Raw genomic sequence first — 56,130 nt, 5'->3', positions numbered from 1 at the left:
CCTTACCCGACAACTTGCTGCGCTGTTGAGGTCGGTGGTCATCTCCGGCTGGGGGGTGGGCAGTTCGTGGTGTGGGTCGTGCATGGGGGGTTCTCCGGGGGTGCTTGGGTGTCGGGTGCTTCGCTGTGCGCGGCCCCGTGTCCCCGCGCTCGGCTGCACGGGGAGACGGGGTGAGCCCGTGAGGGCGGCGGGGCGAACGCCGGGTCAGGCGGCGCTGGCAGGGGCCTCGTCGAGTTCCCTGTGCTGCGGGGAGGCGGCTTCGTCGAGTTCGACCTGAAGGATGCCCTTGAGCCTGTCTGCCTCCGTCCTGCCGATGGTCAAGTCCCTGCTGCGGAAGGTGGCTTCGATGTGGCGGCGCGAGGCGCGGCCCTTGCGTCCCAGTCGTGCGGTGCGCGCGAGGGCAAGGCGTTCGGGAGAGATTTCGCGGGGCTCGTGATCCTCCGGCGCAACGGAGGATTGCGGGTCCTCAGCCACTTCGGTGGTATCCGAAGCCACGTCGGCAGCCTCCCGCGCCACATCGGCGGGACCGTAAGCAGCTGGGTGGCGGTGGACGACGAGATAGAGGTGGACCGCGCCGGCCAGGGCGAGTGGGGCGATGGCAGACAGGGCGCCGACGGTGAAGTCGTCCAGGCGGAGGCCGTCACCTTGGCGGGTCTGCTGGTTGAGGCGGACGGCATGCAGGGCGTTGGCCCAGATACTCGTCACGGTTGCGGCGCCGACGAGTGTCCATACGTAGGCGCGGGACCATGCCGAGGCGGCGCGCAGCATCACGAGGGCGCCGACGCCGATGGCGATGAACCCGTCGATCACGAGCGGGAAGGCGAAGGTGAGCAGCCCGCGGATGTGGATGGCGACGGCCATCTGCCGCAGGGCGTCGTAGGAGAGAGCGAAGGCGAACACGGCGAGCAGGGCGATGCCGAAGCGGATTGCGTCGGTGCCACGTATGGCGGTGATGCGGACAAGCAAGCGGGGTACTCCAGGTGGGCTTGAGGGCGGCGGCCACAGCGCGGGGAAGGGCAAGGCCAGGCCGCCGTGAGGTGTGATGTCTCGTACCACTCGTCGCGTGCCTGGTCAGAGCAGGTACGAGTGGGCTGGTGATGTCGAGACGACTCGTTGCGGGCCGTTCACTCGTCCCCGCGCTGACCTGGGCGGGGACGAGTGCGACGAGACACGTCGGGTCAGGCTGCGGTGCCGGGAGGGAGCTCGGCCGCCGGTGCCGGTTGGGGGCAGTAACGGGCCCAGGTGTCGAGGAATTGGTTGCGGGCGAAGCCCTTGGCCTGGGTGCCGTCGGGGAAGCGGCGGTTGGCCGAGCTGATGCCGTAGGGCTGTAGCAGCAGTTGCAGGCCGCGCGGGGTCAGGCCGTTGGCGCCGTACTCCGCCCACGGGGCTTCCTTGTCCGCGTTGAGGTGTTCCAGCAGGCGCCTGGTGCCCAGCACGGCCGGGTCGTTCTCGGCGGCGAAGGCGCGGCGGATGCCGACCAGGAGGCGGGTGCGTAGGCCGCCTTCCTCGTCCTGGCCGGCCTCGTAGTCGGTCATGACGCGGCAGGCGGTGCGGGCGAGAGCGGGCCAGTCGTCCCCGGCGAGGTCGGCGATGACCACCAGGGGTTCCCAGGTGTCGGCCGCGCGGTCCTCGACCGGCATGGGCGGCTCCATCTCCAGCGCCCGCTGGTACAGCGGCTGGAGCCAGGCGGAGAGCCGGTCGCGGATCGTGTGCAGGGCTGGGGTATCCCGGGTGGTGCGGAAGGCCGCGACCTTCTCGCCCGCCGCCCGGCGCCGCATCCGGATGACCACCGCCCGGTCCATCACCGTGTCCGGCAGATCGCCGATCCCGGCGAGCGCCGCCATGGCGAAGGTGGGGAACGCGGTGGGCTTGTGCTCGGGCCCAGTCACCCGCAGCGTGGGCCGGTTGCGCTGATGCCCGGCGTTGATCAGGCCGCGCACCTCCTCGTTCTTCTCCGCCGCCTTGACGGTGCTGAAGAGGGTGTCGGCTTCGTCGACCAGGAGGCTGGGCGGGTCCTCGTCGTCGATCGAGCGGAAGATCGCGGCGGGGCTGGCGTTGACCGTGATCAGGGGGTTGCGCACGGTCTCGGTGATCACGTCCAGCAGCCGTGACTTGCCGCACCGCTTCTCCGGCGCCACGATCGCCAGCCGCGGCGCGTGCTGCCACGCTCGCTGCAGATGCGTCGCCGCGATCCACAGCGTGACTGCGGTCAGGGACTCCTCACTCGGCATCACCACGTACCGCTTGATCTGCGCTCGCAGGTCGGCCAGGATCTGCGCGCCCTCGGGCAGCAACACGGCCGCGGGCGCGTCGTCGCGGTGCCCGTCCGGGGGAGGCGCGGCGAGGATGGCCGGCTGGCCGGGGACGGCGACGACCGGCGGCTCGTTGGGCGTCGAGGACGAGGTGGAGGCGGGGAAGGACATAGGTTCGTCCACAGGCGTTCCTCTCTGGTGGGCCGGACGGGCAAGGCCCGGCCGCACCGGATCGATCGTTCGGGCAAGGGCGATGAGGCAGGGACTCCCGCGGCTGGCGGCGGTGGCTCACCGTCAGCCGCTTTGCTGTCCCCGGCCGGGGTCTCAGACCGCGAGGTCGTACGTGGCCTGGGCGTTCAGCCAGGCGTCCACCTCGGGCCAGCGGTAGCGCAGGTGGCGGCCGACCTTGTGGACGTTGGGGCCGATGCCCCGGTACTTCCACTGGTAGAGGGTCTTCACCGGCACCCCGAGGTACGCGGCGACCTCCGCGGGGGTGGCCAGCGGACCGCGCCCGGTCGCAGCGGCAGAGGCGGTGGTGGGGGTGCGGGTGTGGCGGGCGGAAGAGCTCGGCACAGGGCTCCTTTTTCGGTATCGGACATTCGGGCCTGGACAACACAGCCACACCTTCGGCGAAGAAGTCCAGTGTTAGCTCTGAAACTCCGTACAACTTCTCGGTGTGGCCGGTGATGTCAAAACAGTAGGGGCGGATCCCCGGTTGCCGAAATCGCTATCGGCGGGGCCCAGAATTCCCGCACCCTGCTCTAGCGAGGGCAAGTTTGCTGTTCAGGGCACCCGTCGACCTGGCAGCATCAGGTTGGGGGGCACCTTCACCGCGGCCCCGATTACTCTCGAAAAATGGAATAGTGACAGCAGCGGCAACTTTTCTTGAGTGCTTGATCAAGCTATTGCCATGGCGGCCAATTGCAAGCTACATCTGTCTGTCATGCCAAACCGACCTGTAGAAATGGGCCCCGCCGGCCTGCACGCCGCCCGCGCCATCGAGCACCTACGTCTCGCGCGCGGCCTGACCCAACAGCAACTAGCCGCCCGCTGCACCGCACTGGGCCGCCCCATGACCAACACGGCCCTCAGCCGCACCGAGCGCGCCCGCCGCCGCTGTGACATCGACGACCTCGTCGTGATCGCCATCGCACTCGGCATCTCCCCCGCGGTCCTCCTACCCGTGGAGCCGGCGGTGTCCCACACCGCACCAAAGACCCTCAACCGCCTCCAGGAGGCCCTTCTTGGCTGACGTGTACGACCGCTGGCACAAGTCCCACCCCAAGCCCGCCGAGGCCGAGTGCGGCGAACACAAGAGCCGTACGAAGCGGATGGTCCCCACCGCCGACCACGGCATCGGCAAGCGCTGGCAGGTCCGTTACCGCGACCTTGATGGCCATCAGCGCAAGGAGAACTTCAACACGAAGGCCGAGGCGGACAACCGCGCCGCCGAGGTCGACGTCGAGATCCGACGCGGCTCCTACGTCGTCCCGGCCGAGACGAAGCAGACGCTCGGCGCCTACGCACAGAAGTGGCTCGACGCGAACTCCGTCGGCCCGACGACCGCACTCCGCTACGAGGCGACGGTCCGCAACCACATCGTCGAGCACCTCGGCCGACGCGAGCTGCGGTCCCTCAACCATCCCTCGATCATTCAGGGTTGGATTCGCACGCTCCAGGACGCCGAACTGGAGGTATCAACGATCGAGGGCATCTTCGACATCCTCTCCAGCATCCTCGGCATGGCCGTGGAGGACGGGCTGCTGCCGAAGAACCCCTGCAAGGCGAAGTCGGTCAAGCTGCCGACGGCGACCAAGAAGAAGATCATCCCTTGGTCGTTGGAGCGCGTACTCGCCGTCATAGCCGGTCTGCCGGAGCGCTTCCAGGCGGGAGGCAAACTCGCCTTCGGCTGTGGCCTGCGCCAGGGCGAGGTGTTCGGCTTCGCCGTCGAGGACATCGACTTCAAGGGCGGCTGGATCCACGTCAACCGGCAGGTGCGGCTCGTCGGCACGAAGGCCGTCTTCGCCCTGCCCAAGGGCAACAAGATCCGCTCGGTGCCCCTATCCGCCCAGCTCGCCGCCGCTCTCAAGGCGCACATGAAGGACTTCCCGGCGGTCGGTGTCACCCTGCCCTGGGCCAAGCCGGACGGCGAACCGAAGACCTTCCGCCTCCTCTTCGTGGACGAGAAGAGCCGGGCCTACAACCGCAGCGTCTTCAACATGGGCGACTGGAAGCGCGCCCTGGCTGCCGCCGGAGTGATCCCACCCCGCGAGCGCGGCGCGCGCTACCTCCAGGCGGCCCCGGAAGACGGCATGCACGCCCTCAGGCACGCGTACGCCTCCGTGCTCCTAGACGCGGGGGAGAGCATCAAGGCGCTCTCCGAATACCTCGGCCACTCGGACCCCGGCTTCACGCTGCGGACGTACACGCACCTGCTGCCGTCCAGCGAAACCCGCACCCGCAAGGCGATCGACGATGCCTTCACAGAGACGGAAGCCGAGGCGAAAGACGACGACGACCCGCCCGCCACCCAGGGCACATCAGCACCCCCAGCAAAACCAATGTGCCCTCAATGTGCCCTGGCCGCTTGACGGCCCCTCCCCGGCACCAAAAAGGGCGAGGCCCGAAGACCCCGCCCGAATCCCCCGCAACTCCAGCTCAGGGCCACACCAGGCAATAAGGCTGATGCCCCGCCTCATGCAACCGATGGCTGAAGTCCTGCCACTCATGCAGCAGTTGATAGACGTTGAACGCGTCCCGGGGGCCGCCCCGGTCCGGCACCGTCGACCAGATGAAGGCGGCCGCGCCCACCGCTTCCTCTCCTATGCCCCGCAGGGGATCGACCACCGTCATCGGCAGCTTGACCACCGCGTAGTCGGGGTGCAGGACGACCAGCTCCAGGGGTGGGACCTTGTGCAGGGGGACGCCCTCGATGCCCGTGAGGACCATCGCGGCCATCGTCTCCGGCTTGATCTTGGTGAACATGCCGTTCATGCCGAGCTCGTCGCCGCCGAGTTCTTCGGGGCGCATCGAGATCGGGACGCGGGCCGCGGTCGCGCCGTCGGGCGCGCCGAAGTACTTGTACGTCACCCCCACCCGACCACCATTCCCGCTCGCCCTCAGCCGATCACGATCGCTGCGTTCGCTGCGTCGGTCGGCCCGCTCTGACTCGTTCGGTACACCCGGCATATCCGGTACTACGTGTCCCTGACGTGCTTCGTTCGAATCCTCCGCGTCGCGCCGGTGCCTTCCCCGCCGGGCACGTCGAGGACCCAGGTCATCAGTCCCCTCGCCCAGTCCGCCACCGCGATGCATATCTCCACCCGACTGCTTTTCTAGGACGCGTGGCGCCCGCCGCGCAACCCGATCATCGTGTCAGTGACCTCCCCCACGGCCGCCCGCCGAAACGTGCGCTGAAACACCTGTCCGCAGGATCTTTTCAGTCCCCGACCATCACGCCCCGCATGAGCTGTGTGTATCACGCCCAGTCTCGCAGATCGCCGGGGGAGGGCCGCCGGGAAGCGGAGACCGGTGAGGTCCGCCGGGTGCCGGTGGAGACCGGTCGCCCAGGCCGGCGGCCGTCCCGCCACCGGCCGGCAGCCCTTCCGGCACCGGCTCCCTGCCGGCCCCCGCTGCCGTCCCGCTGCCGTCATCCCCCGCTGGCCTACCCTGAGGAGGTCACTGACAATCGGAGCCCGAGAAGGTCGGAGAAGTCGCAGGCCATGAGCGAATCGCCCTATCCATACGAAGCACCAGCCTCGCAGGCGCTGTTCGACCGTGCGGCCGTCGTCACACCCGGCGGCGTGAACTCCCCGGTACGCGCCTTCCGTGCCGTGGGTGGTACGCCCCGGTTCATGGTGTCCGGTACCGGTCCGTACCTGACCGACGCCGACGGACGTGAGTACGTCGACCTCGTCTGCTCCTGGGGACCCATGATCCTCGGGCACTCCCACCCGGACGTGATCGCCGCCGTCCAGGACGCCGTCTCCCGCGGTACCTCCTTCGGTACGCCCGGTGCGGGCGAGGTCGCGCTCGCCGAGGAGATGGTCGACCGGATCGAGCCGCTGGAGCAGGTGCGGCTCGTCTCCAGCGGGACCGAGGCCACCATGTCGGCCATCCGGCTCGCCCGCGGGTTCACCCAGCGGTCCAAGGTGATCAAGTTCGCCGGGTGCTATCACGGGCATGTCGATTCGCTGCTCGCCGCGGCCGGGTCCGGGGTCGCCACCTTCGCTCTGCCCGACACCCCCGGCGTCACCGGTGCCCAGGCCGGCGACACCATCGTGCTGCCGTACAACGACCTCGAATCCGTCCACGAGGCGTTCCACCGCTTCCCCGGTGAGATCGCCTGCCTCATCACCGAGGCCTCGCCCGGCAACATGGGTGTCGTCCCGCCGCGCCCCGGTTTCAACGAGGGGCTGAAGGACGCCTGCCGGAAGAACGGCGCCCTCTACATCTCCGACGAGGTCATGACCGGCTTCCGGACCAGCCGCGCCGGGTGGTACGGCGTCGACGGGGTCAAGCCCGACCTCATGACCTTCGGCAAGGTGATGGGAGGCGGCTTCCCGGCCGCCGCCTTCGGCGGTCGCGCCGATGTGATGGCCCACCTCGCCCCGGCCGGACCCGTGTACCAGGCAGGCACCCTGTCCGGGAACCCGGTCGCCACCGCCGCGGGCCTCGCCCAGCTGCGGCTCCTCGACGAGGCCGCGTACGACACCGTCAACGCGGTCTCCGCGCAGATCCAGTCCCTCGTCACCGAGGCCCTCACCAAGGAAGGCGTCGCGCACCGGCTGCAGAACGCCTCCAACATGTTCTCCGTCTTCTTCACGGACCGGGAAGTGCGCAACTACGAGGACGCCAAGCGCCAGGAGTCCTTCCGCTTCACCGCCTTCTTCCACTCGATGCTGGCGCAGGGCGTCTATCTGCCGCCCTCGTCCTTCGAGTCCTGGTTCGTGTCCACGACCCACGACGAGCAGGCCGTCCAGCGGATCGCCGACGCCCTCCCGGCGGCGGCCCGAGCGGCGGCGGAGGCCACGGCGGCATGAGCGACGGCATCCACGACAACGACGGCGGCAGTGAGAACGACGGCGTGAACACCAGCGGGAACACGGGCGAGAGCAAGAGCGGCTACGTGAGCGACAGCGACGTCACCGTCGTCCACGTCCTGCGGCACGGCGAGGTCGCCAACCCGGACGGGATCCTCTACGGCCGTCTCGCCGGGTACCACCTCTCGGAGCTCGGGCGCCAGATGGCCGACCGGGTCGCCGAGCATCTCGCCTCCCGTGACGTGACGTACGTCTGCGCCTCCCCGCTGGAGCGGGCGCAGGAGACCGCGACGCCCATCGCCAAGGCGCACGGGCTGGACCTCGCGACCGACGCGCGGCTCATCGAGGCCGACAACGTCTTCCAGGGCAAGACCTTCGGGGTGGGGGACGGGGCCCTCAAGAAGCCGGAGAACTGGAAGCACCTCGTCAACCCCTTCAAGCCGTCCTGGGGCGAGCCGTACGTCGACCAGGTCATCCGCATGATGGGCGCGCTCGGCTCCGCCAAGGACGCCGCGCGGGGGCACGAGGCCGTGCTGGTCAGCCATCAGCTGCCGATCTGGATCGTGCGGAGCTATGTGGAGAAGCGGCGGCTGTGGCACGACCCGCGCAAGCGGCAGTGCACGCTCGCGTCCCTGACGAGCTTCACGTACCAGGGCGACAGGATCGTGTCCGTCGGCTACAGCGAGCCGGCCATCGACCTCGTCCCCGCCCATCTCCGCGCCGGTGCCAAGCCGGTGAAGGGGAAGGACAAGGCCTTCGGCGCCTAAGACACGTTTGTGACATTTGTTGCCAATCCTCCGTGATTCGGAGGAACCTCCCCGTTCGTCGCGCCCTCTGACTGGGTGACCACCACAGGAGCACGACGGACGGGGCAGCAATGCGCAACTTCAGCCGAAGGGGAGTCATCGGACTCGGTGCCGGAGCGGCCGCCGGCCTCGGACTCGCCGGGTGCGGCACCCTCACCTCGTCAGAGGGGTCGAACCATGCCGGAGGTTCCACGGACGGCGGGGACAACAAGCCCGGTGCCCAGGCCAACCGCGCCCGCCCCATAGGCGACGGCTCCACCTCCCACACCGGCAAGCAGCCGCACCAGCCGGGCAGGCCCGAGCCGCTGGAGCCGGGCCAGGAACCGCCGCAGTTCGTCATCTTCTCCTGGGACGGCGCCGGCGAGGTCGGCAACGGTCTCTTCCCGCGTTTCCTCGAACTCGCCAAGGAGCACGAGGCGCACATGACCTTCTTCCTCTCGGGGCTGTATCTGCTCCCCGAGAGCAAGAAGCGGCTCTACGAGCCCCCGAACAACCCGCGCGGTGCCTCCGACATCGGCTACCTCACCGACGAGCACATCAAGGCGACCCTGAAGAACGTCCGCCAGGCATGGCTCGACGGTCATGAGATAGGCACCCACTTCAACGGTCACTTCTGCGCCGGCACCGGCACCGTCGGCAACTGGACCGCGCAGCAGTGGCGCAGCGAGATCGACCAGGCCAAGGGCTTCGTCAAGGAGTGGCGGACCAACTCCGGGTGGACCGATCTGCCCTCGCTGCCCTTCGACTACGACAAGGAGCTCGTCGGCGGCCGCACGCCCTGCCTGCTCGGCCAGGACAACCTGCTGCCCACCGCCCGCGAGCTGGGCTGGCGGTACGACGCCTCCTCGCCCGGCGGTCGCCAGGTGTGGCCGCAGAAGAAGCAGGGGCTGTGGGATCTGCCGTTGCAGCAGATACCTTTCCCCGGACGTTCGTTCGAGGTCCTCTCCATGGACTACAACATGCTCGCCAACCAGTCGATCAACTCGACGAACGCGCCCAGCCACAACTACCCCGGCTGGCGCGAGCAGTCGGCGCAGGCGTACATCCAGGGATTCAAGCGGGCATACGAGACAAACCGCGCACCCTTCTTCATAGGCAACCACTTCGAGCAGTGGAACGGCGGCATCTACATGGACGCCGTCGAGGCCGCCTTCAAGCACATCGCGCGGGAGAAGGAGAAGGGCGCCGACGTCCGGCTCGTCTCCTTCCGGCAGTTCGTGGACTGGATGGACGTACAGAAGCCGGACATCCTCGACAAGTTGCGCACTCTGGAGGTCGGGCAGCAGCCCGTCGGCGGCTGGAAGACCTTCCTGAAGGGCGGCGGCCAGGGCGGCCAGAGCGGTCAGGGTGCCTCCACGGGCACACAGAACGCCGCCTGAAATGCGGGTCTACGCCCGAGAGGGGGGTGCCAAAGATCCCCGGAACGGGCATGCGAAACTTTTCACATGAGTGCCGCCAGTCGCGCCCGTAGCCGTACCGCCCTCTTCGCCACCGCCAGCGCCGCCGTCGCCGCGCTGACCCTGTCCGCGTGCAGTTCGGGCGGTACGTCCGGTGGCGGCGGTGACACCAACTTCGTCGCCGGCGGTAACGGCATCGACACCGTCGCCAAGGGCGAGCGGGCGGTGGCGCCGGTCCTGTCCGGCGAGACCATCGACGGCAAGCAGCTCACCACCGCCGCCACCAAGGGCAAGATCCTCGTCATCAACGTATGGGGATCGTGGTGCCCGCCGTGCCGGGCCGAGGCGGAGAGCTTCCAGACCGTCTACACGGACGTCAAGGACCAGGGCGTCGAGTTCGTCGGCATCAACACCCGGGACACCAGCACCACCCCCGCGAAGGCCTTCGAGAAGGAGTTCGGGATCACCTACCCGAGCCTCTACGACCCCACGGGCAAGCAGATGCTCCGCTTCAAGAAGGGCACGCTCAACCCGCAGGCGATCCCCTCCACGCTCGTCATCGACCGGCAGGGCAAGCTGGCCGCGCGTGCGCTGACGCCCATCGGCGAGGAAACCCTGCGCAGCATGATCAAGCCCGTCCTCGCGGAGAAGTGACGTGAGCGCACTGTCCACGCTCGCCGAGGCCGCGGGCCCGAACCAGACGGTGATGAGCGGCGCCCTGCTGGTCGCGCTGCCCGTCGCGCTGCTCGGCGGCCTCGTCTCCTTCTTCTCCCCCTGCGTCCTGCCGCTGGTCCCCGGCTACCTCTCCTATGTCACCGGAGTCACCGGTACCGACCTGGCCGAGGCCCGGCGCGGACGGATGGTCGCGGGCGCCTCCCTGTTCGTGCTCGGCTTCACCGCCGTGTTCGTCTCCAGCGGAGCCCTGTTCGGCTACTTCGGTGACAACCTCCAGGCGCACAGGGAAATCCTGTCCAAGGTGCTGGGCGTGCTCATGATCGCCATGGGCGTCTTCTTCATGGGCCTGATGCCCTGGATGACCCAGCGCGAGTTCCGCCTGCACAAGCGGCCCGTGACCGGGCTGGTCGGCGCGCCCTTCCTCGGCGCGCTGTTCGGGATCGGCTGGACGCCCTGTATCGGCCCGACGCTGACCTCGGTGATCGCGCTCTCCTACAACGAGGCGAGCGCGGGCCGCGGCGCCCTGCTCACCGTCGCCTACTGCCTGGGCCTCGGCATCCCCTTCGTGCTCGCTGCCGTAGCCTTCCGCAAGGCCCTCGGCGCCTTCGCCTGGGTCAAGCGCCACTACGTCTGGGTGATGCGCATCGGCGGCACGATGATGATCGTCACCGGTGTGCTGCTGCTGACCGGCGCGTGGGACCGCATCGTGCAGGAGATGCAGGTCTGGTCCAACGGCTTCACTGTGGGGATCTGATCGATGAGCAACACGACCGACAAGGCCGCCCCCGAGGGCCAGGACCAGGACCTGGACGCCGCCGGCTCCCAGCTCTCCACCGTTCCCACCGAGGACGCGCCCTACCTGCCGTCCCTCGGCGTCATCGGCTGGGCCCGCTGGTTCTGGCGGCAGCTCACCTCGATGCGGGTCGCGCTGCTGCTGCTCCTGCTGCTGTCGCTCGGCGCGATCCCCGGCTCGCTCATCCCGCAGACCGGCATCGACGAGACGAAGGTCGCCGCGTTCCGCAAGTCCCACGAGACGCTCGCGCCGGTCTACGACAAGCTCGGCCTCTTCCACGTCTACAGCTCGGTGTGGTTCTCCGCGATCTACATCCTGCTGTTCGTCTCCCTCATCGGCTGCATCGTCCCGCGGACCTGGCAGTTCGTCGGCCAGCTGCGCGGCCGCCCGCCGGGCGCACCGAAGCGCCTGACCCGGCTGCCCGCCTACACCACCTGGCGCACCGGGGCCGAGCCCGAGCAGGTCAGGGAGGCCGCGCTCGCCCTGCTGAAGAAGCGCCGCTTCCGCGCCCACCTCTCCGGTGACGCCGTCGCCGCCGAGAAGGGCTATCTGCGCGAGGTCGGCAACCTCGCCTTCCACATCGCGCTGATCGTGATGCTGATCGCCTTCGCCTGGGGCCAGCTGTTCAAGTCCGAGGGCAACAAGCTGGTCGTCGAGGGCGACGGGTTCTCCAACACCCTCACCCAGTACGACGACTTCAAGTCCGGCAGCCTCTTCACCCAGGACGACCTGGACCCGTTCAGCTTCAGGCTGAAGAACTTCAAGGGCACCTACGAGGCCAGCGGTCCCAACCGCGGCACCCCGCGCACCTATGAGGCCGACCTCACCTACAGCGTGGGCGCGGACGGCAAGGACGAGAAGACCACCGTCAAGGTCAACGAGCCGCTGGAGATCGGCGACTCGAAGGTCTACCTCGTCAGCCACGGCTACGCCCCCGTCATCACGGTGCGCGACGGCAGGGGCGAGGTCGTCTTCCAGGACGCCGTGCCCCTCCTGCCGCTCGACGGCAACGTCACCTCCACCGGCGCGATCAAGGTCATGGACGGCTACCGCGACGCCAAGGGCAAGTGGGACCAGCTCGGCTTCCAGGCCTTCTTCCTGCCCTCCTACGTCAAGGGCAACGAGCTCGCCTCGCAGTTCCCGGCACTGCTGAACCCCGTGCTGAACCTGGAGGCCTACCACGGCAGCCTCGGTGTCAACGCCGGGCTCCCGCAGAGCGTGTACCAGCTCAACAAGGAGAAGCTGAAGGGCTTCAAGGACTCCAAGGGCGAGCAGCTCCGCGAGAACCTCAAGCCCGGCGAGACCATGAAGCTCCCGAACGGCGCCGGCACGGTCACCTTCGAGAAGGAGATCAAGGAGTGGGCCGGCTTCCAGGTCGCCCGCCAGCCCGCCAGCGGCTGGGCGCTCGCCGGAAGTCTCGCCGCGATCTTCGGCCTCGCCGCCTCCCTCTTCATCCAGCGCCGTCGCGTGTGGGTGCGGGCCACCACCGGTGCCGACGGCGTCACGGTCGTCGAGATGGCCGGCCTCGGCCGCAGCGAGTCCGCCAAGGTGCCCGAGGAGCTCGGCGACCTCGCCGGGATCCTGTACGAACAGGCGCCGGGCGCGCCCGACGGCACGGGGGCGGAGCCGGACGGTGTGTCCGACTCCGACGCCGCAGCTGCCGAAGGGGCTGAGAATTGAGTCCTCTCCCTCGCGGATCCAAGGAGATTCCTGGCTCACGCCGCCCCACGAACCAGTGGCCCGCCAGGTCTTCCACGATCAACACCAGCCGGGTTGAAACCAGCCCGGTAACACGACCGCAAGCTTCCTGCAGACTTCACCTCCCGACCGCAAGTCGCCGGGATATTCACCCGAAGGAGTGCTGAGGTGACTCTCGCCGCCGCAACCGATCTGGCCGCCGCCACCAACGAAAACCTGGCGAACATCAGCAACACGCTGATCTACTCGTCGATGGCCGTCTACACCCTGGCCTTCTTCGCGTACATCGCCGAATGGCTCCTCGGCAGCCGCAGCAAGGTCGGCCGCACAGCCGCCGCGCTCACCTCGGCGAAGGCCAAGCAGGCCGACGCGCCCGCCGTCACCGTGCAGAAGGGCGGCTCGACCGCCGTACTGGAGCGGCCGAAGGTCGTCGTGCGGGCCGCGGCCGGTCAGCGGGACGTGCCGGACGGGCCCGGGGCACACGGCGGGGACGCGCAGGGCGACCTGTACGGGCGTATCGCCATCTCCCTCACCGTCCTCGCCTTCCTGATCGAGTTCGGTGGTGTGCTCGCTCGGGCTCTGTCGGTGGAGCGGGCGCCGTGGGGCAACATGTACGAGTTCAACATCACCTTCTCCACGGTCGCCGTCGGTGTGTACCTCGCGCTGCTCGCGCTGAAGAAGAACGTGCGCTGGCTCGGGCTGTTCCTGATCACCACGGTCCTCCTCGATCTCGGCCTCGCCGTCACCGTCCTGTACACCGCGAGTGACCAGCTGGTTCCCGCCCTTCACTCGTACTGGCTGTACATCCACGTCTCCACCGCGATCTTCTGCGGCGCGGTGTTCTACGTCGGCGCCGTCTCCACGATGCTCTACCTCTTCAAGGACTCCTACGAGAACAAGCTGGCGAACGGCGGCACCCCCGGCCGTTTCGCCAACTCCGTCCTCGACCGGCTGCCCGCCTCGGCGTCCCTCGACAAGTTCTCCTACCGGGTCAACGCCGCCGTCTTCCCGCTGTGGACGTTCACGATCATCGCGGGCGCCATCTGGGCGGGCGACGCCTGGGGCCGCTACTGGGGCTGGGACCCCAAGGAGACCTGGTCCTTCATCACCTGGGTCGCCTACGCCTGCTACCTGCACGCCCGCGCCACGGCCGGCTGGAAGGGCCGCAAGGCCGCCTACCTGGCCCTGATCGCCTTCGGCTGCTGGCTGTTCAACTACTACGGCGTCAACATCTTCGTCTCCGGCAAGCACTCCTACGCCGGGGTGTAGGTCCTTCGCCGGGGCGCGGACCCGGCAGCGGGGTGCGTTTCGTGCCCGGCGGGGTCAGGCTGGTGTCATGACCGGTTCGGTGGAACAGGGCATCAGCCAGACCCACGGGAACACGCACATCCTGCACTTCCTGGTGCGGCTTCCCCAGGCGGCGGAGACGGTCTGGCCCGCGCTGACCACCCCGGAGGGGCTCGCGTCCTGGTTCACGCCCGCCGACGTGCTGGAACCCCGGCTCAGGGGTGCCGTCACGCTGCGTGACGTCGGGGCCGGTCAGATCACCGCGTGGGACGTGGAGCGGGTCGCCGAGTACACGGTGGGGGCCGGCGGCCGGATCAGGTTCCATCTGGAGCGGGACGGGGACGAGGGCAGCATCCTGCGCTTCACCCGCGAGTTCCAGGGCGCCCAGGGCGGGGAGGAGTCGGAACCTCGTTGGCGGGCCCGCTTCGAGCGGCTGATCGGCGTACTCAGTCGACGGTGATCGAGTCCAGCTTCGCCCGCAGGTACACATGCGAGTCGACCGGCTCGTACGCCACCCGCCCCACCGGAGCCGGCACGGACTCCACGCGGGTGCCGGGCGTGCACTCCCCGAAGTAGACGAGGGACATCAGCTCCTCGGCCGGCGCGTCCGCGGGCGGCGGCAGCACCCGGTGCCGGCCCGAACGCCACCGGTCACCCGTCCAACGGGCCATCAGGTCCCCGATGTTGATGGTGAACGCGTCCGGGTCGAAGGGCGCGTCCTCCCATCCGCCCTCGTCCGTGTAGACCTGGAGCCCGCCCTTCCCCGCCTGCCGGTCGAGGATCGTCACGGTGCCGAAGTCGGTGTGCGGCCCGATGCGGAACTGCCCGGGCTCCGGAGCGCCGGTCACCTCCGCCCCCGGATACCAGTTGATGTTGAAGCCGTACGTCGGGTGGTCCATGTGCCGCGCGAAGAAGTCGGGTTCGAGACCGAGGGCCTCACCGAGCAGGGAGAGGAGCTGGTTCTCCAGCTCACCCATGCGCGCGAGGTACTCCTCGCACAGCGACCGGAGTTCGGGCGTCTGGGTCGGCCAGACGTTCGGCGCGTACCACTCGGCGTTGACCACCGGGTCCGCGAAGGGCTCGTGCGTCGCGAAGGTGAGCGACTCCTTCAGGTCCGGCGGGGTCTCGGTGCCCTCCGCGTACCCGTTGGCCTCGGCCCCGGGGCCGAGCCAGCCGCGGCCGCCGACCTTCGCCTCGTACGCCTGCTTGACCTCGACGGGGAGCGTGAAGAAGGCGCGGGCGGCCGTGCGGATGCGGGAGCGCAGGGACGGGTCCACGCCGTGGCCGGTGACCAGGAGGAATCCGGCGGTCTGGAGGGCCTCGTCGACGGTGCGGGCGATGGCCCGGCGGGCCTCCGCGTCGCCGTCGAGCCAGGGCCGCAGGTCGATCGTGGGAATGCGGGGGGTGTGGGGGGCGTGGGGGTGGTCACTCACCGATGTCCTCGTTCCACAGTGCCGGATTGTTCCTGATGAAGTCGCGCATCATCCCGACGCACTCGGGATCGTCCACCAGCACGATCTCGACGCCGTGCTCGGCCAGCCAGTCGTGCCCGCCGTGGAAGGTGACCGCCTCGCCGATCACCACCCGGGAGATGCCGAACTGCCGGACCAGACCGGAGCAGTACCAGCAGGGCGAGAGGGTGGTCACCATGGTCGTGCCGCGGTACGACCGCTGCCGCCCCGCGGCCCGGAAGGCGGCCGTCTCCGCGTGCATGGACGGGTCGCCGTCCTGGACGCGCCGGTTGTGGCCGCTCCCGAGGAGGGCCCCGTCGGAGCCGTAGAGGGCGGCACCGATCGGGATGCCGCCGTCGCGGAGCCCGGCGCGGGCCTCCGTGACGGCGGTGGCCAGCCACGTCCGGGCCGTCGTCCGATCCAGGAACTCCATGCCTACGACTCTCCTGCGCTCGAAACACGAGGGGCTCCGAGCGGAATGTACCCACGCCGCAGGCCCGACGTGCCTCAGCGGCGGCGCGTCACCCGGCCCTCACTGGCCGCCGAGCAGTCCGAGAACCCTGTTGACCGCCTCCAGGACCGGCTGGCCCACCGCGCCCACCGTCGCGGCGATACCGGCGATGGCCATCAGGGCGCGGTGCCGGTCCTGCGGTGCCGCGTCGGCGTCGGCGCTGAGGACCGGCAGGGAGTCGTCGATGGTCCGGGCGCTCGCGGCCGGCACCTCGCCGCGCAGCAGCTCGATCAGCCGCCGCAGCTCCTCGAGCGCCTCTTGCAGGGCGGGGGCCGCCGCGGGGTCGGCGGCGGCCTGGTTCTTGACGATGCCGGTGTTTCCCATGCCGCCGTGCATGGTCACGTTGTCGCCGAAGAAGTAGTTGTCGCCGCTCATGCGTGCGCCACCCCCACGTTGCCCGTGCCGCCGTACATGTTGACGTTGTCTCCGAAGTAGTAGTTGCGGGGATTGACCATGAGCCGGTCCACCCTGACCTGGAACTCCACCTCGGGGTTCTCGATCGCCTGCACGATCGAGCCGACGAGCTGGTCCAGTTGGCGGGGGTCGGCGCTCGTGACCATGGCGATGGACGGACCGGCCGTCTCGACGGCCAGGACGTACCGCGAGGGCGCGGAGAGGACGGCCACCAGCTCCACCACGCTGAAGGCCAGCGCGGCCAGCGAGCCCAGCCAGACGAACGTGAGGATCGTGCCCGCCGCGCTCTCGTTCGCGATGCTGGTGATTCCGCCGAGGATGGTCAGGGCGAACGCCACCGACAGGATGATCCCCACGCGCTTGAGGAAGAGCACGGTGGCTTCCTTGCGTCTGGGGGTGAGCGTGTACGTGTACACCCGTGTGACGTTCTCCAGCGGATACGCGGCTCCGTCGACCCAGAGCAGCCGCTTGCCCACCCGCAGGTCGACCGCGGTCACCGCCCGCGGCGGTACCGCGGGCGGCGGCGGTATGTCGTGGTGTCCGGGCGGTTCTGTTCTCTCCATCGGTCCCCCTGAGGTCACTGCCTGATGGCCATTAACTACTCAAGGTGGCGCCTGGGGCAAGCGAGTATCCGGGGTCAACTGTGAGGCTGTCGTGGAGAGTTGAGGCAGAGGAGGAGAGGGCGGACGGTGAGGGGCCCGCCCGTCAGGGCTCGTCGCGCTTCGGGTCGTCGCCCTGCTTCTTGTCGTCGTCCTCGTCCAGGGACTTCAGGAACTCGGGGTTGTCGTCGGGGGCGACCCACTGCTGACGCCGCCGCTGGTCCCGTACGCCGGACCAGCCCTCGGCGGCAGGGCTGCGCTTCTTGCCCGCGATGAGCCAGGAGATCGAGCCGACCAGCGGGAACACCAGCACGAGGATCGCCCACAGCGGCTTGGGCATGTGGCGGATGTCGTCCTCCTTCGTGCTGATGCAGTCGATGAACGCGTACACGCTCAGCGCCAGTGGCACGAGGAACATCAGCACCCGGAGCATGGGTCCTCTCAAGCGAAGCAGTCGTCCGAAACAGTCGGCGGGGCCGGGGGCGCGGCCCCCGGGTTCAGGGCCAGGGTAGCCGCTCGGGGATACTTGACCCCATGGCTTACGACGATCTTCGTTCCCTGCTCAGGGCACTGGAACGCGAAGGCGACCTCAAGCGTGTCAAGGCTGAGGTCGATCCGTATCTGGAGGTCGGGGAGATCGTCGACCGCGTGCAGAAGTCCGGCGGTCCCGCGCTGCTCTTCGAGAACGTGAAGGGCTCCTCGATGCCCCTCGCGATGAACGTCTTCGGGACCGACCGGCGGCTGCTCAAGGCCCTCGGCCTGAAGTCGTACGGCGACATCTCGGACAAGATCGGCGGGCTGCTCAGGCCCGAGCTGCCGCACGGCTTCGTCGGCGTCCGCGAGGCCTTCGGGAAGCTCGGTGCGATGACGCACGTACCGCCGAAGAAGGTGAAGTCCGACAGCGCGCCGGTGCAGGAGGTCGTACTGCACGGCGACGAGGTCGACCTGGAGCGGCTGCCGGCGCTGTTCACCTGGCCCAAGGACGGCGGCTCCTTCTTCAACCTGGGGCTCACGCACACCAAGGACCCGGAGTCCGGCGTACGGAACCTGGGGCTGTACCGCCTCCAGCGCCACGACAGGCGCACCATCGGCATGCACTGGCAGATCCACAAGGACAGCCGGAACCACTACCAGGTCGCGGCGAGGAGGGGTGAGCGGCTGCCGGTCGCGATCGCCTTCGGGTGTCCGCCCGCCGTGACGTACGCCTCCACCGCGCCGCTTCCCGGTGACATCGACGAGTACCTTTTCGCCGGGTTCGTCGCGGGCAAGCGGATCGAGATGGTGGACTGCAAGACGGTGCCGTTGCAGGTGCCGGCGCAGGCGGAGGTCGTCCTTGAGGGGTGGCTGGAGCCCGGCGAGATGCTGCCGGAGGGGCCGTTCGGCGACCACACCGGCTTCTACACGCCGCAGGAGCCCTTCCCCGCGCTGAAGATCGACTGTGTGACGATGCGCCGGCGACCGCTGCTCCAGTCGATCGTCGTGGGCCGGCCTCCCACGGAGGACGGACCCCTGGGCCGTGCGACGGAGCGTTTCTTCCTGCCGCTGCTCAAGATCATCGTCCCGGACATCGTGGACTACCACCTGCCCGAATCCGGCGGCTTCCACAACTGCGCGATCGTCTCGATCGACAAGAAGTACCCCAAGCACGCGCAGAAGACGATGCACGCGATCTGGGGCGCCCACATGATGTCCCTGACCAAGCTGATCGTGGTCGTCGACTCCGACTGCGACGTGCACGATCTCCACGAGGTCTCCTGGCGGGCGCTCGGCAACACGGACTACGCCCGTGACCTCACGGTCGTCGAAGGCCCCGTCGACCATCTCGACCACGCCTCCTACCAGCAGTTCTGGGGCGGCAAGGCGGGCATCGACGCGACGAAGAAGTGGCCCGAGGAGGGCTACACCCGCGACGGCGGCTGGCCCGACATGGTGGAGTCCGACCCCGAGACGGCGGCGAAGGTCGACCGTCGCTGGAAGGAGTACGGCCTGTGAGCAGCGCCTCCGCCGCGATTCCGCAGCCCGGACGCACGAAGGCGTTCCTCCGCCTCGTCATGATCGAGCACTCGGTGTTCGCGCTGCCCTTCGCGTACATCGCCGCGCTCACCGCGATGTTCCAGGTGGACCGGAACATCCACTGGGGCCGGCTGCTCCTGGTGACGATCTGCATGGTCGGCCTGCGCACCTTCGCGATGGCCGTGAACCGGATCATCGACCGCGAGATCGACGCGCGAAACCCCCGCACCGCGCACCGCGAACTGGTGACCGGCGCGATGTCCGTCCGCCACGCCTGGACCGGCGCCCTGATCGCCCTGGTGATCTTCCTGGGCGCGGCGGCCCTGCTGAACCCCCTCTGCCTGGCCCTCGCCCCCATCGCGGTGATCCCGATGGTGGTCTACCCCTACGGCAAACGGTTCACGAACTACCCCCAGGCGATCCTCGGCCTCGCCCAGGCGATGGGCCCGGTCGGCGGCTGGCTGGCCATCACCGGCACCTGGTCCTGGGACGCGGTGATCCTCGGCCTGGCGGTCGGCGTCTGGATCGGCGGCTTCGACCTGATCTACGCCTGCCAGGACGTCGACACCGACCGCGAGACCGGCGTCATGTCGGTCCCGGCCCGCTTCGGCATCCCGGCGACGATCTGGGCCGCGCGGGTCTGCCACACGGTCACCACGGCCCTGTTCGTCTGGTACGCCCTCGCCACGGACGCGGGCGCGTTCTTCTGGCTGGGCCTGCTGATCGTGGCCGGCGCGTTCGGGTACGAGCACTCGATCGTGCGGCCGCATGACCTGTCGCGTCTGAACAGGGCGTTCTTCAGCGTCAACGGGTTCATCGGGATCGCCCTGTTCGTGTGTGCGCTGCTGGATCTGCTGGCCCGGGGCCTGACCGTGTGAGAGAACCTTGCGGAACCCAAGACGCGGACCGGTCCTGAGCATCGCCCCGCCCGCCGGTAGGCTCGGGGTGTGAACGCAGGAGAAACGCAGCGCGTGCCTTGGATCGTGGGGGTTTCGGGGGCGTCCGGTACGCCATACGCCGCCGCGGTGCTGCGCGCGCTCCTCGCCGCCGGGGAGAGCGTCGACCTGGTCGTCAGCCGGGCCTCGCGGCTCACCCTGCTCGACGAGACGGGGATCCCGTTCCGCGACGCCCACTGGGAGGCCGACCTGCGGGAATGGCTGTCCCGCGGGGCCGACGGCAAGCCCGGGACCTTCCATGTCGACCTCGCCGGCGTACGGCACTGGAGCGCGGGGGACCTCGCGGCCGGGCCGTCGTCCGGGTCGTACCCCGTCAAGGGCATGCTGATCGTGCCCGCGTCGACGGCCTGTGTCGCGGGAGTCGCGCTGGGGCTGTCCAAGGATCTCCTGCAGCGAGCGGCGGGTGTCACCCTGAAGGAGCGCCGCAAGCTGGTCGTGGCCGTCCGGGAGACCCCGCTGAACGGCCAGACCCTCCGCCATCTCGTCACGCTGGACGACGCCGGCGCGAGCGTCGTACCGGCGTCGCCGGGCTTCTACGCGGGCGCGACCCACATCCAGGACCTGGTGGACTTCGTCGCCGGGCGGGTGCTGGACGCGGCGGGCGTCGAGCACGGGCTGTACCGGCGGTGGCAGGGCGAGCTGGGGAACGGCACATAGAGCACGTCACGCACGTCGCAGTACCTCTCATCACTTCTGGAACTCTTCAGCGGAAGGCTTCGAATCGCATGGACGCGGTGGACAGGCAGCTCATCCAGGCCCTGAGAGAGAACGGCCGGGCCTCCTACGCGGAGCTGGGACGCCTCGTCGGACTGTCGGGGCCCAGCGTCACCGACCGCATCAACCGGCTGGAGGCGGCCGGTGTCATCACCGGCTACCGCGCCACCGTCGACGCCGCCTCGCTCGGCCTCGGCGTCACCGCGCTGATCGGCATCTCGCTCTCCGACGCCACCGACCACGAGGACGTGGCGAACCGCCTGCGGGACCTGGGCGAGATCGAGGACTGCTGGTTCATCGCGGGCGACGACTCGTACATGCTCAAGGTGCGTGCCGCCGACGTGGACGGCCTGGAGAAGATCATCCGACGGCTCAGCGGCACCGTGGGCGTCTCCCGGACCCGTACGACGATCGTGCTCTCCACCAAGTGGGAGAACCGCGTCGGAGAGCTGCCGGAAGAGGAGTAGGAGCGAAGCGCCGTATGGGGGTCCCTCCGCCCGAAAGGTGGCGGAGTACGGTTGACGAAGTCTGTCTGAGAGAGGTGCACGCATGGACGTCGGGCTCAAGCGCGAGCTGGAGGAGAAGGTCCGCTCCGGTGAGCGACTGTCCCGCGAGGACGGCATCGCGCTGTACGAGTCGGACGACCTGGCCTGGCTCGGCGGCCTCGCGCACGAGGTGCGCACCCGCAAGAACGGCGACGTCGTCCACTTCAACGTCAACCGCCACCTCAACATGACCAACGTCTGTACGGCCTCCTGCGCGTACTGCTCCTTCCAGCGCAAGCCGGGGGAGAAGGACGCGTACACGATGCGCATCGAGGAGGCCGTCAAGCTCGCCAAGGCGATGGAGTCGGACAACCTCACCGAGCTGCACATCGTCAACGGTCTGCACCCGAACCTCCCCTGGCGCTACTACCCGCGCTCGCTGCGGGAGCTGAAGGCCGCCCTCCCGAACGTCTCGCTGAAGGCATTCACGGCGACCGAGATCCACCACTTCGAGACGATCAGCGGGCTGTCGGCGTCCGAGATCCTCGACGAGCTGATCGACGCGGGCCTGGAGTCGCTGACCGGCGGTGGCGCCGAGATCTTCGACTGGGAGGTCCGTCAGCACATCGTGGACCACCGCACCCACTGGGAGGACTGGTCCCGCATCCACCGCCTGGCGCACGAGAAGGGTCTGAAGACCCCGTGCACCATGCTCTACGGGCACATCGAGGAGCCGCGGCACAGGGTGGACCACGTCCTGCGGCTGCGCGAACTCCAGGACGAGACGGGCGGCTTCCAGGTCTTCATCCCGCTGCGCTACCAGCACGACTTCGTCGACATGCAGGACGGCAAGGTACGCAACCGCCTCCAGGCGCGCACGCAGATGGCGACCGGCGCGGAGGCCCTCAAGACCTTCGCCGTGTCGCGGCTGTTGTTCGACAACGTCCCGCACGTCAAGGTCTTCTGGGTGATGCACGGCGTCCAGACCGCCCAACTGGCCCTCCAGCACGGCGCCGACGACATGGACGGCTCGGTCGTCGAGTACAAGATCACGCATGACGCCGACAACTACGGCACGCCGAGCAAGCTCACCCGCGAGGATCTGCTGGACCTGATCCGCGACGCCGGGTTCCGTCCGGTGGAGCGGAACACGCGCTACGAGATCATCCGGGAGTACGACGGTGCGGACCCGCTGCGCCGCGAGTCCCCCCAGCCGATGCGGGTGTGATTCCCCGGGGCGGGGCCGTGGTACTCGTCCGCCATGGTGAGCACCAGGACACCTGAGGACGCCTACACCGCCGAACCCTTCCTCCCGGAACGCGGCGGCCTCCCCGCTCTGCGCCGTGCCGCCGCCGAGTGCCGGGGCTGCCCCCTGCACGCGGACGCCACGCAGACCGTGTTCGGCGCCGGGACGGCGAACGCCCGCCTCATGCTCGTGGGCGAACAACCCGGCGACCAGGAGGACCGGCAGGGCAAGCCCTTCGTGGGCCCTGCCGGGAGGCTGCTCGACCGGGCCCTCGCGCAGGCCGGCATCGACCCCGCCGACGCCTACGTCACGAACGCCGTCAAGCACTTCGAGTTCACCCGTGCCGAGCCCCGCAAGCGCCGTATCCACAAGGCGCCCACCCTCCGCGAGATGACGGCGTGCGGTCCCTGGCCGGCCGCCGAGCCGGCTGTCGTGGAGCCCGAGCTGATCGTGCTCCTGGGCGCGAGCGCGGGCAAGGCGCTGCTGGGGTCGTCGTTCCGGGTCGGGGAGGTGCGCGGGGCGGTGCTGGAGCGGGAGATCCACGGTCGGCGGGAGAAGCTGGTGGCGACGGTGCATCCGTCGTCGGTGCTGCGGGCTCAGGACGACGCCGGCCGGAAGGCGGCGTACGACGGTCTGGTCTCCGACCTCGAAGTGGCGGCGCGAGCCCTTTCGTAATGGCTACGATGGCTCGGTGTCCCTTACTTTCACACTCGACCCGGCCGTCACTCCCGCCCTGCGCGACGGCATCCTCGACCTGTGGACCGACGTCTCCAACGCGGGCGGAGCCGTCGGCTTCGTGCCGCCCGTGACCCGGGAGGCGGTCCGGCCGACGCTGGTGCAGCACTTCGCGGCGATGGCCGAGGGGCGCACCCGGCTGCTCGTCGGGCACGACGCGACGGGCGAGGTGGCGGCGACGGCCTTCTTCACCTTCAACACGCACCGGCTGATGACGCACTGGGTGTGGCTGTACACGGTGATGGTGCACCCCCGGCACCAGGGCAAGGGCTACGGCCGCGACCTGCTGACCTCCGCCGAGCAGGCGGCCCGCACCTTCGACGGCATCGAGGCGGTACGGCTCACCTGCCGCGGCGGCCTCGGCCTGGAGCGCTTCTACGGCGCCTGCGGCTACAAGGAGGTCGGCCGGATCCCGGCCGCCATCAGGGTCGCGCCGGGTGACGACCGGGACGACGTGATCATGCTGCTGCCGCTCGGCTGACCCCCCTGCAAGATCGAGGGCCGTGCGTGCTTCACTGGACAGTGGCCCTTTTTGGAATCGGAAGAGTGGATTGAGATGCTCCGCTACACACTGATGCGCCTCGGAATCTTCGCGGGCTGCCTCGTGGTCGTCTGGGGCCTCGTCTACTCCGGCGTCGCCCCGCGCGGCCTCGGCGCTTCCAACGGCATGTGGGTCATCCTGCTCGCCCTGGTGGTCTCGGCCCCCATCAGCTTCGTCGTCCTGCGCAAGGAGCGCGACCGCGCCTCCGAGCAGATCGTCCAGAAGGTCGACCGGGTGAAGGCCAACCTGGAGGCCAACCGCAGCCAGGAGGACGACGTGGCCGAGGAGCCGGCCGGGGCACAGGGCCAGGCCTCCTAGCCGCACCACCGCCACATCCCCGCCGCGCTACCGCTGGGTAACGGTCCCGGGGCACCCCCTTACTCTTGGCCGATCACATGATGTGGGATGGCTGAAACAACGTAAGGGGGGAACCGTGGCACGAGCGCGCGCGAAACAAGGCGCACGACGCGTGGCCGAGGCCGTCGCATCCGGCACCGATCCGCGGACGGCCGCGCAGGAGGAACTGCAGCGGCAGGTCGGCGGACGCGGGACACGGGCGGACGGCGGCGAGGGGTACGACGCGCAGGGCCAGGGCATCGACCCGGCCGACTTCCCGGCCGCCCGCGAACAGGGTGGCTCCACCTCCACCGTCATGCGGCAGAAGACGGTGCCGCTGGACGAGGCCGGGGAGGCGCTCGGCCGCAGCGAGCAGGTGCGCGAGGGCGGCGAGACCGTGCACGCCATCTGCCCGATGGTCATCCCCAAGGGCCGCTCGATCTTCTCCATGCTGCCCGTGCTGATGCTGCTCGTGCTGAGCGTGGTGGGCGCCGCCATCGTGGGAGCGTCCGGCGCCGACGTGCTGACCAACCCCCTGTTCGGCGTGCACTCCTGGGTCATCTCCGTGCTCGCCGCCGCGTTCGTGTGGTGGCGTCAGGGCATGGTCATGGTGCCGGACGGCTGCCAGGCGATGATCACCCGCTTCGGCAAGCTGGAGAAGGTCGTCGGCCCGGGCCGGATCGTGCTGCTGAGCCCGTGGAAGCGGGTGTCGTACATCGTCAACACCACGATCGAGTACCCGTTCAACGCGCCGGTGCGCGAGGCACCGACCAAGGGCGGCGTGAAGGCGTCGATCGACCTGTTCATCCAGTTCCGGATCAGCGACCCGACCGAGTTCGTCTACACACTGGGCGCGGTGCGCGGCTTCGAGGAGAAGCTGAGCAACGCGGTGAGCGAGACGATCCGCACCCTGGTCTACGAGCAGGAGGCCGCCGGTATCTACGACATGGTCGGCGAGGACACCGGACGCCTGCTGGACCTGCTCAACCAGCAGTTCCGCCCGGCCGTCGAGCTGACCAACGCCAACATCACCCACGCCGAGCCCTCCGACCAGCGCTACCGCATGGACCTGGCGGCGCCCGAGATGGTGCGGGTGGCCAAGGAGGCGTACACGCACGAGTACGCGCTCCAGCTCCGCAAGGAGCAGGACGAGGGCGACCTCACCCGCGAACTCGCCTCCAGCCTGGAGACGCTCTCCGCGATCCAGGCCGACATCGCCCAGTACCAGGCGCAGATGGACACCGCCGTGGAGCGCGAGACCAACCGCGCCGAGGCCCTCGCCCGCCAGCGCTATGTGCAGGCCGAGTCGGAGGCGAAGGCCAACGCGGCCCTGCTGGAGGCGCAGGCCCTCGACATCCGCGCGGTGACCGCCGCGGAGGCGCCGGAGATCCTGGAGTACCGCTACCAGCAGCAGGTGCTGGACACCCTGGAGCAGGTCGCCGACCATCTGCCGCGCCTGGTGCGCATCGGTGGTTCGGCGGACGCGGGCATCGACTTCCTGGAGCTGGCCCGCGAGCTGGTCGGCGAGCGCGGCACGGAACTGTTCACCGACGAGGACATGGCCGCCGTCCGGGGGCGTCTCGGCGAGGTGTCCGCGCGGATCGCCGCACGCGAGACGGAGATCGGTGCGCTGCTGGCCGCCGAGCGGCCGACGGTGCCGCAGGTGCCCGAACAGCCCGGCGCGACCGACGGCGTCCCCGGCTCCGACAGCTCCATCAGCTCTGACGTCTCCGAGGGGGCCGACCAGTGAGCACCGCCCGTTCCTCCCACCGCCGGTCGGTCATCTCCGAGAAGGTCGCCCCCTGGAGCGACATCGCGCGGCTGCTGCGCGGCGGCGAGGCCGACACCCTGATCCCGGTGATCATCCCCCGCCACCGGCGCCGACTGTGGTGGATGCTGCCGCTGTGGCTCGGCGTCTACGCCCTGTTCATGGGCGTGATGCTGACGCTGGGCGCGGCGGACTCCGAGTCGCTCGCCGGTGACCTCGCCTACGGCACCCTCGCCACCCTGTCCTACGTCGGCGGCGTCGTGCTGCTGCTGATCGGCGCGCTGTGGTGGTGGCGCTCCTCGATCGTCGAGATCGAGCAGGGCACCAACGGTGTGCTGACCCGCTACGGCGCGGTCGTCCGCACCCTGGACGCCGGCCGCCACTACCTGTGGCACCCGTGGTCCCGGGTCGACTTCGTGGTCGACACGGCCACCGAGATCCCGTACTCCGCACCGGTGATGGCCTGCCCCACGCAGGAGAACGTGCCGCTGCGCTCCATCGAGTTCTTCCTGAAGTTCCGCATCACCGACGCCGTGCTGTTCGTCCGCACGATCGGCGCGGGCAACTTCGACCTGGTGCTCTCCAGCGCCGTACAGGACGCGATCCGGCAGCGGGCGCGGAAGATGCGCACCGAGCGGGCGTACGACCTGCGCGGTTCGGACGTGGCCGACATGCAGGAGCTGCTCAACCGCCAGCTCTCCGGTTACGGCGTGCGCATCACCGGCTCCAACATCCCGGACGTGCAGCTGCCGGCGCAGTACCAGCAGCACCTGTCGACCCGGGAGCGGGTCGCCAAGGAGCGCACGGCGTACGACCAGGAGTGGGGGCTCATCCGCAAGCGCCGCATCGACCAGCTGGGCATGGACATCGAGCGGGCCAAGAAGGTACGGGACGCCCGGATCGTCGAGGTCAGGGCAGCGCTGAACCGGGCCCGTGAGGAGGTCGCCCAGCTCCTCGAGCAGCAGGAGACCAACGCCCAGCGGGTGCGGTTCGAGATCGAGACGCGGGGCCGCAGCGGTCTGATCGCCGCCGAGAACGAGGCCCGCGCCCAGCGCGCCCTCGCCAAGGCGTACCGCGACAACCGCGCCGTCCTCCAGTACGAACTGGCCCGGCGGCGCCTGGAGGTGGGCGCCAAGCTCGCGGGCAAGGCCCCGCAGCCGGTGGTCGTGCGGACCGACGGTTCGAGCGCCGACACCTCGGCCCTGTCCACGCTGCTCGCCGCGCAGTTGCTGCCCCGGCTGACGGCTCTGCCGGCCGCCGACGGCAGGGCGCTGACGGACCGGGTGGCACGGTTCGCCGACGAGCTCGGCGGCGAGGAGTAGGGCAGGCGTTCACGACGGGCCGGGTGGGATCTCCCTCCCGGCCCGTACGCTGAGCGCCATGGGTGCCGTGAAGACCAAACGGATGCCGCGGGCCGTCCGTGAGCAGCAGATGCTGGACGCCGCCGTGCGGACCTTCGGCCGACGCGGGTACATGGCCGCGTCGATGGACGAGATAGCCGAACTCGCCGGCGTCTCCAAGCCGTTGGTGTATCTGTACCTGAACTCGAAGGAAGACCTCTTCACCGCCTGCATCCGGCGTGAGGCCGCCGCGCTCGTCGCGGCCGTCCGCGCCGGCGTCCGGACCGAGCTGCCCGCCGACCGCCAGCTCTGGGACGGACTGCGGGCGTTCTTCACCCACACCTCGCACTACCCGGACGCCTGGTCCGTGCTGCATCTCCAGGCCCGCACCCACGGCGAGCCGTTCGCCTCCGAGGTCGCGGCGATGCGCGCGGAGATCGTGGAGTTCGTGACCCAGCTGATCCTCGTGGCCGCCCGCGAGGCCCACCGCGACCCCGACCTCCCGGAGAGCGAGGTCGCGGGTGTCGCCGAAGCCCTGGTGGGCGCCGCCGAGTCGCTCGCCGACTGGGCCAACACCACGCCGGGTGTGACGGCACGGCAGGCGGCGGCCACGCTGATGAACTTCGCGTGGGCCGGTCTGGCCAACCTCATGGACGGCAGACCCTGGACGCCGCCGGACGCCGCTCACGAGACGAGCGGATAGACCTCCCCGGTCACGTGCACGCGTCCCGTCGACGCGCCCCGCAGCTCGAACCGCCCGCCCTCCGCGGCATACGTCACCGTCCCCGGCAGCAGCACCGGCGCCCGGAACTCCGCCTTCACTCGGGCCCGCTCGGGCACGCCGTGCGCGGCGAGGCAGCGGGCCACCGTCCACATGCCGTGCGCGATGGCGCGCGGGAAGCCGAACAGGCGGGCGGTGAGGGGGTGGAGGTGGATGGGGTTGCGGTCACCGGAGGCGGCACCGTAGCGGCGTCCGACGTCCCCGGCGAGGCGCCATTCGGCGACTTCGGGCAGCGGCTCGGACACCTCCTTCGCCGACTCGGGGGCCCGGTGCGGCGGTTCGGGGGCCTGGTGCGGTGTGCGATGCCGGGCCAGATACGTGCTCCTCGACTCCCATACGACCTCCTCACCCACCCGCATCGTGGTGATCACGGCGGCCTCCGTGCCGCGCCGGTGCGGGGCCAACCCGTCGACGCGGACGGAGAGTTCGTGCTCCCCCATGGCCGCGAGGGCCCGGTGCTGGGTGATCGTGATCGAGGTGTGGACCAGCCCGAGCAGCGGCAGCGGGAAGTCCCGGCCGCTCATCAGCCGCATCGCCAGCGGGAACCCGAGTATGTGCGGATACGTCACCGGGAGAGCGTCCTCTCCGGTGGGGAAGCCGCACACCCGCTCGTAGGAGGCCAGCCGGGCGAGGTCCACCCGAAGTCCGGGCAGAACGAGCCGGGTGCGCGGGAACTCCGCGTCGGGTGCGGGGCGTTTGAAGGGTGACAGCAGGGCGCCCCGGGCGAGCAGGGGCGGAAGGGAAGGAGCACTGGTGAGTACGAGTGACATCACGCCCCCAGCAGGCTCTGGCCGCATACGCGTACGACCTGGCCGTTGACGGCCCCGGACCCGGGTTCCGCCAGCCACGCGGTCGTCTCGGCGACGTCGACGGGCAGTCCGCCCTGCGCGAGTGAGTTCATCCTGCGCCCCGCCTCCCGGATGAACAGCGGTACCGCGGCGGTCATCTTCGTCTCGATGAAGCCCGGCGCGACCGCGTTCACCGTCACCCCGTGCTCGGCCAGCGCACGCGGCGCGAGGCCGCGGACCAGTCCGACGACGCCCGCCTTGCTCGCGCCGTAGTTGGTCTGCCCGGCGTTCCCCGCCAGCCCCGCGATCGACGCCGTCGCCACGATCCGCCCGCCCCGCCGCAGCGTCCCGCTCTCCAGCAGGGCGTCCGTGGTGCGCAGCACGCTCGTGAGATTGACGTCGAGCACCGAACTCCAGCGCTCGGCGGGCATGTTGACCAGCCGCCGGTCCCGGGTGATCCCGGCGTTGTGGACCAGGACGTCCAGCCCGTCGGGCAGCGCGGCGACGATGCGCCCGCCCGCGTCGGGGGCGGTGATGTCGAGCGCGAGGGCGGTGCCGCCGAGCCGGTCGGCCACCCGCCGGGCGTCCTGTTCGGCCTGCGGTACGTCGAGTACGACGACCCGGGCGCCGTCCCTGGCCAGCGTCTCGGCGACCGCCTCGCCGATGCCGCGCGCGGCGCCGGTGACCAGGGCGGTGCGGCCGGCGAGGGGGCGGTCGGGGTCGGCGCCCGGGTCGTCGTACTCACCGTGGGCACCGACCTCGATGACCTGGCCGCTGACGTACGCGGACCTGGGGGAGAGCAGGAAACGCAGGGTCGACCCGGCGGCGCGGGCGTCCGTCAGGCGTACGAGATTCACGGTCCGGCCGCGCCCGATCTCCTTGCCGAGCGAGCGCGTGAAGCCCTCCAGTGCCTGCTGGACGGCCGCCTGGTGATGGTCGGCGGGGTCGAGGGGCGCGCCGAGGACGACGATCCGGCCGCTCGCGGCGACCGACCGTACGACGGGGTGGAGGGCCGTGTGCGCCTCGGCGAGCGTCTCGACGTCCCGGACTCCCGTGGCGTCCAGGAGTACGGCGACGGGCCGCTCGGAGGAGGTCGTCAGGGCGGGGGCCACGTCCGTCAGTTCCAGGTCCGACTTGCCGGCCGTGCGGAGCAGCCGGTCGCCTTCCAGGGCGGGCCGCTCCGGTGACCAGCGCTTCAGCGCGGCGGGTTGTGGCAAGCCCAGCCGGCGGGTGAGGAAGCGGCCGGGCGCCGTGCCGGCGAAGGTCAGATAGCGGTCGGCCATGTACCACTCCCAGTGCGCTCCGGTGCTGACTCCTGAGTAAGGTTACCCGAGGTAAGTCCATGCCGGAGCGAAGGTGACGGGGCTTCTGGAGCATGGCCGACGGCGGTCGTTGGGCAAAGGTAAGGAGAAGGTGAGACGAAGCTGAGGGGCCCTCACATAACCCCCGACGTTGCACATACCCGGCTCCGTACCGCCGCCGAACCCGCACAACCTCCACACGCGCGCGCCGTACGATCTTCTGCCTAACCAGCGGTAACCCTTTCCGCAGGCCTCCGCATGCCTCCGCAGGTGAACACCACGGTGCGCGAGGCACGTACGTCATGCAGCAAGCAGTTTCGTCGCTGCACGCCCGCCGCAGGAGCCGCCCGTGTCCACCCCGCTTCCCTCCTTCGCCCCCTCGGCCGCCTTCGACGACGCTCCCGGCCCGAACCTGGTGCAGCCCGAGACACGGCGACTGGACGGTGCCGTGCGGGAGGCGTACGTACCGTCGTTCGCGCCGCCGGTGACCCACGGGTCGCTCGCGGACCTGCCCTTCGACAACGCGGCCGCGGCCCCGGACGCCGTGGTCCTCAGCCGCCGGGGCGCGGACGGGCGGTGGCGGGACGTCACGGCGGCGGAGTTCGCCGAGCAGGTGCAGGCGGTGGCCAAGGGGCTGATCGCCGAGGGGCTGGCGCCGGGCGACCGGATCGCGATCATGTCGCGTACGACGTACGAGTGGACGCTGCTCGACTTCGGCGCGTGGGCGGCCGGTCTCGTCACGGTGCCCGTCTATCCCACCTCGTCCGTCTTCCAGACCCGCTGGATCCTCCAGGACTCGGGCGCGGTGGCCCTGGTCACCGAGACCGGCGCGCAGGCGGCCGCGCTCGGCCCCGAACTGGACCGCGTGCCCGACCTGCGCCACATGTGGGTGATGGAGAAGGGCCACGTGGAGCGGCTCGCGGAGTACGGCGCGCAGCAGCCCGACGGGGAGGCGAGCGTACGGCGCGGCATGCTGGTGCCGGACACGCTGGCGACGCTCATCTACACCTCGGGCACGACGGGCCGCCCCAAGGGCTGCGCGCTGACGCACGGCAACTTCTTCGCCGAGGTCGACAACGCGATCGAACTGCTCTACCCGATCTTCAAGGCGAGGACGAGCGAAGAGGCGTCGGTGCTGCTCTTCCTCCCCATGTCGCACGTCTTCGGCCGCATGGTGGCGGTGGCCTGTATCCGGGCCAGGGTCAGGCTGGGCCACGCGCCCAGCCTGAAGGCGGAGGACCTGCTGCCGGACCTGGCGGCGTTCCGGCCCACCTGTCTGCTGACCATCCCCTACATGCTGGAAAAGGTCTTCAACTCCGCCCGCGCCAAGGCCGAGACGGGCGGACGCGTGTCGTCCTTCGACCGGGCGGCGTCCGTGGCCGAGCGCTACGGCGAGGCGCTGGAGTCCCGGGCCGCGGGCACGGGCGGCGGCCCGGGCGCGGCGCTCAAGACGGCCCGCGCCTTCTACGACCCCCTGGTCTACCGCCGTATCCGCAACGCCATGGGCGGCCGGGTGCGGTACGCGATCTGCGGCGGCTCCCCGCTCGGCCGCCGCCTGGCCGCCTTCTACACCGGCGCGGGCATCGAGATCTACGAGGGCTACGGCCTGACGGAGACGACCGGCGCCGCGACGGTCACCCCGCCCCTGAAGCCCCGTCTGGGCACGGTGGGTTGGCCCCTGCCCGGCACCCGCATCCGTATCGCGGCGGACGGCGAGATCCTCATCGCCGGCGACCAGGTGCTCCGCGGCTACTGGGACCCCTCCGCGGGCGGCGTGGTCCCCGCGGCCGCGGACGGCTGGCTGCCGACGGGAGACATCGGCGCCCTGGACGACGAGGGCTACCTGACGATCACCGGTCGCAAGAAGGAACTCCTGATCACGGCGGGTGGCAAGAGCGTGGCCCCGGCCCCCCTGGAGAACTGGCTCCGCTCCCACCCCCTGATCTCCCAGTGCATGGTCCTGGGCGACCGCCGCCCCTACGTCTCCGCCCTGGTCACCCTGGACATGGACGGCGTGAGCCACTGGCGCCGGATGAACGGCAAGCACCCCGTCCCCGCCGAACTCCTCGTGGACGACGCCGAGCTGCGGGCCGTCCTCCAGCGCGCGATCGACGAGGCCAACAAGCTCGTCTCCCGCCCCGAGTCCATCCGCCGCTTCGCGATCCTGCCGGCGGACTTCACCGAGATGGACGGCCATCTGACACCGTCGATGAAGCTGCGGCGGGAGGCAGTCATGCGTGACTTCGCGGGCGAGGTGGAGGGTTTGTACGAGAAGGGCGATAAGTAGGGCAAGGCGACGACGCGTTGGCCCGGCGCATCCCTCTACTCGCGAGTACGGTAAACGGTTGCCATCTCGTTACGACAACTGCTTGACGTGACATGCCGTGGCCGCGTTGGCTACCGCCACCCGGGTTAGCACCGCCGCTCCTCCGCTCGGAAGGCACCAGTAGTGAACGCTCGTCCCCCCCACACCCTCGCTGTACGCCGTATCGCGATAGCCCTCGCCGCCTCGGCCTCGGCGCTGTCGCTCGCCGCGTGCGGTGTCGTCGACGGACTCGGGGGCGGTGACAGCTCCGCGTCGCCGAAGAAGGGCGACGACATCACGGTGGGTCTCCTGCTGCCCGACAAGGACACCGCGCGCTTCCAGAAGTTCGACTACCCGCTCATCAAGAAGGAAGTCGCCACCCTCACCGACAACAAGGGCAAGGTCGCCTACGCCAACGCCGAGGCGAGCCCGGAGAGACAGAGCCAGCAGTTCCAGAAGATGATCGACGACCAGGTGGACGTCATCCTGGTGGACGCGCTGGACGCCAAGGGCATCGCGCCGGACGTGCAGAAGGCGAAGGACGCCGGCATCCCCGTCATCGCCTACGACCGGCTGGCGGAGGGCCCGATCGACGCGTACGTCTCCCACGACAACGAGCTCGTCGGCGAGGTGCAGGGCCGCTCCCTGGTCGAGGGACTCGGTTCGAAGGCCGCGACCAGCAAGGTCGTCATGATGAACGGCGACCCCGCCGACCCGAACACCGGCCTGGTCAAGAAGGGCGCGCTCGACGAGCTCGAGGGCGAGGTGAAGATCGTCAAGAAGTACGACACCGACAAGTGGTCGCCCGAGGTCGCCAAGGCGAACATGAAGAAGGCGATCGCCGCCGTCGGGCTGAACAACATCGCCGCCGTCTACTCGGCGAGCGACGGCTTGGCGGACGGCGTCATCGACGCCTTCAAGGAGGCGGGCGCGAGCAGGATCCCGCCGGTGACCGGGCAGGACGCGAACCTGGACGCGGTGCAGCGGGTCGTCTCGGGCGAGCAGTTCATGACGGTGTACAAGCCCTTCCTGCTGGAGGCGACCAACGCCGCGAAGATGGCCGTGTTCAAGGTCCAGGGGCGCGACATCGAGTTCGACGCGCTGACCCAGGACTCGGTGGACAGCCCCACCAACGAGGACATCCCGGCCCAGCTGGTGGCGGTGGTCGCCCTCACGAAGAGCAACATCGAGGAGACGGTGATCCAGGACAACGTCTACACCGTCAAGCAGATCTGCACCCCCGAGTACGCGGCGGACTGCGCGGCCATCGGGCTGAAGTAGCCCAGGCGGAGCCCCGTCGGGTCCCGCAGCGGCGCTCAGCCCTGCCCGGCCCGGCGGTGGCTCTCCACCAGGTGCGCGAACGCCCGGGCCGGCGGGCTGAGCGCGTCCCAGCGGCGGACCGCCCAGCCCACGGGCAACGGGCGCAGGGCGGGCAGGGGGATCAGGCGCAGGTCACCGTCGCCGCCGGGGACGGGCAGTCCCGGCAGCGCGGGCAGGACCGCCCGCCCGACCCCCAGTTCGGCCAGCAGCAGCGCCGTGTCCCAGTCGGCGACGCTCGTGTCGTGCGTGAGACGGACGCCCAGCTCCGCGCAGGCGGCGTCCAGGTGGGCCGCCGAGGCGGAGTTCGGCGGCAGCCGGATCAGCCGTACGTCCCGCAGGTCGGCGCCGACATCGACGTACGGCCGCCGCGCGAGCGGGTCGTCGGCCCGCACCGCCAGCACCCACGGCAACTCCACCACCGGCCGCTGCTCGATGCCGCGCACCGGCGGGCCGAGGGTGATCCAGGCCAGGTCGAGCGTGCCGTCGGTCAGCGCGTCGAAGCTGCCCCGGCCCGAACTGACCGTGCGGAACTCCAGGTTCACCCGGGGATGCCGCCGCCGGTACGCGACGACCGCCTCCGACATGAAGTGCCGTACGGTCGTCGCCCCGGTCGCCACCCGCACATACCCGCTCTCGCCGTCGACGAGATCCCGCAGCTGCCGCAGCGCCAGGTCCAGCCCGGAGATTCCCTCGGCCGCGGCCGCCTCCAGCACCCGGCCCGCCTGCGTCGGCACGACGCCCCGGGGCTGCCGCTCCAGCAGCGCGACCCCGGTCTCCCGCTCCAGTCGCTTCACGTGCTGACTCACCGCAGACTGCGTGCACCCCAGCTGCCGGGCCACCGAACTCAGGCTCCCGGCCCGGCACACGGCCACGAACACACGCAGGTCGTCGAGGGTCATGACCTCTAAGTTAATGCTTGGGGGCAGTGACAAATCCCAAGGATTGACTGGGCTTTGACCGATGGACGACGATTCTCGACGGGCCCGGGCGGCAACCCGCTCCACACCCTCGCCGGCGTCCGGACCATGGCGGGGGAGGGAGCGGGTGCCGACCCAAACGTGTCGGCGGTGGATTCAACTCCCGTGCGCCGTACTTGACTTCACCACGGCATCGCGTCACATTCACATTTCTGACACATCATCAGAAGCGTGGCGTCGTCCAGGCGGGAGCGGCCTCCATGAGCACCTCCATGACCTCCAGCGTGACCCCTTCCCGAAGACACCTGCTCGCCGCGGGCGCCGCGGGCACGGTGTCGGCCCTCGGGCTCACCGCCGTGTCCCCGTCCGCCGCCCAGGCGGCCGACCTGCCCGTCCTCGGCACCTACGACGTCGTCGTCATCGGCTCCGGAGCCGCCGGCATGACAGCCGCCCTCACCGCGGCCGGGCAGGGGCTGAGCTGTGTGGTGGTGGAGAAGGCGCCCACCTTCGGCGGGTCCGCCGCGCGGTCCGGTGCCGGGATCTGGATCCCGAACAACTCGGTGATCCTCGCGGCCGGTGTGCCGGACACGCCCGCGAAGGCCGCCGCATACCTGGCGGCCGTCGTCGGGCCCGACGTCCCCGCCGCGCGGCAGCGGGCCTTTCTCACCCACGGCCCGGCGGCGCTCTCCTTCGTCATGGCCCACAGCCCCCTGCGCTTCCGCTGGATGGAGGGCTACAGCGACTACTATCCCGAGCTGCCGGGCGGCCTCCCGAACGGCCGTTCCGTCGAGCCCGACCAGCTGGACGGCAACCTCCTCGGCGCCGAACTGGCGCGTCTGAACCCGCCGTACATGGATGTGCCAGCCGGCATGGTCGTCTTCAGCGCGGACTACAAGTGGCTGGCCCTGGCGGCGGTGAACGCCAAGGGAGCCGCGGTGGCGGCGGAGTGCCTCGCGCGCGGTACGGCCGCGGCCCTGCGCGGGGAGAAGCCGCTGACCATGGGGCAGTCCCTGGCCGCCGGCCTGCGCCTGGGGCTGCGGTCGGCCGGCGTTCCGGTGTGGCTCGACACGCCACTCACCGACCTGCACGCCGAGGGCGGCACCGTGAGCGGGGCGATCGTCACCCGGAACGGCGCGCCCGGCCTGGTCCGCGCCCGCCGGGGCGTGATCGTCGGCTCGGGCGGGTTCGAGCACAACGCGGCGATGCGCGAGCACTACCAGAGCGCGCCCATAGGCACGGACTGGACGGTCGGCGCGAAGGAGAACACCGGCGACGGCATCCGGGCCGGTCAGCGGCTCGGCGGCGCGCTCGGCCTCATGGACGACGCCTGGTGGGGACCGGCGATCCCGCTCCCCGGCGAGCCGTACTTCTGCCTGGCCGAACGCACCCTCCCCGGCAGCCTGTTGATCAACGCGGCCGGGGCCCGGTTCGTCAACGAGGCCGCCCCCTACAGCGACGTCGTCCACACCATGTACGACGTCCACGACACCAGCCCGGCCATCCCGTCCTGGCTGATCGTCGACCAGAACTACCGGAACCGGTACCTGTTCAAGGACGTCCTGCCGGCCATGCCCCTCCCGGCCGGCTGGTACGACTCCGGCGCCGCGCACAAGGGCTGGACCCTGGACGCGCTCGCCACCTCGATCGGCGTCCCGGCGACGGCCCTGCGTACCACCGTGGACCGCTTCAACTCCCAGGCGTGGCGCGGCGAGGACCCCGACTTCCACCGGGGTGCCAGCGCCTACGACCACTACTACACGGACCCGTCCGTCCTGCCGAACTCCTGCCTGGCCCCGCTCTGGCTCCCCCCGTACCACGCCTTCCGCATCGTCCCCGGCGACCTCGGGACCAAGGGCGGCCTCGTCACGGACGCCCGTGCCCGCGTGCTGCGGGAGGACGGCTCGGTGATCCGGGGCCTGTACGCCGCCGGCAACGCGAGCGCGGCCGTCATGGGGCACAGCTACGCGGGCGCCGGCTCGACGATCGGCCCGGCGATGACGTTCGGGTACATCGCGGCGCGGGACATCGCCGGGAGCCTCTAGCCAGGGGCAGGGCAGGCGGGCGTCACGCCGGTTTGCGGGCGATCAGGAACGCCTGCGGGGACGTCTCGTCGAGCGCCGGGTCCGGTTCGCGGACCGTGCGGGAGACGAGGCTGAATCCGGCCGCCGTCAGCAGGTCGGCCATGTCCTCGGGGCGGCGACGCTGGAAGGTGAGCGAGACCGGGTGACCCCAGGGCCGGTCGTGGTGCCGGTGCTCCTCGCCGGCCTGGAAGGCGACGAACAGGGGAGCGCCGGGTGCCAGGACGCGGTGGAACTCGGCGAAGAGGGCCGGGAGCCGGTCCGCAGGGGTGTGGATGGAGGAGTAGAAGGACAGGGCACCGGCCAGCGTGCCGTCCGGGAGGTCCAGCTCCAGCATCGAGCCCTGCTCGAAACGGATCTCGGGGTTCTCGCGGCGGGCGATCGCGAGCATCGACTCCGACAGGTCGAGCCCGAACACGTCCAGCCCCAGCGCGGCGAGGCGCCCGGTCGTCCGGCCCGGACCACATCCCAGGTCGGCCACCGGCCCGCTCCCGCCGGCTCCGTACCCGACGACGAGTTCGGCGAACACGCTCAGCAGCGCCCGCTCCAGCGGCCTGTTCGCCAGCTCGTCCTGGAAGAGGGTCGCGTAGTCCTCGGCGACGGCGTCGTAGAAGGTGCGGGTGGTGGTCAGGAAGTCGGAGTCGGTCATGGCCGGGGACCCTATCGAAGGCCGCCGGCTACTCGGCTCCGTCCTGCCGCCCACCCGTCTGCTTCCGGCCGGCACCGATCGCGGTGCCGACGGCGATGCCCAGGCCCATGCCCAGGGCCAGCCCGAGCCCCAGGTTGTCGAACACGAACATGCCGAACACGATGCCGATGCTCGTGCCGAGGGCGAGACCGACCGAGAGGCCCCTCGCCAGATCGCCGTCGGCGGGAGTCCCGCCCTCTTCCCCGTGGTTCTGCTCATCACTGCTGGTCACCTGGCGAGTCTCCCACGGGGGCCGGTCACGCCACCCCCATCGCGCGCAGTACCGCGGTGGCCCCGGCCGCCCCCAGCACGACCACCGGGAACGGTGCCCGCCGCCACGCCAGTACGCCGCCCACCAGCACCCCGGCCGGCCGCGCCCATCCCGCGAAGCCGTCGCCCTCGGTCAACGCCCCCGTCGCCAGCAGCGCCGCGAGCAGCACCACCGCACCCGCGGCCAGCAGCTCCCGCACCCGTGCGGGCAGCTCCACCCGCCCGTGCAGCGCCGGGCCGACCAGCCGGAAGGCGTACGTCCCCACCGCCAGCGCCAGGATCACGGCCACCGTCCCCGCCGTTCCGGTCATGACGCACCGTCCTTCCTGTCGTGGGGGCGGTGGACGACGAGTCCCGCGAGCGCGAGCAGTACCGGCACCCCCGCCGGGACGGCCGGAGTCACGGCCAGGGCGAGGGCGGCGCCGAGGAGGGCCGCGCGTCGTACGGCGGAGTCCTTGCGCAGGGTGGGCAGGACCAGTGCCACCAGGACGGCGGGGAAGGCGGCGTCCAGGCCGTAGGCCGCCGTGTCGCCCAGCGCGGACCCGGCGACCGCCCCGGCGAGCACACCGAGGTTCCAGGCGACGAACAGGCCGAGGCCGTTCACCCAGAACGCGGCCCGGCGCCGTGCCGGATCCGCCTGGGCGAGGGCGAAGGCCACCGTCTCGTCGGTCACCAGGTGTGCGCCGAGGAGACGGGAGAGGCGGCCCCGGCCGAGGACGTCCGCGACGGCCAGGCTGAAGGCGGCCGTGCGCGTGTTGAGGAGCAGTCCGGTGGCCGCCGCGGCGAACGGCCCGCCCCCGGCCAGCAGCAGACCGACCGCGCTGAACTGGGCCGAGCCCGCGTACACGACCAGCGACATCACCACCGGTACCCACACGGGCAGCCCGCCGGCCACCGAGATCGCGCCGAAGGAGACGCCGACGACGCCACCGGCCAGCCAGACGAGGGAGCTGTCGCGGACCAGGGAGGGGTCGGTTGAGGAGCCCAGGGGTGTTCGGAGTAGCGAACGCATGTTCTCTACAATGGACAGCAAGAGAAGTGTTCGTCAAGGCGAACGAGCGTACCGATGGAGCGAACGCCATGTCCGACGCAGCGCCCCCGCCCTCCCGCCTGCCCCTCGACTGGATCGCCGCGTCCCTGCGGCGCGAGCGCACCCGGGCCGGGCTGTCCCTCTCCGAGCTGGCCAAACGGGCCGGGATCGCGAAGTCCACGCTCTCCCAGCTGGAGGCGGGCAGCGGGAACCCGAGCGTGGAGACGCTGTGGGCGCTGGGGGTCGCGCTCGGCGTGCCGTTCAGCGCGCTGGTGGAACCGCCGTCGCCGACGGTCCAGGTGATCAGGGCGGGCGAGGGGCCCACCGTCGCGTCCGAGCGGGCCGACTACGTGGCCACCCTGCTCTCGGCCAGCCCGCCCGGCGCCCGCCGGGACATCTACCACCTGCGTGCGGAACCCGGGGCCGCCCGGGAGTCGGAGCCGCACATCCCGGGGTCCGTGGAGCATCTGATCGTCAGCACGGGGCGGCTGAGGGCGGGACCGCGAGGGGAGGCGGTGGAGCTGGGGCCCGGGGACTACATGACGTATCGCGGGGATGTGCCGCACGCGTACGAGGCGCTGCTGCCCGGGACGACGTTCGTGCTGGTCATGCAACACGTGTGAGTCGGTCACGGGGTGCGCGGGAAAGGCAGGAGCCCCGTTGCCTTGCGGCACGGGGCTCCTTGGGTACTGCTATCTGTTCCGGATCAAAGCACCAGGCTCCGAGACCGAAGACTCAGACCGGGGTGACGTTCTCCGCCTGAGGACCCTTCGGGCCCTGCGTCACGTCGAAGGAGACCTGCTGGTTCTCCTCCAGCGAACGGAAACCGCTCGCGTTGATCGCGGAGTAGTGAACGAAGACGTCGGGGCCGCCGCCTTCCTGGGCGATGAAGCCAAAGCCCTTTTCGGCGTTGAACCACTTCACGGTTCCGGTAGCCATAAGCCCTCCTTGGGCCCAAAGGGTTGCCCTGCTCCAGAACCCTGCAAGTGTGAAAACAAGATGCCGCACAACTGCATACGTCTGAAAACGACGAGAGCCCGCGGTCACATGCTCCGCAGGCTCTGTACTGCAAGGGAAACCAAACTGCAACTTGCGGCGAGCCTAGCACGCGGGCAGCCGAAAGCAATAGAGGTCAAGATCACGTCACCCGGATGTTTGAAGATCGAGTGTCGGCTTGACGGCGAGATCCCGTGTCGGCTTGACGAGGCGGGGATGAGGGTGGTTGTGACGGAGGTGTCACGACCCTGAGGGCTGCACGCTACCCCATGGGGTCTAGTGTCGCGATGTGGACAATTCTCGCACCCGGCCGCGCGTAGGCCACATCCAGTTCCTGAACTGCCTGCCCCTTTACTGGGGGCTCGCGAGAACGGGCACGCTCCTCGACTTCGAGCTGACCAAGGACACCCCGGAGAAGCTCAGCGAGCAGCTGGTGCGGGGCGACCTCGACATCGGGCCGATCACCCTCGTCGAGTTCCTGCGCAACGCCGACGACCTGGTCGCCTTCCCCGACATCGCGGTCGGCTGCGACGGCCCCGTGATGTCCTGCGTGATCGTCTCGCAGGTCCCGCTGGACGAACTGGACGGCGCCCGGGTCGCCCTCGGCTCCACCTCGCGCACCTCGGTCCGCCTCGCCCAGCTCCTGCTCGCCGAGCGCTACGGCGTGCGCCCCGACTACTACACCTGCCCGCCCGACCTCAGCCTGATGATGCAGGAGGCGGAGGCGGCCGTACTCATCGGGGACGCGGCCCTGCGGGCCAACCTCCTGGACGGCCCGCGCTACGGCCTCGAAGTGCACGACCTCGGCTCGCTCTGGAAGGAGTGGACCGGTCTGCCCTTCGTCTTCGCGGTCTGGGCGGCGCGCCGGGACTACCTGGAGCGCGAGCCGGCCATCACGCGCAAGGTCCACGAGGCCTTCCTCGACTCCCGCAACCTCTCCCTGGAGGAGGTCGGCAAGGTCGCCGAGCAGGCGGCCCGCTGGGAGGCCTTCGACGAGCGGATCCTGGAGCGGTATTTCACGACCCTCGACTTCCGCTTCGGCGGCCCGCAGCTGGCGGCCGTCGCGGAGTTCGCGCGGCGGGTGGGGCCGACCACGGGATTTCCGGCGGACGTGAAGGTGGATCTGCTCCAGCCGTAATGGCCCGGGCGCTTGCCGCACTAACCTGCTGGAGAGTTTTACCGGCGCATGAGCCGTACGGGGGAAGGGTGGACGCCGATGCAGCCGCTCGGAGTTGACGAGCCCACCGTCATCGGGCCGTACCGGCTGCTCGGCCGGCTCGGCTCCGGTGGCATGGGGCGGGTGTACCTGGGGCGCAGCGCGGGCGGTCGCACGGTCGCCGTCAAGATCGTGCATCCGCACTTCGCGCTGGACGAGGAGTTCCGCGCCCGCTTCCGCCGGGAGGTGGAGTCGGCGCGGCGGGTGGGCGGCTCGTGGACGGCGCCCGTGCTGGACGCGGACCCGGAGGCGGCGGTGCCGTGGGTGGCCACGGGGTACGCGGCCGGCCCCTCGCTGTCGGCCGCGGTCACGGACTCGGGTGCGCTGCCGTCCCCTTCCGTACGAGCGCTGGGGGCGGGGCTGGCCGAGGCGCTGGCGGCCGTGCACGAACTGGGCCTTGTGCACCGGGACGTGAAGCCGTCGAACGTCCTGCTGACGCTGGACGGGCCCCTGTTGATCGACTTCGGCATCGCGCGGGCCACGGACGGCACGGCGTCCCTGACGTCGACCGGCGTCTCCATCGGTTCCCCCGGCTACATGTCGCCCGAACAGATCCTGGGCAAGGGCATCACGGGCGCGGCGGACGTCTTCTCGCTGGGCGCGGTGCTGGCGTGCGCGGCGACCGGAGCGCCGCCGTTCTCCGGGGACTCGTCGGCCGCGCTGCTGTACAAGGTCGTGCACGAGGAGCCCGAACTCGGCCCGCTGGACGGCGAGGTGCGGGAACTGGTGGAGGCATGCCTGGCCAAGGACCCGGCTGCCCGGCCCACGCCGGGTGAGCTGGGGCGGCGGCTCGCTCCGGACGGGGCGGCCCGGCTGGTGGCGGGCGGATGGCTGCCGGGCGGGCTGGTCGAGCAGGTCAGCCGTAGTGCGGTGCGGCTGCTGAACCTGGACGCGGTCGACACGGCGGCGGACGTCGCCTCGGGGCCGGTGGCGTTCAGCCGGCCGGCGACGGTGGGGGAGTTCGGGCCGCCGCCGGTGATGCCCGCGATGCCCGTGATGTCGGCGAGTGGCGCGGCGGTGAGTGACGCGTCCGTGCCCGTGCGGCCCTCCGTCGCCCCCGGGGTACCCGAGCCGCGCGATGCCGTGCCGCAGGACACGCCCCCCGCTTCCGGCGGCCGGCCGCCCGGGAAGCTCTCCCTCTCGGTCGCGGCGGCCTCGACGCCCGGGGAGGGCGGTCGGGGGCGCAGGATGAGCTGCACCGTGGCGCTCGCGGTGGCGGGGGCGTTGGCCGCGGTGACGGTGGGTTCCGTGTTCGTGTTCGAGCTGTTGCCGGGCGGGGGCCGCGACACCAACGCCGGTTCCGACGCCGCCTCCTCCGAAGCGCCGGGCAAGGACGCCTCGACCGCGCCGGCGGGGAGCTCCGTACCAGCCCGCTACCTGGGCACCTGGGAGGGCGAGGCCAACGCCCTGGGCGGTGCCGTGCCGGCCGGCACCTTCCGGCTGACCGTGCACAAGGCCGACGTGGGCGCGGAGGTGGGCACCCTGCGGGCGACGGACCTGCTCGGCCTCGCCTGCAACGACGTACTGACCCTGAAGAAGGTGACGGCGAAGGAACTCGTCGTGACGTCCGTGGGCCGCGAGACCAACCACGCCGGCTGCAACCCGAAACCGCACACCGTCCGGATCACGCCGACCGGCGACGACCTGGTCTACAGCTCGGAGAGCGACGCGGAGGGGAACCCCGAGGCGCGGTTGTCCAAGGTCGAGTAGCGGGGGCCCGAGACCGAGGAGCGGTGACAACTCCCCTGGCCGCGCTTACTACTGTGTCTGCTCACGCGAGCACGCCGACGGGGGAGGCCCACCATGGAGACACTGCAACCGGACGATCCCGGGGAGTTGGGCCGGTACCGACTGCTGGGCAGGCTCGGGGCCGGTGGCATGGGGCGCGTCTATCTGGCCCGCTCTCCCGGCGGCCGCACCGTCGCCGTCAAGGTGGTCCGCCCGGACCTGGCGGCGGACGCCGGCTTCCGGGAACGGTTCCGGCACGAGGTCGACATAGCCAGGGCGGTCTCCGGCCGCTACACGGCCCCCGTCGTGGACGCCGACCCGGACGCCGCGCTGCCGTGGCTGGCGACGGCGTACGTTCTCGGTCCCGACCTCACCGACGTGGTCGCCGCGCACGGTGCGCTGCCGGAGCGCACGGTCCGCGCGCTGGGAGCGGGGCTCGCGGCCGCCCTCCAGGAGGTCCACGCGGCGGGCCTGATCCACCGCGACCTCAAGCCCTCGAACGTCCTGCTGGCCGCCGACGCGCCGCGGGTCATCGACTTCGGCATCGCGCGTGCGGTGGACGGAAGCCGTATGACGCAGACGGGAGTCGTGGTCGGCTCGCCCGGCTACATGCCGCCGGAGCAGGCCACGGGGCAGGACGTGGGGCCGGCCGGTGACGTCTTCTCGCTGGGCGCGGTACTGGCCTTCGCCGCGACCGGCCGCAGCGCCTTCGGCGACGGTGCCGCCTCGCACGCGGCGCTGCTCTACCAGGTCGTCCACGGAGAGCCGGACCTGGCGGACGTACCGCCGTCGCTCCTCGGCCTCATCCGGGCCTGTCTGCTGAAGGACCCGGCGCAGCGCCCGGCGCCCGCCGAGATCGTCGCGGCCCTCGCGCCGCAGGGTGTCGAAGGCGTGCTGAGCGACTGGCTGCCGTCGGCGGTCGCGTCGACCATCGCCACGCACGCGGCGGGGATCCTGGATCTGGAGGCGCCGGAGCAGCCGCGGGAGGCGGCTTCCTTCGGGCCGGCGCCGGCGATGGGCGTGCCGACGGCGGGGGCGCCGGTGCCGGGTCATGGCACCCCTGCTCCGGGATACGGCTATCCGCCCGGCCCCGGCCCAGACACCCCGCAGCCCGGCACGGTCCAACTGGGCTCTCCCCGGGCCGGTTCCGACGCCGCCCCCTCCCGCCGTCGTGCCCTCGGCCTCGCGCTCGGCGGTGCGGCGGCGGTCGCGGTGGTGGGCGGGGGCACGGCGCTGTGGCTGGGGCGGGAGACCGAGGCGTCCGGCGGAGCGACGGGGGACAGCGGCGCGGGCGGTGCCGCCCGGCCCGCCGCGGAGAACTTCACGACCCCGCCCGCCGGAGTCGCCCCCCAGCCGCTGTGGCGCAGGACCGTGGCGGAGGACAGCACCAACCCGGACGTACCGCTCCTCGTCCACGACGGCCTGCTCCTGGTCAGCGGCGACCCGCTGGTGGCGTACGACGTGCGGACGGGCAAGCCCCGCTGGTCCAGGCCGGAGATCTGCCGCCCCGGCGCTCCGCTGCTCTTCCACGGCGGCAAGGTGTTCCTGGCCGACGGCGACTACGACGGCGTACTCGTCGCCCACGACGTCACGACCGGCAAGGAAGCCTGGCGCAGCAGGCTGGGCAAGCAGCTGAGCGTCGAGGACCCGCTCGCCATCGACGAGCGGAACGTGTACGTCACGGCGACCGACTACGGCGACTCCAAGAGCGCCACCGACTACCGCACGGCGGTCGCCGCGATCAGCCACACCACCGGGAAGACGGCGTGGGTGCAGCGGCGCGACTGGGGCACCGACGACTACGACGTGCAGGGCACGGCCGTCGGCAAGTACCTCGTCTACACGGACTCCAAGTTCAACCTCACCGTCCGGGACACCGCCACGGGCCGGCAGCTGTGGACCAAGAAGATCGGTGACGACTGGAGTTGGCGGCCCACGGTCGCGAACGGGCTGGTCTTCCTGCCGGGCGACAAGCTCAGGGCCGTGGACGCGGACACGGGCACCACCGTCTGGACGCTGGGCCCGAACGGCCGCCGCGGCTTCAAGAACCCGACCGTCATCGACGGCGTCCTCTACGCGAGCGACTACGACGACGGCGTCTGGGCCGTGAACGTGAAGACCGGCAAGCGGATCTGGCTCTGCGACGAACTCGACGTCGAGGGCCCGGAGACGTTCCGGAAGGCCGGCACCACCCTCTACGGCGCGACCGGCTCTCTGGACGGCGGCGTGGTCGCCCTCCAGTCCAGGTCCGGCAAGCTGCGCTGGACCTTCACCGTCAGCAAGGACCACGGCGCCTCCTGGCAGGTCGCCCTGGCCGGCAACCGTCTGATGGTGACGAACGGCCCGGACATCTACGGGTTGCCGGCCGTCTGATGAGCACGGGTCTGCTGGTTCTCGTCGCCGCGCTGTGGGGTGCGGCGGCGGGGGCGTTCCTGCTGCCGCGGGCCGCCCATCGGTTCTCCGTGCAGGACGAGGAGGCGGGGTGGCGGGACCGGTGTCCCGCCGGGCACCCGATCGGGCGCCTCGTCGGGCCGGCCCGGTGCGGGCGGTGCGAGGCCGGTACGCCGCCGTACGGCCCCGGCGCACCGAGGCTCGCCGCCGCCACGGCCCTCGTCTGCGCCGCCCTCGCCGCCGCTACCGACACCCGGCCCGAGCTGGCCGTCTGGCTGCTGCTGGCGCCCGTGGGGGTGCTGCTCACGGTCGTCGACTTCCGGGTACGGCGGCTGCCCGACCCGCTGACCCTCACGCTCGCGGTCGCCGCGCCCGCACTGCTCGGCCTGGTCGCCCTCGTCCCCGAGCACGCGGGTGACTGGTCCACCGCCCTGTGGGCCACGCTCGCGCTCGGCGCCGGCTACTACGTGCTGTGGCTCGTCAATCCCGGCGGCATGGGCTTCGGCGACGTGAAGCTGGCGCTCGGGGTGGGGGCGGTGCTGGGCTGGTACGGCTGGTCGACGGTGATGCTCGGCACCTTCGCCGGGTTCCTCTTCGGGACGCTCTACGGCTGGGGGCTGGTGATCCTGCGCAGGGCCGGGCGCAAGACGGCGATCCCGTTCGGGCCGTTCCTGCTCGCCGGGGCGTTCGTGGGGCTGCTGATCGGCGCCTACGCGGCGTGAGCGGGGCGGGGCGGGGCGGGGGGCGCCGTGAGGGGGGCGTGGCCTGAGGTCCGCCGCTCGAAGGGGCTGGCGTAGGCTGGTTCGGTCCGTCCAACCCCTTGACGAAAGGGACGCCCCGGTGACCGAGAAGGCCGACCTTCAGTCCGTCCTCGACCGTGCCGCAGCGGGCGGACGCATCACCCCCGAGGAAGCGCTCGACCTCTACCGCGACGCCCCGCTGCACGCGCTGGGCGCCGCCGCCGACGCCGTACGCCGCCGCAGGTACGCGGGCACCGAGCACATCGCCACGTACATCATCGAGCGCAACATCAACTACACGAACGTGTGCGTCACGGCGTGCAAGTTCTGCGCCTTCTACGCGGCCCCCAAGGACAAGGCCAAGGGCTGGACCCGCGACCTGGACGACATCCTGCGGCGCTGCGCCGAGACCGTCGAGCTCGGCGGTACGCAGATCATGTTCCAGGGCGGTCACCACCCGGACTACGGCGTCGAGTACTACGAGACGCACTTCGCCGCCATCAAGAAGGAGTTCCCGCAGCTCGTCATCCACAGCCTGGGGGCGAGCGAGGTCGAGCACATGGCCCGGATCTCCAAGGTGAGCGTGGAAGAGGCCATCACCCGGATCCACGAGGCCGGCCTCGACTCCTTCGCGGGCGCCGGTGCCGAACTGCTCCCGGAGCGGCCGCGCAAGGCCATCGCCCCGCTGAAGGAGAGCGGTGAGCGCTGGCTGGAGATCATGGAGGCCGCGCACAACCTCGGTGTCGAGTCGACGTCGACCATGCTGATGGGCACGGGCGAGACCAACGCCGAGCGCATCGAGCACCTGCGGATGATCCGTGATGTCCAGGACCGCACGGGCGGCTTCCGGGCCTTCATCCCGTACACCTACCAGCCCGAGAACAACCACCTGAAGGGCCGTACCCAGGCCACGATCTTCGAGTACCTGCGGATGATCGCCATCGGGCGGCTCTTCATGGACAACATCGCCCATATCCAGGGCTCCTGGCTGACCACCGGCAAGGAGGTCGGCCAGCTGTCGCTGCACTACGGCGCGGACGACCTCGGCTCGATCATGCTGGAGGAGAACGTCGTCTCCTCCGCCGGTGCCAAGCACCGCTCCAACCGGATGGAGATCATCGACCTGATCCGCAAGGCGGGGCGGGTGCCGGCCCAGCGGACCACGACGTACGAGCACATCGTGGTGCACGACGACCCGGCGAACGACCCCGTCGACGAGCGGGTCGCGTCCCACATCTCCTCGACGGCGATCGAGGGCGGGACCGCGCATCCCGAGCTGAAGCTCCTCGCCTCCAACTGACCTGCCCGTGCTGACGATCCACGCGGACTCCAGGGGCCATGCGCTCGTCGTGAAGGGCGCGTGGGTCGCCGACGCGGGACAGCTGGCGGATCTGGTCGCGGCCCATCCGCAGGCGCGGGTGCGGCACTGGCCGGGCATCCTCACGCCCGGACTGATCAACCTCCACGGCAACGAACTGCTGGAGCAGGCGTACCACCCCGATCCCCGCGAGGCCGACGAACTGGGCACCGAGCCGCTGACCGGGGAGGCCCTGGCGGGGCTTGCCATGGACGACGCCCGCTGGGGGGCCAGCGCCCGGCGGGCGCTCCAGCGGATGCTGGCGCACGGCACGGTCCGGGTGGCCTGCGAGGAACTGCACAACCGCGCGGTGCGGGACGCCCTGCACCGCTCCCGCCTGGCCATGGGCCGCCTGGGACGCCCGGGTGGGACACCCGCCCTCGACCCGTACGCCTCCGGAATTCCGGTGGAGTTCACCGAGCCGAGGGAGCGTCACTCCGCGGCCCGGTTCGCGGTGTTCGACGTACGGGACGAGGCGGAACTGGCCGAGCGCGGTGCCGACACGTGTGTGGCGACGGTGGTGGACGGACGGTTGGTGTATCGCCGACGGTGAGTGCGTGCCCCAAAAGGCTCACCCCGAAAACGCCTCCGCGAACGCCCCGTCCTCCTGATCGACTCCGCTGCAATTCGTCAGCGCGTCATTCGAAGAGGACCCGTCGTCACACTGCCGGTCCCGGAACGTCGCCCACATGGAAACCCACCCGATCCCCTTTTCCTCGGCGAACTCCCGCACCTGCGCCGCGTCATCCAGAGTGAACGTCTCGTTGTCCACATCGTTCACGCCGAGCATCGACGTCAACGCCATCGCCTGCCACGCCGTGGCGTCCGACGTGCCGAAGAGCTTCTTCAGCTGGGTGTGCGCGGCCTTGGCGGAGGTGAGGGCGTAGTCGCCCATGTCGCCGGCGTACGACTCGCCGTAGTTCATCGTCATGATGTTGACGGTGGAGACCTGGACGTCGTGCTCGTTGGCGGACTCCAGCAGCGCCACGCCGTCGGCGTCGAGCCCGGACGGCATCACGGGCAGCGTGAAGGAGACTTCGAGGTCGCCGCGCTCCTTCTGGAGCAGCGCGATCGCCTCGGAACGCAGGTCCACCGAGTCGGAGTCGGTCAGCTCCTCGCCCTCGATGTCGAAGTCGGCCTGGGTGGAACCCGCCGCGTCCAGCGCCTTCCCGTACGCCTCGGCCAGTTCGGACGCGCTGTCACAACTCGCCGCCAGCTCCTCGCCGGAGGCGCCGCCGAAGGAGACCCGGACGCCGGCGCCGCCCTGGGTGAGCTTGGCGATACGGGACTTCGTGGCCGAGTCGGCGATCGCGGTCGTGCCGTTCCACCTGGGGGTGCAGTCACTGCCGTCCGAGATCACGAAGGCCAGGTTGTACGTCGCCGGGGAGCCTGCCGAGTCGTTGTCGGAGGCCTCGGTCGAGCTGACGTAGGGGGCGTACGCCGTGCCCGACGAGGCCGTTTCGGAGGCCGACGCTGAGGGCGACGTGCCGGGCTGCTCCGGGGCCGCGGGCGCCGCGTCCGTCGTGTCGTCGGAGCCCGCGGAGCACCCCGTGACGGCCAGAGCGAACATGCAGGTGAGCCCGGCCGTCGCCGTCAGGAAACTCCGCATCGCGTATGTACCCGCTTTCGTGATTTCTGTTTCGGGCCGAAAGCCCAGTACGTATTCCGGGTGGAAATCTCTCACACTCATTCGGGACCTGGGCCTCCAACTCCTTTCACATGACTGTGAAGTGCAGCAGGAGTTCGCCGAAACTCTCAGGGAACGGACAGGTTAAGGCGTTTCTCATGGGCTTCTCACATGAAGAACAGAGTAGTCGGCACATAAAGGCTCCCTACTGTCCGGGGAATGCATTCCGAGCCTGCCATCGAAAACCGCGCCGCCCAGCCCGCTGTGCGCGGTCGCCGCCGCAAACGCGGCAACGGGTCCGCCGAGGGGCCCGTGTTCGTTGACAACTCCGGACGTCGCTCCAAGCTGCTGCGTCGTCTCGGCATCCTGGTCGGCGTCGCCTGTCTCGGGTACGCGGTCGTGCTGGGCATGGCCTTCATGGGCTTCGGCACCTCGCTGACCCCGTCCGAGCTGCTGCCGTTCGCGAACGGCCGGGGCGGCCCCGGCGGCGGGGGCCCGGGCAACCAGCCCCAGGGCGGCATCGGCGACCCGGTCGCCCCGCCCAGCGGCACCCCTTCGGCGCCGCCCTCGGGGGCCTCCGCCCCGTCCACCTCCGCATCGCCCGCCGCGGCCGCCAACTGACCGGAGCGCAGCCCCACTCATGACCACGACGACGCCCTCACGTCGCCGCCGCCGTGCCCCCTCCCGCATCCAGCGGGCGGCGGGCAAGGCCGCGGCCCTTCAGAAACCCCGGGTCATCCTGGCCCTGCTGCTCCTCCTCGCGCTGACCAGCGTCATGCTGCTCGACGGCTATCTGCGCGCCGAGGTCGGCGGCGACCAGCGGGTGCGGACCGGGGCCAGCTCCACCGCGGTGCCCGACAAGATCCTCGACGGCGGGCCGATCCTCACCTTCCGGGGCGGCCAGGCCACCACCGTCTCCGTCCCGGACAAGACGATCGCGCTCACCTTCGACGACGGTCCGAACCCCACCTGGACGCCCCAGGTCCTGAAGGTCCTCCAGAAGTACGACATCCCCGCCACGTTCTTCGTGGTCGGCTCGATGGTCTCGCGCTACCCGGGGATCGTCGCGGACCTGGTCGAGCAGGGCAACGAGGTGGGCATCCACACCTTCACGCACGTCGACCTCTCCTACCAGAGCGACGCCCGCGTCAACCGTGAGATGCAGCAGACCCAGTTGGCGCTCGCGGGTGCGGCCGGCATCACGACCACGCTGTTCCGCGCGCCCTACTCCTCGGAGACGGACGCCATCGACAACTACAGCTGGCCCGTCTACAAGAAGCTCGGTGAGGACGGCTACACCAGCGTCTTCGTCGACACCGACAGCGACGACTGGAAACGCCCCGGTGTCTCGAAGATCATCAAGTGGGCGACGCCGGAGGACGGCGAGGGCGCGTCCGTCCTCTTCCACGACGCGGGCGGCGAGCGCTCGCAGACGATCAAGGCGCTGCCGACGTACATCGAGAAGATGAAGGCGAAGGGCTACACCTTCACCACGATCAGCGGCGCCATCCAGGAGGAGGAGGCGGCGAACGGCCAGCAGGCGGGCGGTCAGCAGGCGAACGGTCAGCAGGCGGGCGGTCAGCAGCCCGGCGGTCAGCCGCAGCAGGGCCCTGACGGGCAGGCCGGTGCGGCAACCTCGAACCTCCAGGCCGCCCACCGCGAGGCCACCGGCGCGACCCTCTACGAGGGCAAGGCCATGGTCGGGGCCGTCGCCGTCGCCGAATGGGCGGTCCCGGTGCTGTCGGTCGGCCTCATGGTCGTCGGTGTCGCCGTCCTGGGCCGCTTCGGCATGATGCTGATCCTCGCCCGCCGCCACTACCGGCAGCGCAACAGACGCCGCTTCAGCTGGGGACCACCCGTCCACCAGCCGGTGAGCGTGATCGTCCCGGCGTACAACGAGAAGGAGTGCATCGCCAACACCCTCCAATCGCTGGCGAAGAGCACGCATCCGATCGAGATCATCGTGGTCGACGACGGTTCCACCGACGGTACGTCCGAGATCGCGCGCGACGCGGCCCGCGAACTCGGCATGGACAACGTCCGCGTCATCCGCCAGGAGAACGCGGGCAAGCCGGCCGCGCTCAACAACGGTGTGCGCAGCGCCAGTCACGACATCGTCGTGATGATGGACGGCGACACGGTCTTCGAGCCCGACGCGGTGCGGCAGCTGGTGCAGCCCTTCGCGGACCCCGAGGTGGGCGCGGTCGCCGGCAACGCCAAGGTCGGCAACCGCGACACCGTCATCGGCGCCTGGCAGCACATCGAGTACGTGATGGGCTTCAACCTCGACCGCCGTATGTACGACCTGCTGCGCTGCATGCCCACCATCCCCGGCGCGATCGGCGCGTTCCGCCGCGAGGCGGTCCTGGGGGTCGGCGGCATGAGCGAGGACACCCTCGCCGAGGACACCGACATCACCATCGCCATGCACCGCGCGGGCTGGCGGGTCGTCTACCAGGAGCACGCGCGCGCGTGGACCGAGGCGCCGGGCTCGCTGAAGCAGCTGTGGTCCCAGCGCTACCGCTGGTCCTACGGCACCATGCAGGCGCTGTGGAAGCACCGCAAGTCCCTCACGGACAAGGGCCCTTCGGGCCGCTTCGGCCGGGTCGGCATGCCGCTGGTCGTCATCTTCCAGATCGTCACGCCGGTCTTCGCGCCCCTCATCGACGTGTTCACCGTCTACTCGATGATCTTCGTCGACTTCACGGCGGCCCTGCTGGCGTGGCTCGCGGTGCTCGGGGTGCAGCTGCTGTGCGCGGCGTACGCCTTCCGCCTGGACCGCGAGAAGTACCGCTACCTGCTGATGATGCCGCTCCAGCAACTCGCCTACCGTCAGATGATGTACCTCGTCCTCATCCACTCCTGCGTCACCGCTCTGACGGGCGGCCGCCTGCGCTGGCAGAAGCTGAAGCGGACGGGTGAGGTCGGGACACCGGCGGGGGTGAGCCGATGAGCTGGGGACAGGAGGGGCAGGGGTATCAGCAGGGCCAACCCCAGGCGTACCCGCAGGACAACGGCTACGGCTACTGGGACGGGCAGCAGCCTCAGGTCCCGTACGGCTACGACGGGTACGGCCGACCGCAGCAGTACGTGTGGGATCAGCCGTATCCGCAGCAGCTCGTGGACCACGGGCAGGAGGCCGGCGTCGAGGGGACGGCGGCGCTGCCCGTGGTGGAGCCGGCCCCGGACCCGCAGCCGGACACGGGGGCCGGGGCTCCCGCGGCCGAGGCGGCGGAGGAGAAGCCGCCGCCTCGGCCGGCGGGCCGCGACCGCTACTTCGACACCCTCCGCGCGGTCGCGTTGGTCCGCGTCGTCACCTACCACACCTTCGGCTGGGCCTGGGCGGGCATGGTCTTCCCGTCGATGGGGGTCATGTTCGCCCTGGCCGGCACGCTGATGGCGAAGTCCCTGGAGCGCCCGGCGCTCCAGGTGGTCCGCGGCCGACTGCGACGCCTGCTCCCGCCGTTCTGGTTCTGGGGCCTCTTCGTGGTCGTGGCGATGCTGATCCACGACTGGATGCCGGGCTGGCAGATCGTGTACTGGATCGTGCCGCTGGGCGACCCGCCGGGCAACGCGTGGGGCCGGCAGGCCTGGGAGATCCTCTGGTACCTGCGGACGTACCTCTGGTTCGTCCTGCTCTCGCCGCTGCTGCTGAGGGTGTTCCGCCTGGCCCCGATACCGGTGCTGCTGCTGTCGCTCGGCCCGATCCTGGTTCTCCACTTCGCCTGGGAGCCCCCGGACGACCGCTTCGGCAGCGCGCTGACCGACCTGGCCACGTTCCTCTTCTGCTGGATCCTCGGCTTCGCGCACCGGGACGGCGTCCTGCGCCGCCTGAAGCCCTTCGCCGTGGCCGCCCTCTCGCTCGCGGCGATCGCGTACGGCGGCTGGTACGCCTTCACCCACCAGGCCGAGACGGGCTCCTACGACCTGGACGACATCCCGCTCGCCCAGGCCTTCTGGTCGGCGGGCTATGTGACGCTGCTGCTGTACGCGAAGGACTTCTTCCGCATCGACTTCGGCCGGCTGACCCGCTTCCGCCGCGCCGACCGCCTCGTCACGGTCTTCAACGCGCGCGCGGTGACGATCTACCTCTGGCACGAGATCGCCCTGATCCTCGCCGTCCCGCTGATCGACCGGTTCTGGAACGTGCCCGCGTTCGAGAGGTACCTGCCGCTGGAGAGCCAGTGGTTCATGTTCGGCGTCGGCTGGATCCTGATCGCGGTGTTCGTCCTGCTGTGCGGCTGGGTGGAGGACGTGGCCGGGAAGAAGAAGCCGAAGCTCGTCCCGTGAGGCCGTACTGCCACAATGGGCCCGTGACCCGCGCATCCCTGGACAAGCAGCCGCACGAAGTCGCCTCGATGTTCGACAACGTGGCGGAACGGTACGACCTGACCAACGACGTGCTGTCGCTCGGCCAGGACCGCAGATGGCGCAAGGAGGTCGCCAAGGCCGTCGACGCGCGCCCCGCGCAGAAGATCCTCGACCTGGCCGCCGGCACGGCCACCTCCTCGCTGCCCTTCGCGCAGACCGGCGCATACGTCGTCCCCTGCGACTTCTCCCTCGGGATGCTCCAGGTCGGCAAGCGCAAGCACACCTGGCTGCCCTTCACGGCGGGCGACGCGACGAGGCTGCCGTTCAAGGACGACACCTTCGACGCCGTGACGATCTCCTTCGGGCTGCGCAACGTCCAGGACTACGACGCCGCCCTGCGCGAGATGTACCGGGTGACGCGGCCCGGCGGCCGGGTCGTGATCTGCGAGTTCTCGCACCCGACCTGGGCGCCCTTCCGCACCGTCTACACCGAGTACCTGATGCGCGCCCTGCCCCCGGTCGCGCGCGCGGTGTCCTCGAATCCCGACGCCTACGTCTACCTCGCCGAGTCCATCCGAGCCTGGCCCGACCAGCCGGCCCTCGCCGAGCACCTGCGCAAGGCCGGCTGGTCCAAGGTCGCCTGGCGCAATCTGACGGGCGGGGTCGTGTCCCTGCACCGGGGCTTCAAGCAGAGCTGACCGCCGGGCTCAAGCCGAGCTGACGACGGGGTACGGGTCGCCGGGCTCGTCGAGCTCGCGCTCCAGCCCGCCCGAGGGCGGCCGTGGGACGCGTGGCTCGCGCACGCCTCCGCCGCCCTCGCCCTCGCCGAAGTCGAACCAGACGTAGACAGAGGAGTCCCGCGGCACCTCGGCACCGGGCTGCGGGTACTGGCGTACGACGTAGTCGATGACGGTGCGATGGAAGTCCGGCCGGTCCGGTGCCGTGAGGAGCAGGCCGTGCGACTTCGCTGCCTCGCGCGCGTCCATGGCCATCAGTCCGACGAGTCTCGGCACTCGCACCTCGGGCGTTTTGGGTGTTATGCGCACAGATGTCACCCCCAGCGGTACTGGAAGGGTAACCGCCCGGGGGTACCGTCCGGAAGCGGCAAGTACCTTTCTGTAGCAGTCGATTACCGAGAGTGACCCAGGTGGGGTTCTGCCTTCCTGATTACAGGTCGAGCCGGTAGCAGTGGCCCTTGCGCCGCTCATCCGGCGTGGCGAACACCTCCGCGAGGCGCATTCCCAGCCGCCGTGTCACCGCGATCGACCGCTCGTTGCGGGCGTCGACCATGGCGACCACGCCCGGCACCCCGGACGCCCGCACCCGCTCCAGTGTCAGCCGCGCGGCCGCCGTGACATACCCCTTGCCCCAGTACTCCCGCCCGAGCCGCCAGCCGATCTCGATCTCTCCGGCGGGACCCCAGGGCCGTTCCCACGGCTGGGCTCCGGTGAAGCCCATGACCTGCCCGTTCTCGTCGAGCATGGTCCACAGGCAGTACCCGCGCTCGGCGTCGTGCCGGCGCTGGCGGGCGGTGAGCTCCTCGTAGACGGACAGCTCCGCGGGCCTGCCCCCGTGGAATTCCATGACATCCGGGTGGGTGAAGACCCGGTGCCAGGCGACGGCGTCCTCGTCGGTGGGGACACGGAGCTGTACGACAGGGAGAGCTCGGTTCACGGAGGCAGCCCTTCAGCCGGGTGATCAATGCTGCTGAATAGACTGCCCATGTCCAGTGCCGGTCGGCACACAGATTTCGAACTTGGGGAGATCCCGCCGTGACCGACGTGACCGAGCCGCTCTCCTCACCTCTCTCCTCGCCCCTCTCGGGGAACACCGCCGATGTGATCGTCGTGGGCGCGGGGCCGGCCGGCTCCACGACGGCGTATCACCTGGCCAAGTCCGGCCTCGACGTACTCCTGCTGGAGAAGACCGAGTTCCCGAGGGAGAAGGTCTGCGGTGACGGCCTGACCCCGCGCGCGACCAAACAGCTCGTGGCGATGGGCATCGACATCTCCGAGGAAGCGGGCTGGCTGCGCAACAAGGGCCTGCGGATCATCGGCGGCGGAGTGCGCCTCCAGCTGGACTGGCCGGAACTCGCCTCCTTCCCCGACTACGGCCTCGTCCGCAAGCGCGACGACTTCGACGAGCAACTCGCCCGCCAGGCCCAGAAAGCCGGCGCCCGCCTCCACGAGCGCTGCAACGTCGGCGCCCCGATCATCGACGACCGCACCGGCCGGATCACCGGCGTCCACGCCAAGCTCGGCGAGGAGAAGCGCGAGGTCACCTTCCACGCGCCGCTGGTCGTCGCCGCCGACGGCAACTCCACCCGCCTCTCCCTGGCGATGGGCCTGCACCGCCGCGAGGACCGCCCGATGGGCGTGGCCGTACGGACGTACTTCGAAAGCCCCCGCCACGAGGACGACTACCTGGAGTCCTGGCTGGAGCTGTGGGACCGCCGCGGCCCCGGCGAGGACCGCCTCCTGCCCGGCTACGGCTGGATCTTCGGCATGGGCGACGGCACGTCGAACGTCGGCCTCGGTGTCCTCAACACCTCCGACTCCTTCAAGGAACTGGACTGGCGCGAGGTCCTGAAGGCCTGGTGCGCCTCGATGCCGGAGGACTGGGGCTACACCCCGGAGAACATGACCGGCCCGATCCGCGGCGCCGCCCTCCCCATGGCCTTCAACCGCCAGCCGCACTACACCAAGGGCCTGCTGCTGGTCGGAGATGCCGGCGGCCTGGTGAACCCCTTCAACGGCGAGGGCATCGCCTACGCCATGGAGTCCGGCCAGATCGCCGCCGACGTCATCGTCCAGGCCCACGCCCGCCCGACGCCCGCGAGCCGCGAACTCGCCCTCCAGCGCTACCCGCGCGTCCTGAAGGACACCTACGGCGGCTACTACACGCTGGGCCGCGCCTTCGTGAAGCTCATCGGCAACCCGAAGGTCATGAAGATCGCGGCCCAGCGCGGCCTGACCCACCCGATGCTGATGAAATTCACCCTGAAGCTCCTGGCCAACCTCACCGACCCGACGGGCGGCGACGCGATGGACCGGATCATCAACGGCCTGAGCAAGGTGGCACCGAAGGCATAGCCGCCGGTCAGCCGGTCGGCCGGGCCCTGTCGAGGGCCTCGACGTTGGCGGCCCGGCGTGTCGGCACCTCTTCTATTCGGGTCACCACACTTTTCAGTATGTCCTTCCTTTCCCTCCTTTAGGACCGGGTCCGCG

56 protein-coding genes are annotated in these 56,130 nt (G+C 70.4%); 36 read left to right on the top strand and 20 right to left on the bottom strand.

What is annotated here, in order from left to right; genetic code table 11:
• Positions 1-204 precede the first annotated feature (204 nt).
• The 3 genes from ACFU95_RS02135 to ACFU95_RS02125 all read right to left on the bottom strand — a co-directional run bounded on the left by ACFU95_RS02135 (position 205) and on the right by ACFU95_RS02125 (position 2,825).
• Positions 205-966: a DUF2637 domain-containing protein gene (locus ACFU95_RS02135; protein WP_383820361.1), complete on the bottom strand. Its 762-nt coding sequence runs from the start codon at positions 964-966 to the stop codon at positions 205-207.
• A gap of 212 nt (positions 967-1,178) precedes the next feature.
• Entirely contained in the window at positions 1,179-2,435 is a 1,257-nt protein-coding gene (locus ACFU95_RS02130) for a DUF3631 domain-containing protein (protein WP_383820358.1), read from the bottom strand.
• A gap of 141 nt (positions 2,436-2,576) precedes the next feature.
• Positions 2,577-2,825 (bottom strand): helix-turn-helix transcriptional regulator, encoded by a 249-nt coding sequence (locus tag ACFU95_RS02125; RefSeq protein WP_383820355.1) that lies wholly within the window; start codon positions 2,823-2,825, stop codon positions 2,577-2,579.
• Between the two features lie 370 nt (positions 2,826-3,195).
• Between ACFU95_RS02125 and ACFU95_RS02120 the strand changes: the two genes are divergently transcribed.
• Complete coding sequence (locus tag ACFU95_RS02120; protein ID WP_383820352.1) at positions 3,196-3,504, top strand: helix-turn-helix domain-containing protein; 309 nt, start codon at positions 3,196-3,198, stop codon at positions 3,502-3,504.
• A gap of 1 nt (position 3,505) precedes the next feature.
• Positions 3,506-4,843 (top strand): tyrosine-type recombinase/integrase, encoded by a 1,338-nt coding sequence (locus ACFU95_RS02115; protein WP_383820454.1) that lies wholly within the window; start codon positions 3,506-3,508, stop codon positions 4,841-4,843.
• 67 nt (positions 4,844-4,910) lie between these two features.
• Here the strand turns inward: ACFU95_RS02115 and ACFU95_RS02110 are convergent, their stop codons facing one another.
• Positions 4,911-5,348, bottom strand: coding sequence for a hypothetical protein (locus tag ACFU95_RS02110; RefSeq protein WP_003974483.1), 438 nt, complete (start codon positions 5,346-5,348; stop codon positions 4,911-4,913).
• A 626-nt stretch (positions 5,349-5,974) separates the two neighbouring features.
• On the opposite strand from ACFU95_RS02110, the gene hemL reads away from it, so the two are divergent.
• From hemL to ACFU95_RS02070, 8 genes are all read left to right on the top strand, one after another.
• Positions 5,975-7,294, top strand: a complete 1,320-nt coding sequence (hemL, locus tag ACFU95_RS02105; protein ID WP_383820349.1) for a glutamate-1-semialdehyde 2,1-aminomutase — start codon at positions 5,975-5,977, stop codon at positions 7,292-7,294.
• Complete coding sequence (locus ACFU95_RS02100) at positions 7,291-8,061, top strand: histidine phosphatase family protein (protein WP_383820347.1); 771 nt, start codon at positions 7,291-7,293, stop codon at positions 8,059-8,061. The genes hemL and ACFU95_RS02100 overlap by 4 nt, the downstream gene beginning before the upstream one ends.
• 110 nt (positions 8,062-8,171) lie before the next feature.
• On the top strand, positions 8,172-9,479 hold the full coding sequence (locus tag ACFU95_RS02095) for a hypothetical protein (protein ID WP_383820345.1): 1,308 nt from the start codon (positions 8,172-8,174) through the stop codon (positions 9,477-9,479).
• A 66-nt stretch (positions 9,480-9,545) separates the two neighbouring features.
• The gene (locus ACFU95_RS02090; protein ID WP_383820342.1) at positions 9,546-10,151 is read left to right on the top strand and encodes a TlpA family protein disulfide reductase; all 606 of its coding nucleotides are present in this window, start codon (positions 9,546-9,548) and stop codon (positions 10,149-10,151) included.
• Between the two features lies 1 nt (position 10,152).
• Entirely contained in the window at positions 10,153-10,926 is a 774-nt protein-coding gene (locus ACFU95_RS02085; RefSeq protein ID WP_383820339.1) for a cytochrome c biogenesis CcdA family protein, read from the top strand.
• 3 nt (positions 10,927-10,929) lie between these two features.
• The gene (locus ACFU95_RS02080; protein WP_383820337.1) at positions 10,930-12,645 is read left to right on the top strand and encodes a cytochrome c biogenesis protein ResB; all 1,716 of its coding nucleotides are present in this window, start codon (positions 10,930-10,932) and stop codon (positions 12,643-12,645) included.
• Between the two features lie 186 nt (positions 12,646-12,831).
• On the top strand, positions 12,832-13,932 hold the full coding sequence (gene ccsB, locus ACFU95_RS02075; RefSeq protein ID WP_383820334.1) for a c-type cytochrome biogenesis protein CcsB: 1,101 nt from the start codon (positions 12,832-12,834) through the stop codon (positions 13,930-13,932).
• 67 nt (positions 13,933-13,999) lie between these two features.
• Positions 14,000-14,410 (top strand): hypothetical protein, encoded by a 411-nt coding sequence (locus ACFU95_RS02070; protein WP_383820332.1) that lies wholly within the window; start codon positions 14,000-14,002, stop codon positions 14,408-14,410.
• Here ACFU95_RS02070 and ACFU95_RS02065 read toward each other — a convergent pair.
• The 5 genes from ACFU95_RS02065 to ACFU95_RS02045 form a co-directional block, all read right to left on the bottom strand.
• Entirely contained in the window at positions 14,397-15,383 is a 987-nt protein-coding gene (locus ACFU95_RS02065; protein WP_383820329.1) for an isopenicillin N synthase family dioxygenase, read from the bottom strand. The two genes, ACFU95_RS02070 and ACFU95_RS02065, sit on opposite strands and share 14 nt — an antisense overlap.
• Entirely contained in the window at positions 15,376-15,834 is a 459-nt protein-coding gene (locus ACFU95_RS02060; RefSeq protein ID WP_383820326.1) for a nucleoside deaminase, read from the bottom strand. The genes ACFU95_RS02065 and ACFU95_RS02060 overlap by 8 nt, the downstream gene beginning before the upstream one ends.
• Before the next feature lie 99 nt (positions 15,835-15,933).
• Complete coding sequence (locus ACFU95_RS02055; protein ID WP_383820324.1) at positions 15,934-16,287, bottom strand: hypothetical protein; 354 nt, start codon at positions 16,285-16,287, stop codon at positions 15,934-15,936.
• Complete coding sequence (locus tag ACFU95_RS02050) at positions 16,284-16,889, bottom strand: DUF6232 family protein (protein ID WP_383820322.1); 606 nt, start codon at positions 16,887-16,889, stop codon at positions 16,284-16,286. The genes ACFU95_RS02055 and ACFU95_RS02050 overlap by 4 nt, the downstream gene beginning before the upstream one ends.
• A gap of 142 nt (positions 16,890-17,031) precedes the next feature.
• Complete coding sequence (locus ACFU95_RS02045; RefSeq protein WP_383820320.1) at positions 17,032-17,358, bottom strand: PLD nuclease N-terminal domain-containing protein; 327 nt, start codon at positions 17,356-17,358, stop codon at positions 17,032-17,034.
• Positions 17,359-17,459: 101 nt separating this feature from the next.
• On the opposite strand from ACFU95_RS02045, the gene ACFU95_RS02040 reads away from it, so the two are divergent.
• The 11 genes from ACFU95_RS02040 to ACFU95_RS01990 all read left to right on the top strand — a co-directional run bounded on the left by ACFU95_RS02040 (position 17,460) and on the right by ACFU95_RS01990 (position 27,762).
• Complete coding sequence (locus ACFU95_RS02040) at positions 17,460-18,917, top strand: menaquinone biosynthesis decarboxylase (RefSeq protein ID WP_383820317.1); 1,458 nt, start codon at positions 17,460-17,462, stop codon at positions 18,915-18,917.
• Entirely contained in the window at positions 18,914-19,816 is a 903-nt protein-coding gene (gene mqnP, locus ACFU95_RS02035; RefSeq protein WP_383820315.1) for a menaquinone biosynthesis prenyltransferase MqnP, read from the top strand. Before ACFU95_RS02040 ends, mqnP begins: the two co-directional genes overlap by 4 nt.
• A 93-nt stretch (positions 19,817-19,909) precedes the next feature.
• The gene (locus ACFU95_RS02030) at positions 19,910-20,551 is read left to right on the top strand and encodes a UbiX family flavin prenyltransferase (RefSeq protein ID WP_383820313.1); all 642 of its coding nucleotides are present in this window, start codon (positions 19,910-19,912) and stop codon (positions 20,549-20,551) included.
• A gap of 68 nt (positions 20,552-20,619) precedes the next feature.
• Positions 20,620-21,075, top strand: coding sequence for an Lrp/AsnC family transcriptional regulator (locus ACFU95_RS02025; protein ID WP_048582998.1), 456 nt, complete (start codon positions 20,620-20,622; stop codon positions 21,073-21,075).
• An 82-nt stretch (positions 21,076-21,157) separates the two neighbouring features.
• The gene (gene mqnE / locus ACFU95_RS02020; protein WP_383820310.1) at positions 21,158-22,321 is read left to right on the top strand and encodes an aminofutalosine synthase MqnE; all 1,164 of its coding nucleotides are present in this window, start codon (positions 21,158-21,160) and stop codon (positions 22,319-22,321) included.
• Positions 22,322-22,354: 33 nt separating this feature from the next.
• Positions 22,355-23,014 carry a UdgX family uracil-DNA binding protein gene (locus ACFU95_RS02015; protein ID WP_383820308.1) on the top strand — a complete coding sequence of 220 codons (660 nt, stop codon included), beginning with the start codon at positions 22,355-22,357 and terminating at the stop codon, positions 23,012-23,014.
• Between the two features lie 16 nt (positions 23,015-23,030).
• Entirely contained in the window at positions 23,031-23,555 is a 525-nt protein-coding gene (locus ACFU95_RS02010) for a GNAT family N-acetyltransferase (RefSeq protein ID WP_383820306.1), read from the top strand.
• Positions 23,556-23,630: 75 nt separating this feature from the next.
• Positions 23,631-23,933 (top strand): DUF4229 domain-containing protein, encoded by a 303-nt coding sequence (locus ACFU95_RS02005; protein ID WP_383820303.1) that lies wholly within the window; start codon positions 23,631-23,633, stop codon positions 23,931-23,933.
• Positions 23,934-24,048: 115 nt separating this feature from the next.
• The gene (locus ACFU95_RS02000; protein WP_383820300.1) at positions 24,049-25,701 is read left to right on the top strand and encodes an SPFH domain-containing protein; all 1,653 of its coding nucleotides are present in this window, start codon (positions 24,049-24,051) and stop codon (positions 25,699-25,701) included.
• On the top strand, positions 25,698-27,041 hold the full coding sequence (locus ACFU95_RS01995; protein WP_383820297.1) for an SPFH domain-containing protein: 1,344 nt from the start codon (positions 25,698-25,700) through the stop codon (positions 27,039-27,041). The genes ACFU95_RS02000 and ACFU95_RS01995 overlap by 4 nt, the downstream gene beginning before the upstream one ends.
• A 58-nt stretch (positions 27,042-27,099) precedes the next feature.
• Entirely contained in the window at positions 27,100-27,762 is a 663-nt protein-coding gene (locus ACFU95_RS01990) for a TetR/AcrR family transcriptional regulator (protein WP_383820295.1), read from the top strand.
• Here the strand turns inward: ACFU95_RS01990 and ACFU95_RS01985 are convergent.
• Positions 27,744-28,610 (bottom strand): MaoC/PaaZ C-terminal domain-containing protein, encoded by an 867-nt coding sequence (locus ACFU95_RS01985; RefSeq protein WP_383820292.1) that lies wholly within the window; start codon positions 28,608-28,610, stop codon positions 27,744-27,746. The genes ACFU95_RS01990 and ACFU95_RS01985 overlap by 19 nt on opposite strands.
• Positions 28,610-29,911 carry a 3-oxoacyl-ACP reductase gene (locus ACFU95_RS01980; protein ID WP_383820289.1) on the bottom strand — a complete coding sequence of 434 codons (1,302 nt, stop codon included), beginning with the start codon at positions 29,909-29,911 and terminating at the stop codon, positions 28,610-28,612. Before ACFU95_RS01980 ends, ACFU95_RS01985 begins: the two co-directional genes overlap by 1 nt.
• 367 nt (positions 29,912-30,278) lie before the next feature.
• Between ACFU95_RS01980 and ACFU95_RS01975 the strand changes: the two genes are divergently transcribed.
• Both ACFU95_RS01975 and ACFU95_RS01970 read left to right on the top strand, forming a co-directional pair.
• Positions 30,279-32,216: an AMP-dependent synthetase/ligase gene (locus ACFU95_RS01975; RefSeq protein WP_383820288.1), complete on the top strand. Its 1,938-nt coding sequence runs from the start codon at positions 30,279-30,281 to the stop codon at positions 32,214-32,216.
• Between the two features lie 162 nt (positions 32,217-32,378).
• Complete coding sequence (locus ACFU95_RS01970; RefSeq protein WP_383820285.1) at positions 32,379-33,515, top strand: sugar ABC transporter substrate-binding protein; 1,137 nt, start codon at positions 32,379-32,381, stop codon at positions 33,513-33,515.
• A gap of 35 nt (positions 33,516-33,550) precedes the next feature.
• Here ACFU95_RS01970 and ACFU95_RS01965 read toward each other — a convergent pair whose 3' ends face one another.
• Positions 33,551-34,453 (bottom strand): LysR family transcriptional regulator, encoded by a 903-nt coding sequence (locus tag ACFU95_RS01965; RefSeq protein ID WP_383820282.1) that lies wholly within the window; start codon positions 34,451-34,453, stop codon positions 33,551-33,553.
• A gap of 278 nt (positions 34,454-34,731) precedes the next feature.
• Between ACFU95_RS01965 and kstD the strand changes: the two genes are divergently transcribed.
• The gene (gene kstD / locus ACFU95_RS01960; protein WP_383820280.1) at positions 34,732-36,513 is read left to right on the top strand and encodes a 3-oxosteroid 1-dehydrogenase; all 1,782 of its coding nucleotides are present in this window, start codon (positions 34,732-34,734) and stop codon (positions 36,511-36,513) included.
• 22 nt (positions 36,514-36,535) lie between these two features.
• Here the strand turns inward: kstD and ACFU95_RS01955 are convergent, their stop codons facing one another.
• From ACFU95_RS01955 to ACFU95_RS01940, 4 genes are read right to left on the bottom strand one after another with little or no spacing between them, the layout of a single operon-like run.
• Positions 36,536-37,198 (bottom strand): class I SAM-dependent DNA methyltransferase, encoded by a 663-nt coding sequence (locus ACFU95_RS01955; RefSeq protein WP_383820278.1) that lies wholly within the window; start codon positions 37,196-37,198, stop codon positions 36,536-36,538.
• A 28-nt stretch (positions 37,199-37,226) separates the two neighbouring features.
• The gene (locus ACFU95_RS01950; protein ID WP_383820276.1) at positions 37,227-37,469 is read right to left on the bottom strand and encodes a hypothetical protein; all 243 of its coding nucleotides are present in this window, start codon (positions 37,467-37,469) and stop codon (positions 37,227-37,229) included.
• Positions 37,470-37,494: 25 nt separating this feature from the next.
• On the bottom strand, positions 37,495-37,818 hold the full coding sequence (locus tag ACFU95_RS01945) for an AzlD domain-containing protein (RefSeq protein ID WP_383820274.1): 324 nt from the start codon (positions 37,816-37,818) through the stop codon (positions 37,495-37,497).
• Complete coding sequence (locus tag ACFU95_RS01940) at positions 37,815-38,519, bottom strand: AzlC family ABC transporter permease (RefSeq protein WP_383820271.1); 705 nt, start codon at positions 38,517-38,519, stop codon at positions 37,815-37,817. Before ACFU95_RS01940 ends, ACFU95_RS01945 begins: the two co-directional genes overlap by 4 nt.
• Before the next feature lie 68 nt (positions 38,520-38,587).
• Between ACFU95_RS01940 and ACFU95_RS01935 the strand changes: the two genes are divergently transcribed.
• Positions 38,588-39,160: a helix-turn-helix domain-containing protein gene (locus ACFU95_RS01935; protein ID WP_383820268.1), complete on the top strand. Its 573-nt coding sequence runs from the start codon at positions 38,588-38,590 to the stop codon at positions 39,158-39,160.
• 112 nt (positions 39,161-39,272) lie between these two features.
• Here ACFU95_RS01935 and ACFU95_RS01930 read toward each other — a convergent pair whose 3' ends face one another.
• The gene (locus ACFU95_RS01930) at positions 39,273-39,476 is read right to left on the bottom strand and encodes a cold-shock protein (RefSeq protein ID WP_003992177.1); all 204 of its coding nucleotides are present in this window, start codon (positions 39,474-39,476) and stop codon (positions 39,273-39,275) included.
• A 346-nt stretch (positions 39,477-39,822) separates the two neighbouring features.
• Between ACFU95_RS01930 and ACFU95_RS01925 the strand changes: the two genes are divergently transcribed.
• From ACFU95_RS01925 to ACFU95_RS01900, 6 genes are all read left to right on the top strand, one after another.
• Positions 39,823-40,671: a menaquinone biosynthetic enzyme MqnA/MqnD family protein gene (locus ACFU95_RS01925; RefSeq protein ID WP_383820265.1), complete on the top strand. Its 849-nt coding sequence runs from the start codon at positions 39,823-39,825 to the stop codon at positions 40,669-40,671.
• A 78-nt stretch (positions 40,672-40,749) separates the two neighbouring features.
• The gene (locus tag ACFU95_RS01920; RefSeq protein WP_383820262.1) at positions 40,750-42,459 is read left to right on the top strand and encodes a serine/threonine-protein kinase; all 1,710 of its coding nucleotides are present in this window, start codon (positions 40,750-40,752) and stop codon (positions 42,457-42,459) included.
• A 93-nt stretch (positions 42,460-42,552) separates the two neighbouring features.
• Positions 42,553-44,850, top strand: a complete 2,298-nt coding sequence (locus tag ACFU95_RS01915) for a serine/threonine-protein kinase (RefSeq protein ID WP_383820260.1) — start codon at positions 42,553-42,555, stop codon at positions 44,848-44,850.
• Positions 44,850-45,590 (top strand): prepilin peptidase, encoded by a 741-nt coding sequence (locus tag ACFU95_RS01910; protein WP_383820257.1) that lies wholly within the window; start codon positions 44,850-44,852, stop codon positions 45,588-45,590. The genes ACFU95_RS01915 and ACFU95_RS01910 overlap by 1 nt, the downstream gene beginning before the upstream one ends.
• Positions 45,591-45,708: 118 nt before the next feature.
• The gene (mqnC, locus tag ACFU95_RS01905; protein ID WP_383820255.1) at positions 45,709-46,908 is read left to right on the top strand and encodes a cyclic dehypoxanthinyl futalosine synthase; all 1,200 of its coding nucleotides are present in this window, start codon (positions 45,709-45,711) and stop codon (positions 46,906-46,908) included.
• 7 nt (positions 46,909-46,915) lie between these two features.
• Entirely contained in the window at positions 46,916-47,518 is a 603-nt protein-coding gene (locus ACFU95_RS01900; RefSeq protein WP_383820253.1) for a hypothetical protein, read from the top strand.
• An 18-nt stretch (positions 47,519-47,536) separates the two neighbouring features.
• On the opposite strand, the gene ACFU95_RS01895 is transcribed toward ACFU95_RS01900, so the two are convergent.
• Complete coding sequence (locus ACFU95_RS01895) at positions 47,537-48,574, bottom strand: chitinase (protein ID WP_383820251.1); 1,038 nt, start codon at positions 48,572-48,574, stop codon at positions 47,537-47,539.
• Between the two features lie 237 nt (positions 48,575-48,811).
• Here ACFU95_RS01895 and ACFU95_RS01890 point away from each other — a divergent pair, with 237 nt between their 5' ends.
• The 4 genes from ACFU95_RS01890 to ACFU95_RS01875 are packed head-to-tail and all read left to right on the top strand — an operon-like array spanning position 48,812 to position 53,601.
• Entirely contained in the window at positions 48,812-49,213 is a 402-nt protein-coding gene (locus ACFU95_RS01890) for a hypothetical protein (protein WP_383820248.1), read from the top strand.
• Between the two features lie 19 nt (positions 49,214-49,232).
• Positions 49,233-51,545, top strand: coding sequence for a bifunctional polysaccharide deacetylase/glycosyltransferase family 2 protein (locus ACFU95_RS01885; RefSeq protein ID WP_383820245.1), 2,313 nt, complete (start codon positions 49,233-49,235; stop codon positions 51,543-51,545).
• The gene (locus ACFU95_RS01880) at positions 51,542-52,882 is read left to right on the top strand and encodes an acyltransferase (protein WP_383820243.1); all 1,341 of its coding nucleotides are present in this window, start codon (positions 51,542-51,544) and stop codon (positions 52,880-52,882) included. The genes ACFU95_RS01885 and ACFU95_RS01880 overlap by 4 nt, the downstream gene beginning before the upstream one ends.
• 23 nt (positions 52,883-52,905) lie before the next feature.
• On the top strand, positions 52,906-53,601 hold the full coding sequence (locus tag ACFU95_RS01875; protein WP_383820241.1) for a demethylmenaquinone methyltransferase: 696 nt from the start codon (positions 52,906-52,908) through the stop codon (positions 53,599-53,601).
• Between the two features lie 9 nt (positions 53,602-53,610).
• Here ACFU95_RS01875 and ACFU95_RS01870 read toward each other — a convergent pair whose 3' ends face one another.
• Both ACFU95_RS01870 and ACFU95_RS01865 read right to left on the bottom strand, forming a co-directional pair.
• Positions 53,611-53,922, bottom strand: a complete 312-nt coding sequence (locus tag ACFU95_RS01870) for a PASTA domain-containing protein (protein WP_383820238.1) — start codon at positions 53,920-53,922, stop codon at positions 53,611-53,613.
• A gap of 148 nt (positions 53,923-54,070) precedes the next feature.
• Entirely contained in the window at positions 54,071-54,577 is a 507-nt protein-coding gene (locus ACFU95_RS01865) for a GNAT family N-acetyltransferase (protein WP_383820236.1), read from the bottom strand.
• A gap of 98 nt (positions 54,578-54,675) precedes the next feature.
• Here ACFU95_RS01865 and ACFU95_RS01860 point away from each other — a divergent pair, with 98 nt between their 5' ends.
• On the top strand, positions 54,676-55,995 hold the full coding sequence (locus ACFU95_RS01860; protein ID WP_383820234.1) for a geranylgeranyl reductase family protein: 1,320 nt from the start codon (positions 54,676-54,678) through the stop codon (positions 55,993-55,995).
• The last annotated feature ends 135 nt before the right edge of the window (positions 55,996-56,130 follow it).

Source organism: Streptomyces sp. NPDC057623 (assembly GCF_042800355.1).
Lineage (GTDB): Bacteria > Actinomycetota > Actinomycetes > Streptomycetales > Streptomycetaceae > Streptomyces.
Note: the sequence above shows the minus strand (reverse complement) of the source record. Positions and strands in the feature narration are given on the sequence as shown.

Excerpts from the sequence above, each read along its gene's own strand:
- ACFU95_RS02120 (WP_383820352.1), top strand. The coding sequence starts at position 3,196 with ATGCCAAACCGACCTGTAGAAATGGGCCCCGCCGGCCTGCACGCCGCC.
- hemL (WP_383820349.1), top strand. The coding sequence starts at position 5,975 with ATGAGCGAATCGCCCTATCCATACGAAGCACCAGCCTCGCAGGCGCTG.
- ACFU95_RS02100 (WP_383820347.1), top strand. The coding sequence starts at position 7,291 with ATGAGCGACGGCATCCACGACAACGACGGCGGCAGTGAGAACGACGGC.
- ACFU95_RS02095 (WP_383820345.1), top strand. The coding sequence starts at position 8,172 with ATGCGCAACTTCAGCCGAAGGGGAGTCATCGGACTCGGTGCCGGAGCG.
- ACFU95_RS02090 (WP_383820342.1), top strand. The coding sequence starts at position 9,546 with ATGAGTGCCGCCAGTCGCGCCCGTAGCCGTACCGCCCTCTTCGCCACC.
- ACFU95_RS02080 (WP_383820337.1), top strand. The coding sequence starts at position 10,930 with ATGAGCAACACGACCGACAAGGCCGCCCCCGAGGGCCAGGACCAGGAC.
- ACFU95_RS02070 (WP_383820332.1), top strand. The coding sequence starts at position 14,000 with ATGACCGGTTCGGTGGAACAGGGCATCAGCCAGACCCACGGGAACACG.
- ACFU95_RS02060 (WP_383820326.1), bottom strand. The coding sequence starts at position 15,834 with ATGGAGTTCCTGGATCGGACGACGGCCCGGACGTGGCTGGCCACCGCC.
- ACFU95_RS02055 (WP_383820324.1), bottom strand. The coding sequence starts at position 16,287 with ATGAGCGGCGACAACTACTTCTTCGGCGACAACGTGACCATGCACGGC.
- ACFU95_RS02050 (WP_383820322.1), bottom strand. The coding sequence starts at position 16,889 with ATGGAGAGAACAGAACCGCCCGGACACCACGACATACCGCCGCCGCCC.
- ACFU95_RS02045 (WP_383820320.1), bottom strand. The coding sequence starts at position 17,358 with ATGCTCCGGGTGCTGATGTTCCTCGTGCCACTGGCGCTGAGCGTGTAC.
- ACFU95_RS02040 (WP_383820317.1), top strand. The coding sequence starts at position 17,460 with ATGGCTTACGACGATCTTCGTTCCCTGCTCAGGGCACTGGAACGCGAA.
- ACFU95_RS02025 (WP_048582998.1), top strand. The coding sequence starts at position 20,620 with ATGGACGCGGTGGACAGGCAGCTCATCCAGGCCCTGAGAGAGAACGGC.
- mqnE (WP_383820310.1), top strand. The coding sequence starts at position 21,158 with ATGGACGTCGGGCTCAAGCGCGAGCTGGAGGAGAAGGTCCGCTCCGGT.
- ACFU95_RS02015 (WP_383820308.1), top strand. The coding sequence starts at position 22,355 with ATGGTGAGCACCAGGACACCTGAGGACGCCTACACCGCCGAACCCTTC.
- ACFU95_RS02005 (WP_383820303.1), top strand. The coding sequence starts at position 23,631 with ATGCTCCGCTACACACTGATGCGCCTCGGAATCTTCGCGGGCTGCCTC.
- ACFU95_RS01990 (WP_383820295.1), top strand. The coding sequence starts at position 27,100 with ATGGGTGCCGTGAAGACCAAACGGATGCCGCGGGCCGTCCGTGAGCAG.
- ACFU95_RS01985 (WP_383820292.1), bottom strand. The coding sequence starts at position 28,610 with ATGTCACTCGTACTCACCAGTGCTCCTTCCCTTCCGCCCCTGCTCGCC.
- ACFU95_RS01980 (WP_383820289.1), bottom strand. The coding sequence starts at position 29,911 with ATGGCCGACCGCTATCTGACCTTCGCCGGCACGGCGCCCGGCCGCTTC.
- ACFU95_RS01965 (WP_383820282.1), bottom strand. The coding sequence starts at position 34,453 with ATGACCCTCGACGACCTGCGTGTGTTCGTGGCCGTGTGCCGGGCCGGG.
- kstD (WP_383820280.1), top strand. The coding sequence starts at position 34,732 with ATGAGCACCTCCATGACCTCCAGCGTGACCCCTTCCCGAAGACACCTG.
- ACFU95_RS01955 (WP_383820278.1), bottom strand. The coding sequence starts at position 37,198 with ATGACCGACTCCGACTTCCTGACCACCACCCGCACCTTCTACGACGCC.
- ACFU95_RS01945 (WP_383820274.1), bottom strand. The coding sequence starts at position 37,818 with ATGACCGGAACGGCGGGGACGGTGGCCGTGATCCTGGCGCTGGCGGTG.
- ACFU95_RS01940 (WP_383820271.1), bottom strand. The coding sequence starts at position 38,519 with ATGCGTTCGCTACTCCGAACACCCCTGGGCTCCTCAACCGACCCCTCC.
- ACFU95_RS01935 (WP_383820268.1), top strand. The coding sequence starts at position 38,588 with ATGTCCGACGCAGCGCCCCCGCCCTCCCGCCTGCCCCTCGACTGGATC.
- ACFU95_RS01930 (WP_003992177.1), bottom strand. The coding sequence starts at position 39,476 with ATGGCTACCGGAACCGTGAAGTGGTTCAACGCCGAAAAGGGCTTTGGC.
- ACFU95_RS01920 (WP_383820262.1), top strand. The coding sequence starts at position 40,750 with ATGCAGCCGCTCGGAGTTGACGAGCCCACCGTCATCGGGCCGTACCGG.
- ACFU95_RS01915 (WP_383820260.1), top strand. The coding sequence starts at position 42,553 with ATGGAGACACTGCAACCGGACGATCCCGGGGAGTTGGGCCGGTACCGA.
- ACFU95_RS01910 (WP_383820257.1), top strand. The coding sequence starts at position 44,850 with ATGAGCACGGGTCTGCTGGTTCTCGTCGCCGCGCTGTGGGGTGCGGCG.
- ACFU95_RS01895 (WP_383820251.1), bottom strand. The coding sequence starts at position 48,574 with ATGCGGAGTTTCCTGACGGCGACGGCCGGGCTCACCTGCATGTTCGCT.
- ACFU95_RS01890 (WP_383820248.1), top strand. The coding sequence starts at position 48,812 with ATGCATTCCGAGCCTGCCATCGAAAACCGCGCCGCCCAGCCCGCTGTG.
- ACFU95_RS01885 (WP_383820245.1), top strand. The coding sequence starts at position 49,233 with ATGACCACGACGACGCCCTCACGTCGCCGCCGCCGTGCCCCCTCCCGC.
- ACFU95_RS01880 (WP_383820243.1), top strand. The coding sequence starts at position 51,542 with ATGAGCTGGGGACAGGAGGGGCAGGGGTATCAGCAGGGCCAACCCCAG.